This is a genomic window from Ewingella sp. C233, from assembly GCF_055407225.1.
In genome coordinates, this window is sequence record NZ_JBUZRI010000005.1 from 1 (window position 1) to 57,671 (window position 57,671).

At 55.4% G+C, this 57,671-nt stretch carries 46 protein-coding genes and 1 pseudogene (1 of these 47 running past the window's edge); 30 read left to right on the forward strand and 17 right to left on the reverse strand.

Annotation, left to right across the window (positions count from 1 at the left end; translation table 11 throughout):
- The 4 genes from ACZRKO_RS19285 to ACZRKO_RS19300 form a co-directional block, all read left to right on the forward strand.
- Positions 1-2,623, forward strand: a 2,623-nt coding sequence (locus tag ACZRKO_RS19285) for a YadA family autotransporter adhesin (RefSeq protein WP_463738854.1), incomplete at its 5' end; no start/stop codon positions are given.
- 89 nt (positions 2,624-2,712) lie between these two features.
- Positions 2,713-3,516 carry an outer membrane protein assembly factor BamE gene (locus tag ACZRKO_RS19290; RefSeq protein ID WP_463738855.1) on the forward strand — a complete coding sequence of 268 codons (804 nt, stop codon included), beginning with the start codon at positions 2,713-2,715 and terminating at the stop codon, positions 3,514-3,516.
- 105 nt (positions 3,517-3,621) lie between these two features.
- Positions 3,622-4,392 carry a hypothetical protein gene (locus tag ACZRKO_RS19295; RefSeq protein ID WP_463738856.1) on the forward strand — a complete coding sequence of 257 codons (771 nt, stop codon included), beginning with the start codon at positions 3,622-3,624 and terminating at the stop codon, positions 4,390-4,392.
- A gap of 683 nt (positions 4,393-5,075) precedes the next feature.
- Entirely contained in the window at positions 5,076-5,660 is a 585-nt protein-coding gene (locus ACZRKO_RS19300) for a LuxR C-terminal-related transcriptional regulator (protein WP_463738857.1), read from the forward strand.
- Positions 5,661-5,799: 139 nt separating this feature from the next.
- Here ACZRKO_RS19300 and ACZRKO_RS19305 read toward each other — a convergent pair whose 3' ends face one another.
- Positions 5,800-5,958, reverse strand: a complete 159-nt coding sequence (locus ACZRKO_RS19305) for a hypothetical protein (protein ID WP_463738858.1) — start codon at positions 5,956-5,958, stop codon at positions 5,800-5,802.
- A 73-nt stretch (positions 5,959-6,031) separates the two neighbouring features.
- On the opposite strand from ACZRKO_RS19305, the gene ACZRKO_RS19310 reads away from it, so the two are divergent.
- Both ACZRKO_RS19310 and ACZRKO_RS19315 read left to right on the forward strand, forming a co-directional pair.
- On the forward strand, positions 6,032-6,622 hold the full coding sequence (locus ACZRKO_RS19310) for a sugar O-acetyltransferase (RefSeq protein WP_463739041.1): 591 nt from the start codon (positions 6,032-6,034) through the stop codon (positions 6,620-6,622).
- Positions 6,623-7,110: 488 nt separating this feature from the next.
- Positions 7,111-21,519 carry an Ig-like domain-containing protein gene (locus ACZRKO_RS19315; RefSeq protein WP_463739042.1) on the forward strand — a complete coding sequence of 4,803 codons (14,409 nt, stop codon included), beginning with the start codon at positions 7,111-7,113 and terminating at the stop codon, positions 21,517-21,519.
- Positions 21,520-21,597: 78 nt separating this feature from the next.
- Here ACZRKO_RS19315 and ACZRKO_RS19320 read toward each other — a convergent pair whose 3' ends face one another.
- Entirely contained in the window at positions 21,598-22,464 is an 867-nt protein-coding gene (locus ACZRKO_RS19320) for a LysR substrate-binding domain-containing protein (protein WP_463738859.1), read from the reverse strand.
- Positions 22,465-22,628: 164 nt separating this feature from the next.
- Here ACZRKO_RS19320 and bla point away from each other — a divergent pair, with 164 nt between their 5' ends.
- The 4 genes from bla to ACZRKO_RS19340 all read left to right on the forward strand — a co-directional run bounded on the left by bla (position 22,629) and on the right by ACZRKO_RS19340 (position 25,656).
- Positions 22,629-23,516, forward strand: a complete 888-nt coding sequence (gene bla / locus ACZRKO_RS19325; protein ID WP_463738860.1) for a class A beta-lactamase — start codon at positions 22,629-22,631, stop codon at positions 23,514-23,516.
- 195 nt (positions 23,517-23,711) lie between these two features.
- The gene (locus tag ACZRKO_RS19330) at positions 23,712-24,374 is read left to right on the forward strand and encodes a TetR family transcriptional regulator (RefSeq protein ID WP_463738861.1); all 663 of its coding nucleotides are present in this window, start codon (positions 23,712-23,714) and stop codon (positions 24,372-24,374) included.
- Entirely contained in the window at positions 24,374-24,709 is a 336-nt protein-coding gene (locus ACZRKO_RS19335) for an SMR family transporter (protein WP_463738862.1), read from the forward strand. The genes ACZRKO_RS19330 and ACZRKO_RS19335 overlap by 1 nt, the downstream gene beginning before the upstream one ends.
- Before the next feature lie 80 nt (positions 24,710-24,789).
- On the forward strand, positions 24,790-25,656 hold the full coding sequence (locus ACZRKO_RS19340) for a helix-turn-helix domain-containing protein (RefSeq protein ID WP_463738863.1): 867 nt from the start codon (positions 24,790-24,792) through the stop codon (positions 25,654-25,656).
- Positions 25,657-25,744: 88 nt separating this feature from the next.
- Here ACZRKO_RS19340 and ACZRKO_RS19345 read toward each other — a convergent pair whose 3' ends face one another.
- Positions 25,745-26,524 (reverse strand): (S)-acetoin forming diacetyl reductase, encoded by a 780-nt coding sequence (locus ACZRKO_RS19345; RefSeq protein ID WP_463738864.1) that lies wholly within the window; start codon positions 26,522-26,524, stop codon positions 25,745-25,747.
- Positions 26,525-26,963: 439 nt separating this feature from the next.
- Here ACZRKO_RS19345 and ACZRKO_RS19350 point away from each other — a divergent pair, with 439 nt between their 5' ends.
- A complete protein-coding gene (locus tag ACZRKO_RS19350) occupies positions 26,964-27,614 on the forward strand; it encodes an acyl-homoserine-lactone synthase (protein ID WP_463738865.1) in 651 nt (216 codons plus the stop codon).
- Here ACZRKO_RS19350 and ACZRKO_RS19355 read toward each other — a convergent pair.
- Positions 27,595-28,338: a helix-turn-helix transcriptional regulator gene (locus ACZRKO_RS19355; RefSeq protein ID WP_463738866.1), complete on the reverse strand. Its 744-nt coding sequence runs from the start codon at positions 28,336-28,338 to the stop codon at positions 27,595-27,597. The genes ACZRKO_RS19350 and ACZRKO_RS19355 overlap by 20 nt on opposite strands.
- A gap of 401 nt (positions 28,339-28,739) precedes the next feature.
- A complete protein-coding gene (locus ACZRKO_RS19360; protein WP_463738867.1) occupies positions 28,740-29,621 on the reverse strand; it encodes a LysR substrate-binding domain-containing protein in 882 nt (293 codons plus the stop codon).
- Positions 29,622-29,719: 98 nt separating this feature from the next.
- On the opposite strand from ACZRKO_RS19360, the gene ACZRKO_RS19365 reads away from it, so the two are divergent.
- The 3 genes from ACZRKO_RS19365 (at position 29,720) to ACZRKO_RS19375 (ending at position 31,216) form a co-directional block, all read left to right on the forward strand.
- A complete protein-coding gene (locus ACZRKO_RS19365) occupies positions 29,720-30,028 on the forward strand; it encodes a carboxymuconolactone decarboxylase family protein (RefSeq protein ID WP_463738868.1) in 309 nt (102 codons plus the stop codon).
- Entirely contained in the window at positions 30,028-30,414 is a 387-nt protein-coding gene (locus tag ACZRKO_RS19370) for a tautomerase family protein (protein ID WP_463738869.1), read from the forward strand. Before ACZRKO_RS19365 ends, ACZRKO_RS19370 begins: the two co-directional genes overlap by 1 nt.
- Positions 30,415-30,565: 151 nt before the next feature.
- Positions 30,566-31,216, forward strand: a complete 651-nt coding sequence (locus tag ACZRKO_RS19375) for a Vat family streptogramin A O-acetyltransferase (RefSeq protein WP_463738870.1) — start codon at positions 30,566-30,568, stop codon at positions 31,214-31,216.
- 48 nt (positions 31,217-31,264) lie between these two features.
- On the opposite strand, the gene ACZRKO_RS19380 is transcribed toward ACZRKO_RS19375, so the two are convergent.
- From ACZRKO_RS19380 to ACZRKO_RS19410, 7 genes are read right to left on the reverse strand one after another with little or no spacing between them, the layout of a single operon-like run.
- Positions 31,265-32,617: an LLM class flavin-dependent oxidoreductase gene (locus ACZRKO_RS19380; RefSeq protein WP_463738871.1), complete on the reverse strand. Its 1,353-nt coding sequence runs from the start codon at positions 32,615-32,617 to the stop codon at positions 31,265-31,267.
- Positions 32,618-32,653: 36 nt separating this feature from the next.
- A complete protein-coding gene (locus tag ACZRKO_RS19385) occupies positions 32,654-34,270 on the reverse strand; it encodes a dipeptide ABC transporter ATP-binding protein (RefSeq protein WP_463738872.1) in 1,617 nt (538 codons plus the stop codon).
- Entirely contained in the window at positions 34,267-35,106 is an 840-nt protein-coding gene (locus ACZRKO_RS19390; protein ID WP_463738873.1) for an ABC transporter permease, read from the reverse strand. Before ACZRKO_RS19390 ends, ACZRKO_RS19385 begins: the two co-directional genes overlap by 4 nt.
- Positions 35,103-36,110: an ABC transporter permease gene (locus tag ACZRKO_RS19395; protein WP_463738874.1), complete on the reverse strand. Its 1,008-nt coding sequence runs from the start codon at positions 36,108-36,110 to the stop codon at positions 35,103-35,105. The genes ACZRKO_RS19390 and ACZRKO_RS19395 overlap by 4 nt, the downstream gene beginning before the upstream one ends.
- A gap of 28 nt (positions 36,111-36,138) precedes the next feature.
- Positions 36,139-37,764 carry an ABC transporter substrate-binding protein gene (locus ACZRKO_RS19400; protein ID WP_463738875.1) on the reverse strand — a complete coding sequence of 542 codons (1,626 nt, stop codon included), beginning with the start codon at positions 37,762-37,764 and terminating at the stop codon, positions 36,139-36,141.
- Between the two features lie 34 nt (positions 37,765-37,798).
- Positions 37,799-38,359 (reverse strand): GNAT family N-acetyltransferase, encoded by a 561-nt coding sequence (locus ACZRKO_RS19405; protein ID WP_463738876.1) that lies wholly within the window; start codon positions 38,357-38,359, stop codon positions 37,799-37,801.
- 10 nt (positions 38,360-38,369) lie between these two features.
- A complete protein-coding gene (locus ACZRKO_RS19410) occupies positions 38,370-39,368 on the reverse strand; it encodes an LLM class flavin-dependent oxidoreductase (RefSeq protein WP_463738877.1) in 999 nt (332 codons plus the stop codon).
- A gap of 203 nt (positions 39,369-39,571) precedes the next feature.
- Between ACZRKO_RS19410 and ACZRKO_RS19415 the strand changes: the two genes are divergently transcribed.
- Positions 39,572-39,985 carry a hypothetical protein gene (locus ACZRKO_RS19415; protein ID WP_463738878.1) on the forward strand — a complete coding sequence of 138 codons (414 nt, stop codon included), beginning with the start codon at positions 39,572-39,574 and terminating at the stop codon, positions 39,983-39,985.
- Between the two features lie 59 nt (positions 39,986-40,044).
- On the opposite strand, the gene ACZRKO_RS19420 is transcribed toward ACZRKO_RS19415, so the two are convergent.
- Together ACZRKO_RS19420 and ACZRKO_RS19425 are read right to left on the reverse strand one after the other, a co-directional pair.
- Positions 40,045-40,875 carry a phosphoenolpyruvate hydrolase family protein gene (locus ACZRKO_RS19420; RefSeq protein ID WP_463738879.1) on the reverse strand — a complete coding sequence of 277 codons (831 nt, stop codon included), beginning with the start codon at positions 40,873-40,875 and terminating at the stop codon, positions 40,045-40,047.
- Between the two features lie 11 nt (positions 40,876-40,886).
- On the reverse strand, positions 40,887-42,101 hold the full coding sequence (locus tag ACZRKO_RS19425; RefSeq protein WP_463738880.1) for a Tm-1-like ATP-binding domain-containing protein: 1,215 nt from the start codon (positions 42,099-42,101) through the stop codon (positions 40,887-40,889).
- Between the two features lie 178 nt (positions 42,102-42,279).
- Here ACZRKO_RS19425 and ACZRKO_RS19430 point away from each other — a divergent pair, with 178 nt between their 5' ends.
- A complete protein-coding gene (locus tag ACZRKO_RS19430; protein WP_463738881.1) occupies positions 42,280-42,906 on the forward strand; it encodes a TetR/AcrR family transcriptional regulator in 627 nt (208 codons plus the stop codon).
- A gap of 29 nt (positions 42,907-42,935) precedes the next feature.
- Here the strand turns inward: ACZRKO_RS19430 and mntR are convergent, their stop codons facing one another.
- A complete protein-coding gene (mntR, locus tag ACZRKO_RS19435) occupies positions 42,936-43,382 on the reverse strand; it encodes a manganese-binding transcriptional regulator MntR (protein WP_463738882.1) in 447 nt (148 codons plus the stop codon).
- Positions 43,383-43,573: 191 nt separating this feature from the next.
- On the opposite strand from mntR, the gene ACZRKO_RS19440 reads away from it, so the two are divergent.
- From ACZRKO_RS19440 to ACZRKO_RS19460, 5 genes are all read left to right on the forward strand, one after another.
- Positions 43,574-44,560 (forward strand): metal ABC transporter substrate-binding protein, encoded by a 987-nt coding sequence (locus tag ACZRKO_RS19440; RefSeq protein WP_463738883.1) that lies wholly within the window; start codon positions 43,574-43,576, stop codon positions 44,558-44,560.
- Positions 44,557-45,342 carry an ATP-binding cassette domain-containing protein gene (locus ACZRKO_RS19445; RefSeq protein WP_463738884.1) on the forward strand — a complete coding sequence of 262 codons (786 nt, stop codon included), beginning with the start codon at positions 44,557-44,559 and terminating at the stop codon, positions 45,340-45,342. Before ACZRKO_RS19440 ends, ACZRKO_RS19445 begins: the two co-directional genes overlap by 4 nt.
- Positions 45,339-46,199 carry a metal ABC transporter permease gene (locus tag ACZRKO_RS19450; RefSeq protein WP_463738885.1) on the forward strand — a complete coding sequence of 287 codons (861 nt, stop codon included), beginning with the start codon at positions 45,339-45,341 and terminating at the stop codon, positions 46,197-46,199. Before ACZRKO_RS19445 ends, ACZRKO_RS19450 begins: the two co-directional genes overlap by 4 nt.
- The gene (locus ACZRKO_RS19455; protein ID WP_463739043.1) at positions 46,199-47,044 is read left to right on the forward strand and encodes a metal ABC transporter permease; all 846 of its coding nucleotides are present in this window, start codon (positions 46,199-46,201) and stop codon (positions 47,042-47,044) included. Before ACZRKO_RS19450 ends, ACZRKO_RS19455 begins: the two co-directional genes overlap by 1 nt.
- Positions 47,045-47,114: 70 nt before the next feature.
- Entirely contained in the window at positions 47,115-47,684 is a 570-nt protein-coding gene (locus ACZRKO_RS19460) for a GNAT family N-acetyltransferase (RefSeq protein WP_463738886.1), read from the forward strand.
- Between the two features lie 12 nt (positions 47,685-47,696).
- On the opposite strand, the gene ACZRKO_RS19465 is transcribed toward ACZRKO_RS19460, so the two are convergent.
- Entirely contained in the window at positions 47,697-48,569 is an 873-nt protein-coding gene (locus tag ACZRKO_RS19465; RefSeq protein WP_463738887.1) for an SIS domain-containing protein, read from the reverse strand.
- 357 nt (positions 48,570-48,926) lie between these two features.
- On the opposite strand from ACZRKO_RS19465, the gene ACZRKO_RS19470 reads away from it, so the two are divergent.
- The 5 genes and pseudogenes from ACZRKO_RS19470 to ACZRKO_RS19490 all read left to right on the forward strand — a co-directional run.
- The gene (locus tag ACZRKO_RS19470; RefSeq protein ID WP_463738888.1) at positions 48,927-50,525 is read left to right on the forward strand and encodes a PTS transporter subunit EIIC; all 1,599 of its coding nucleotides are present in this window, start codon (positions 48,927-48,929) and stop codon (positions 50,523-50,525) included.
- A gap of 106 nt (positions 50,526-50,631) precedes the next feature.
- Positions 50,632-51,084, forward strand: a complete 453-nt coding sequence (rpiB, locus tag ACZRKO_RS19475; protein WP_463738889.1) for a ribose 5-phosphate isomerase B — start codon at positions 50,632-50,634, stop codon at positions 51,082-51,084.
- 13 nt (positions 51,085-51,097) lie between these two features.
- Entirely contained in the window at positions 51,098-51,760 is a 663-nt protein-coding gene (gene rpe, locus ACZRKO_RS19480) for a ribulose-phosphate 3-epimerase (protein WP_463739044.1), read from the forward strand.
- 113 nt (positions 51,761-51,873) lie between these two features.
- The gene (locus ACZRKO_RS19485; protein WP_463738890.1) at positions 51,874-52,077 is read left to right on the forward strand and encodes a hypothetical protein; all 204 of its coding nucleotides are present in this window, start codon (positions 51,874-51,876) and stop codon (positions 52,075-52,077) included.
- A 331-nt stretch (positions 52,078-52,408) separates the two neighbouring features.
- Positions 52,409-53,072, forward strand: a pseudogene (locus ACZRKO_RS19490) (porin); the annotation flags it as partial.
- An 83-nt stretch (positions 53,073-53,155) separates the two neighbouring features.
- Here the strand turns inward: ACZRKO_RS19490 and ACZRKO_RS19495 are convergent.
- Positions 53,156-53,704 carry a helix-turn-helix domain-containing protein gene (locus ACZRKO_RS19495; RefSeq protein ID WP_463738891.1) on the reverse strand — a complete coding sequence of 183 codons (549 nt, stop codon included), beginning with the start codon at positions 53,702-53,704 and terminating at the stop codon, positions 53,156-53,158.
- A gap of 103 nt (positions 53,705-53,807) precedes the next feature.
- Here ACZRKO_RS19495 and ACZRKO_RS19500 point away from each other — a divergent pair, with 103 nt between their 5' ends.
- The 4 genes from ACZRKO_RS19500 to kup all read left to right on the forward strand — a co-directional run.
- A complete protein-coding gene (locus ACZRKO_RS19500; RefSeq protein ID WP_463738892.1) occupies positions 53,808-54,476 on the forward strand; it encodes an AzlC family ABC transporter permease in 669 nt (222 codons plus the stop codon).
- A complete protein-coding gene (locus ACZRKO_RS19505) occupies positions 54,473-54,796 on the forward strand; it encodes an AzlD domain-containing protein (protein ID WP_463738893.1) in 324 nt (107 codons plus the stop codon). The genes ACZRKO_RS19500 and ACZRKO_RS19505 overlap by 4 nt, the downstream gene beginning before the upstream one ends.
- A 175-nt stretch (positions 54,797-54,971) precedes the next feature.
- Positions 54,972-56,156, forward strand: coding sequence for a sugar transporter (locus tag ACZRKO_RS19510; protein WP_463738894.1), 1,185 nt, complete (start codon positions 54,972-54,974; stop codon positions 56,154-56,156).
- Between the two features lie 132 nt (positions 56,157-56,288).
- Positions 56,289-57,671: the 5' portion of a low affinity potassium transporter Kup gene (gene kup / locus ACZRKO_RS19515; protein ID WP_463738895.1), read on the forward strand. The gene runs 486 nt beyond the window's last position; only the first 1,383 of its 1,869 coding nucleotides appear in the window; it begins with the start codon at positions 56,289-56,291; its stop codon lies off the right edge, out of view.

Here is a 57,671-nt window from a genome sequence, read left to right on the forward strand (position 1 = left end):
AGAAGTTTCCATTGGTGCAGCTGGCAGTGAGCGTCGTCTGACTAATCTGGCTGCCGGTGCTGCTTTGACTGATGCAGTGAACGTTTCTCAGCTGAAATCAGTGGCCGACGAAGCGGTTCAGTACGATAAAAACGGCGATGGTACGGTGAATTACAACAGTGTCACGATGGGGGGGACTGCGTACAACAACACCACTCACACCGGTGGTACCAAAATTACCAACGTGGCCGATGGTTCTGCTGCGAGTGACGCGGTTAACTTCTCGCAGCTGACCAATACCAACAACAACATCAACAATATCTACGCCACCGGCACCAAGTATTTCCACGCTAACTCTACCGGTACAGATTCGTCTGCCACCGGGACAGATGCCGTGGCAATCGGTATGGGCGCGGTAGCCGATATCGCACGCAGTGTTGCACTGGGTGACGGCGCAAGCACGCTGGCCGCAGTCGGGACAGCAGGCACCAAGATCCTGGGTGTTGACTACGCATTTGCTGGCACTGCGCCAGTAGGCACCGTCAGTATTGGTAGCAAAGGTGCCGAGCGTACTCTGACTAACCTGGCAGCAGGCAGCCTGAGCGCCACCAGTACTGACGGCGTTAACGGTTCACAGCTGTTTGCCACCAACACGGCACTCAGTACGATCACTGGTGATGTCACCAATCTGGATGCGGGCTCAGTAAAATATGACAAGTTCGTTGATGGTACCGTGAACTACAACAGTATGACGATGGGTGGCGACACCTATAACAACACTACCCATACCGGTGGCACGAAAATCACCAACATCGCTGATGGTTCTGACCCAAGCGATGCGGTTAACTTCTCGCAGCTGACCGAAACCAACAACAACATCAATAACATCTATGCCACCGGCACCAAGTACTTCCACGCCAACTCAACCGGAACAGATTCTTCTGCCACGGGCCTTGATGCGGTCGCGATTGGTATGGGTGCAGTTGCGGATGTTGCACGCAGTGTGGCACTGGGTGATGGCGCGACAACGCAGGCAGTGGTGGCAACGACAGGCACAACCATTCTCGGTACCGACTATGCCTTCGCAGGCGCTGCGCCAATTGGGACAGTCAGTATCGGTTCTGCGGGTGCTGAGCGTACGCTGACCAACATGGCGGCGGGTCGTCTGAGTGCAGACAGTACCGATGGCGTCAACGGTTCCCAGTTGTATGCCACTAATCAGGCGCTCAACAACCTGGATATTAGCTTCACAGACCTGGATAACCATGCTGTGAAATATGACACTAACGTTGACGGTACTGCGAACTACAACAGCGTCACGATGGGTGGTGACACCTATAACAGCACCATGCACACCGGCGGTACCAAAATTACCAACGTGGCGGATGGCTCTGCGCCAAGTGATGCGGTCAACTTCTCTCAGCTGACTGAAACCAATAACAGCATCAAGAACGTTTACAGTAACGGGACCAAGTACTTCCACACGAACTTAACCGGTACTGATTCGTCTGCAACGGGTGCTGAAGCCGTGGCGATTGGTCAGAGTGCAACGGCGAGCGCGATGAACTCCATTGCTATCGGTAACGGTGCTGAAGCCAGTACGGACAACAGTGTTGCATTGGGTAATGGCGCGAAAACGCAGGCTGCCGTCGGCACCAGCGGGATCACCATTCAGGGTCAGAACTACGCCTTTGCAGGTTCTGCACCAGTGGGTACGGTCAGCGTCGGCGACGCCGGTGCAGAACGCACGATCACCAACGTGGCAGCAGGCCAGATCACGGCGTCCAGCACCGATGCGGTGAACGGTTCTCAGCTGTACGCAGTGGCGGATGCAGTTAACAACATCAACGGTGGTATCGCCAATCTCGACAACCGTTCGGTTAAATATGACGTCAACAATGACGGCACCACCAACTACAACAAGATCACGCTGGCCGGTGGGCCAACCACGATCACGAACGTTGCAGCGGGTACTCAGGACAGCGATGCGGTGAACTACGCGCAGCTGGAAGTGGTGTCGACGCAAGTGACCAATATCTCCAACGGTACCGACGGCATGTTCCAGGTCAACAACACCAGCAACCTGCCGAAACCAAAACCAACGGGCAAGGATTCTACTGCCGGTGGTGCGGGTGCGGTGGCTTCAGGTGATAACAGCGTGGCCTTAGGTTCTAACTCAAGCGCAACAGCCTCTAACTCTGTCGCTCTGGGTTCAAACTCTGTTGCCGACCGTGACAATACCGTGTCTATGGGCTCTGCGGGTCATGAACGCCAGATAACCAACGTCGCCGCGGGTACAAGCGGGACTGATGCGGTCAACGTTAACCAGCTCAAGTCCGGCATTGCCGATGCAAATCAATACACCGACAACAAGTTTGGTGACCTGAAAAACCTGGTTGATGGCAACAAAGACAAGCTGAGTGCCGGTATTGCGGGCGCGATGGCGATGGCGAGTCTGCCACAACCTTATGCACCAGGCGCAAGCATGGTGAGCATGGGTGGCGGTACCTATCAGAATCAGTCAGCGGTTGCGTTGGGTGTTTCTGCTATCTCCGACAACGGCAAGTGGGTGACCAAACTGTCCGGTACCACCAACAGCCAGGGTGACCTGGGTGCAGCCGTCGGCGTGGGCTACCAGTGGTAATACTCGCTCATTATTGATGTACAGAAAGATGACCCCCGGCATGACGCCGGGGGTATATACACAAATTTAGCAGTAATAGGATGATGTTAATGAACACGAAACAAGCAGGTCTGGCAGCACTCGTCGGCGGTCTGTTGTTACTTTCGGGTTGCACTCACTCCACCAGTAACGTGGACGCTCAGGGCATGACGGACAAACCGGTCTTCCCGGAAATGTCTTCAGCCGCAAGAACCGAAGGCAGCTTCGTCAATCTTGACAACCTAAAACAGGTCCGCAAAGGTGACACCAAAGCTCAACTGTATGAGCTGATCGGTACGCCGCACTTCTATGAAGGGACTTTCCGCGTGAAAGAGTGGAACTACATATTCCACTTCACCAAAGCGGATAACACGGTGTTGACCTGCCAGTACAAAGTGCTGTTCGACAGCCATATGCAGGCGCAGAGCTTCTACTTCCTGCCAGAGAATTGTCTCTCTCTGCTGGACGCGAAAAAAGCGGCACCGGTATTGCCGGCCGCAGTTGCCCATCAGGAATTCACCGCTAAAAGCTTGTTCGCCTTTGGCCGTGCCTCACTGAGCCAGGAAGGTGTAACACAGGTACAAAACATGGCGAAGGGGCTGAAAACGGCTGATCTCACTGACCGTAAAGTCGTGGTTTCCGCTTACACCGACCGCATAGGCAAACCGGCCGACAATGTACGGTTGTCCGAAGCCCGTGCGGCATCGGTTAAACAGCTGCTGGTGGCCGAGGGTATTCCCGCAGCCAACATCATCACCCGTGGTTTAGGTGACAGCGAGCCGCGCGTTCAGTGCGCGGGCAGCAAGTCCCCTGCGGTGATCCAGTGTCTGGCGCCAAACCGCCGGATGGTTGTCGACGTCGTTAACGCCCACTAAGAGCCCATTACTATGCGTATAAATTCCACTTTAATCAGGACTGCCCTCGGCAGTTTTATTGGCCTGATCTGTTGTCAGGCTATTTCAGCACCGGCGGATTTGAACGTGAAATCCATCAGCGTTCCGGCTTACAGCCTGATCACGGATGCCTTAATCGCAGCCACGCCGACGTTGAAAGGCCAGCGCAATGATGCGGTAATGCAACTGGTCTGCGACCTGGCGCGCGGCACGAAAAGCCAGCAACAAGTCAATGACGTGCTGAAACAAAACAACGTTGAAGTGGAAAATATACCCACCACCGGCAATGGACTTTCATTGTTAGTCAATAATAATGCCGCCATGCAGAGCACCGCCTGTGCGGCATATATTGCTACTTCACTTTTCTCTCCGGTCAATAACAGCGTGTTATTCGACGTGGTTAAAGACGAGAAAGACAAAAATAAAGACAAGGCCACGCTGAACCCTGAGAAATTTTCACAGGAAATGCGTCTGCGGATGTCCATCGCGCAGGCCACGGCACAAATGTATGCGGTCATTGCCGGTAATCTCAGTAAAGATAATAACCTGAGCTGGGCCGACCAACAAAATGACGTCGTGCGTATTGTTGCGCGCTATGCGCCGCAATATTTGCAGTCGCTCAAGAATATCTACAGTTCAGGTCAGGGCATTTATACGCCAGTCAATATTGACGCGAAAAGCTATGACGTTATTGACAGCAGCGGCCACGAGTTGATGCAAAACGCACAAGGGCCAATATTGACTTACCGTGGCGTCGAGTGGCTGGGCAATGGCAAGATTTTAGGTAAAGAGTATTTTGTGGATGTACGGGTGATGGGTTCCCCTGCGCCGGTCAAAGTAGCGAAAAAGAAACGCTAGGCAGTGAGAGTTCGCCTTAAGCCAATAGCCAGTAAATTAAGGTTTTTTGCTATATAAAACAGGTTGTTATGTAAGATCGCTCCGCGCTATTTCGGCATAAGCCGGGGGGCAATACACGTCACCTGATTTCTTATGAAGCACAAGTCAAAAGACTTCAATTTTGATTCAGAGGTGAGCCACTTAATCTGTGCTCAGCAGCAAGAGATTCGGGCCTTAGAAAAATCAGAGATAAAGAGCAATGAATTCATTGCCGTACCGCAGGGAAAGTCAGTCGTCCCCAAGGCGTTGATGACGTCCACTTAAGAAATACTTAAAACAGAACATCATCTTAGAAACTTAGGCAGCATTATCTCCTGATAAACCTTATTTTTTCGATGTTTTAAGATGAGCAGTAAGAGTAGTGCGGCTTGTGACATTTAACACTATATAAAACGCACGATGCAGTATAAAAAATTGGAAACAAGGTGAATGTCAGTACAAGTGATTGCCCGCAGTCTGCTTTGAGACATTATCCTTGATATTGCCGTGTGTATTGTAAGATCTAAAGGGAAATATATAATCACCCGCATTATATATAGGGATATTATATGTTTATTCAAAATTTTTTAGGCGGTCAGGTTGTTCTCACGCGCTTAAATAAACAGAAGCTGAAATATCCTGCCACAAAGGGTTAAGAGGCAACCATGTGTATCTATATTATTACGGACGATAGTTATTTCTTTACCGGACTAAAAGGCCTTATGGGGCAGACCATCAGTGATGAATTTATTAATCTGAAGTCTGAGAGCGTATTCTCTTTTTTCAAAGATAAAGAAATTGAGGGTGGCGATGTATTTGTTATCGCTTCAGACTCTTTCTCGCTTAATCTCTCTTTATTACTGTATTTGAAAGATGCGCCGGCTACATTATTGCTGGGCGATAATAAGGCGAATGAAGCACTGAACAACAACCTGCCGTCAGCGGTCATTAGAAATGATGCAACAGCAGGCGATATTCTGACGTTGATCACCCATGAACGCAGACAGTATCGCGATGTGATGTTCCCTGAAATGACCGAGCGTGAGCGCACCGTGCTGTTGTACACCTTAAAAGGGATCCCTGTGAAATCCATCAGCAGCATTATGGAAATATCGATTAAAACAATTTATGCGCACCGGAAAAATGGTTTCTCTAAAGTCGGCGCCAGAAGTATTATGGATTTTAGCCGGATGGAAAACATCTGTGCCGCGAGACCACCGATGATCGCGGAATATTTTTCGATGCTTTGAATACACACCACGCAGGGAATATTAAAATATCTTAATCAATGCGGAAGCGGTGATTCGCCACTTATTTATAGCACACGCTTTTTAATGTGGCAGAGACCCAAAATTAGCCCCCCGCGCCGACGACATTTAACATATATATTTAATCGAATACGTGTGGGGTTCCCGTTGTTCGTTTTTGCACACCGTCCACCGATGGTGGAAGGGCGTTGCCATTGGGTGAATTCAGCGGGCAGCCGGTGAGCAGAAATACCGGGGCGGTCAGGGCAGGGTAAGCAACCCGCTGAACTTTGCGGAACATATTGATCCTTATTTATATTATCGTCAGTCTGCGTCTATACTGCCTGCATCTTTGGGAAGATCAACTGAGAATAATCATCATGACGGAAATGGAAAAAGCCTTGGCAGGGCTGCTCTATGATGCCAATTACGACCCGCTGATACTCGAACAGCGTCAGGTCGCCAAGCGCGCGCTGTTCGAATACAACCATATGCATCCGGATGATATTGACGAGCGCGTCGAACTGATGAAAAACCTGCTGGCCAAAACCGGTGAGTCGCTGGTGATCGAGTCACCGTTCCACTGCGATTACGGTTTTAACATTGAAATCGGTGAGAACTTCTATTCCAACGTCAATCTGGTGATCCTCGACGGCGCGAAAGTGACCATCGGCGACAATGCCTTTATTGCGCCCAATGTTGGCATCTATACCGCCGGTCATCCGGTAGACCACTCACGCCGCAATCAGGGGCTGGAATACGCTCTGCCGATCACCATTGGTAATAATGTCTGGATCGGCGCGGGCGTCAGCGTGCTGCCGGGTGTCACCATTGGTGATAACTGCGTGATCGCCGCAGGCAGCATCGTTAACCGTGATATTCCTGCCAATTCCATTGCTGCGGGTAATCCGTGCAAAGTGATTCGCCCGATTAACGACAGTGATGCGCAGAAGTTCAGCGCCTGATGTTATTTTAACGATTTATCATCATTTTCCCTTATTGCGTGTACGAAATTTCCCACGGCAATAAGGGAATCCTCCCACTTCGTCCCCGTTATGTCTGAAATGCGGTTTCCCGCTTCCGATTGACCCTTTGCGGGTTAGGATTCTTCTTGCCACTTTGATAGCATTCTTCATCAGGGAAGCGTGAGAAATAATGAAAGTCTGTTCTGCCGCATTTGATTTCTCTATTTAATCAATCCGCATACATCAATAAAATAATAACGGGTCACTCCCGTGCTTTGTGACATCTCAATAAAATGAGTAAGGTTGAATCATATCCACGCGTAGGGCAATTAACCCACTAAAATTTCACATAAAATCAGTGTGTTAATTATTTTCCTCTCTGCTGCATAAATCACCCTCCCGACAATGATGATCCGACGGTCACTCTTTTCTTTGCACTTTCCCCAGATTCAATTGATCACCAACAGAATAATTTACAATTAAGGAGTATTACCGTGAGTAAAGTGGTTGATGTTATTTCCCGTAAAACGGCGGTAAAAACGGCTTTAGCCAGTGAAGGCAATTTATCTGTTTTTTTGCAAGAACCGAGCGTAGTGATGGTGCATGCCTCCGCGCATGACGTTGCGCGTTATGAACGCGCAGGCAAAGATCTGTTGATCCACATGAAAGATGGCAGCGTCATCCGCTGCAATGGCTATTTCGTCGAAGATGGTGAGCAGAACCATGGCGAACTGGTGTTCCAGGACGACGCCACCCGGACCCTGACCCACGTTGAGTTCGCCGATACCGGCGACGCACTGGGTTTACAGTCCATTATTCTTCACCCGACAGAAACCATACTGACCAGCCTTGACCCGCTGATGATCGACGCTACGTTCAGCGATCTGCCGTGGGGCATGATTGCCGCTGGCGTGCTGGGCGGTGGCGCGGTGGGCGCACTGCTGGCACACGGCGGTAACGATGGCGGCGGCACTACCGTTATCGACAATACCAAAGACGTCGAAGTGGCGAATCCGACCTTTATGGTCAGCGACAAACAGGGCGATCGTCAGGGGTTACTCAGCACCCACGACGTAACCGACGACACCCAACCGACCTTCAGCGGTACCGGCCAGCCGGGTGCCAGCATTCAGATTAAAGACGCGAACGGCAGCGTGATCGCCAGTGCACAGGTGGCGGCCAACGGGACCTGGTCAGCCCAATTGCCCGCGCAAAGCGCAGGTACGCATCAATATTCCGTGGTGCAGATTAACGGCGATAAAACCACCTCAGCCGGTGACATCACCCTGAACGTTGTCACTGCCAATGCCACGCTGACTCTCGATACGCTCGCGGGCGACAACGTACTGAACGCGGCTGAACAGAGCGCCGCGGTGACCGTCTCCGGGCAAAGTTCTGATCTGGCCTCCGGCACCGCGCTGACCGTGACGCTTAACGGTAAAACTTACCAGACCACCGTTGGCGACAACGGCGCATGGAGCCTCACTGTTCCGGCTGCTGACGCCGCCGCACTGGCAGACGGCGTACACACCGTTTCGGTCAGCGGTAAAGACACTGCGGGCAACACCCTTTCCGGCAGCGCGACGCTTACCGTCGATACTCAGCCGCCGTCGCTTGCTATTAACACGGTGTCAACGGACGACATGATCAACGCCGCTGAATCCGGTCAGGCGCTGGTTCTGAGCGGCACCAGCGATGCCGAAGCAGGGCAGAAAGTCACCGTGACGCTTAACGGCAAAAGCTATGAAGCCACGGTCAATGCCGACGGCTCATGGAGCACCACTGTGCCTTCCGCTGACGTCGCCACACTGACCAACGGCGACTACTCCATCAGCGCCTCTGTCAGCGACAAAGCCGGGAACAGCAGCAGTACAGAACACACTATTACCGCCGATATCACGGTGCCAACCGTCAGTATTGACACCATCGCCGGTGACAATGTGATCAACGGTCTGGAGCATGTGCAGGCGCAGACCATCAGCGGTTCCAGCAGCGGCGCAGTGGCAGGTGACAAAGTCACCGTGACCATCGACGGCCACACTTACACCACGCTGCTGGATGCCAACGGCAATTGGAGCGTAGGTGTTCCGGCCGATGTTATTAAAGGCCTGTCTGATGGTAGCTATACCGTCGGCGTGAGCATCACCGACGCCGCAGGCAATACTGGCAGCCATACTCAGGAAATCACGGTCACCACCACCAGCGCGAATCTGACTATTGATACGCTGGCGGAAAACAACGTGATCAATGCTGTTGCCAAGGGACATGATCTGACACTGAGCGGCACCAGTAATCTGGCCGACGGCACGCAGGTCACCATTACCCTCAACGGCAAAGAGTACACCGCGACCGTCAACGGCGGGCTATGGAACGCCACCGTACCGGCGGCTGACGTGGCCGAGCTCGGCGAAGCCCGTTACACTCTTAATCTCAGCGCGACCGACGCCAACGGCAACCCGACGAGCATCACGCATTCTGTGCAGGTCGACAGCGCACTGCCGATTGTCACCATCAACAGCGTGACCAGCGATGACATTCTGAACGAGGCCGAAATCGGCAGCGACCAGACAATCTCCGGGCGCGTCACTGGCGCGGCCGCAGGCGACACCGTCACCGTTAATGTCGGCGGCAAAGCCTACAGCGCCACGGTGGAAGCGGATCTGAGCTGGAAAATCACCCTTACGGCGCAGGATCTGGCCGCTCTCGGCGACGGCGAACTGAGCGTCACCGCGTCTGTGACCAACGGCCACGGCAACACCGGCGACGGCTCGCGTGACATTTTGATTGACGCCAACCTGCCGGGCCTGCGCATCGACACCGTGGCGGGCGATGACATCGTTAATGCTATCGAACACCAGCAGAACCTGCTCGTCACCGGCACCAGTACCGATCTGGCGGCGGGCAGCAGCATCACCGTCACCATCAATGGCGTTGATTATCCCGCGACCATCAAAGCCGATGGCAGCTGGAGTGCCGCGATACCGGCGATAGACGTAGCACACTGGCCAGCCGGTGGCCTGACCGTAAGCGCCAGCGGCGCGGACAGTTCCGGTAACCCGGTACAGATTGACCACGGCATTGAGGTTGACCTCTCGCCGGTCGCCATTGCCATCGATCCTGTGACTGCTGACAACGTGCTCAACGCCGCGGAAAAAGGCGCAGATCTGACGCTTTCCGGCATATCGCAAAATGTCGAAGCCGGTCAGACCGTTACCATCAGCTTCGCCGGTCACACCTATACCGCCACGGTGGACGCCAACGGCGTCTGGAGCACCACGGTGCCTGCCGCCGATATGGCAAACCTGAAAGACGGTGACACCAACGTGACTGTCAGCGTCACTAACGTGAACGGCAACAGTGCCGGTGCAGGCCAGCAGGTAAGCGTAGATGCCACGGCACCGACGCTGTCGGTCGATAACATCACCAGCGACAACATTCTCAATGCCGCCGAAGTGGGCGCCGATCTGACTCTCAGCGGTACTTCAAACGCCGAAGCTGGCCAGACTGTCACCGTGAAACTTAACGGCGTGGATTACACCGCAACCGTGCAGGCCGACGGCAGCTGGAGCGCCACGGTTTTGCAGGGTGATCTGGCTAAACTCACCGACGGCAACTACCGCGTCGAAGCCTCGGTAGCCGATAAGGCAGGTAACCCGTCAGCTGCTGCGCGCGACGTGCTGGTTGACGTCACCGCACCGGTAGTGGGCATCAACACCACCGCAGGCGATAACGTAATCAATGCCACCGAACACGGTCAGGCGCAGGTCATTACCGGCACCAGCAGCGGTGCCGTAGCAGGCGATAAAGTGCGGGTCACCGTAGACGGCCATGAATACATCACCACGGTAGACGCCAGCGGCAACTGGAGCATCGGCGTACCGGCGGGTGTGGTGAAAGGGCTGGCCGACGGTTCAGTCTCCCTCACTGCCAGTATCACCGACAAAGCGGGTAACACCGGCAGCGATCAGCAAACCGTGATGGTGAATACCGCCACGCCAGCACTGACCATTGACACCCTCGCGGGTGACGATGTGGTGAATGCAGTCGAAAAGGGCGCTGACCTGTTGTTGAGCGGCACCAGTAATCTGGCCGACGGCAGCATCGTGACCGTCAGTCTGAACGGCACTGACTACGCGGCCACGGTCACCGGCGGTGTGTGGAGCACCACCGTACCGGCCAGCGACGTGGCAAAACTGGGCGAAGCGAATTATCTCGTCACGGCCAGCACCACCGATGCCGATGGCAACACTGGCAGCGCCAGCCACACATTACTGGTCGACAGCGCCATTCCGACCGTGGTCATCAACGCGGTGACGGCAGACAACGTGCTGAACGAAGCGGAAGTGGCGGTCGATCAAGTGATCTCCGGGCGCGTCACCGGTGCCGCAGCGGGTGACACTGTCACCGTGAATGTGGGCGGAAAAACCTACAGCGCCACCGTAGAAGGCGATCTGAGCTGGAAAGTGACCCTGCCTTCGCAGGACCTGACTGCGCTGGGCGACGGCGACCTGACGATCACCGCTTCCGTGACCAATCATCATGGCAACAGCGGCGACGGCTCACGCGACATCAGCGTGGACGCCAACCTGCCGGGCCTGCGTATCAACACCGTGGCAGGCGATGACATCATTAACGCCATCGAACACCAGCAGAATCTGATCGTGACCGGCACCAGCAGCGATCTACCAGCGGGCAGCACCGTGACGGTTTCTATCAACGGCGTTGATTATCAGGCTTCCGTTATGGCTGACGGCAGCTGGAGCGCCGCCGTGCCTTCCTCTGACGTGGCTGCGTGGCCGGCGGGCAGCGTGACTCTTGGTGCCACTGCGGCAGATATCTCAGGTAACCCGGTGAATATCGGTCATACCGTGACGGTAGATCTCAGCAGTGTTGCGGTGTCGATTGATACCGTGACCGCGGACAACATACTGAATGCGGCCGAAAAAGGCGCTGACCTCACGCTGTCCGGTTCCTCGCAGAATGTGGAAGCCGGTCAGACGGTAAACGTCCAGTTTGCGGGACACAGTTATCAGGCAACCGTGCAGGCAGACGGCGCGTGGAAAGTCACCGTTCCGGCGGCGGATATGACCAAACTGAAAGATGGCGATGCGAACGTCACGGTCAGCGTCACCAGCGTGAATGGAAATCATGCCACCGCCGGTCATGAGCTGAGCGTAGACACCACGGCCCCTGTGCTGTCGGTGGACAACATCACCAGCGATAACATTCTAAATGCCGCCGAAGCGGGCGCGGACTTGACCCTCAGCGGCACCTCGACCGCCGAAGCGGGCCAGACCGTGACCGTGAAACTGAACGGGGTGGAATACACCGCGACCGTGCAGACTGACGGCAACTGGAGCACCACCGTACCGCAGGCCGATTTGGCAAAACTCACCGACGGCAGCTACAGCGTTGAAGCGTCGGTCACCGATAAGGCAGGTAACCCGTCAGCCGCCGCGCGCGACGTGCTGGTGGATGTCACCGCACCGATAGTCAGCATCAATACCGTGGCAGGTGATGATGTGATCAACGCCACCGAACACGGTCAGGCGCAGATGATCAGCGGGACCAGCACCGGTGCCGTGGCAGGCGACAACGTTCTGGTCACCGTCGGCGGCCATGAATACACCACCACGGTTGACGCCAGAGGCAACTGGAGCATCGGCGTGCCTGCGGGTGTGGTGAAAGGGCTGGCCGACGGTTCAGTCTCCATCACCGCCAGCATCACCGACAAAGCAGGCAACACCGGCACTGATGCGCAAAACGTGACCGTCAACACCCAACTGCCGACCTTCACCATTGACGCCATTACCGGCGATAACGTACTGAATGACGTCGAAAAAGCCAGCGATCAGACCATCAGCGGTACCGCCAGCGGTCTGACCGACGGCGCGAAAGTGACCGTGACGCTAAACGGCGTGGATTATCAGGGCACCGTGACCGGCGGTATCTGGAGCGTTAACGTTCCGGCGGCCAACCTGAGCGCGCTGGGCGAGGCGATGTATCAGGTCACGGTCAGCGGCACGGATGCTTACGGCAACAGCAACAGTCAGGGCCAGTCACTTCAGGTGGCGTCCACGCTGCCGGGCGTGACCATCGATAGCATCACCAGTGACGACGTCCTCAACGCCGCAGAAATCGCGGTTGAACAGGTGATCTCCGGCCATGTGACCGCCGGTGCGGCAGCGGGTGATACCGTGACCGTTAATATTGGCGGCAAAGCGTATCAGGCCACCGTGGAAAGCGATCTCAACTGGAAAGTGACCGTACCGTCTACCGATTTGGTGGCGCTCGGCAATGGTGGCCTCACCGTCACCGCCAGCGTGACCGACGTCAACGGCAATACCGGCAACGGCTCGCGCGACATCAGCGTTGACGCTAACCTGCCGGGCCTGCGCATCGACACCGTGGCCGGTGACGACGTGATCAATAGCATCGAGCATGGTCAGAACCTGATTATCACCGGTTCGAGCAGCGATCTGGCAGCGGGCAGCAGCATCACCGTGGTTCTCAACGGCAAAAGCTACGCGGCCACCATTCTGGCGGACGGCAGCTGGAGCGCGGCAATACCGGCGAATGACGTCAGCAACCTGCCAGCAGGCAACCTGAACATCATCGCTGAGGGCAGCAGCAGCGCCGGTAACCCGGTCAGCATTAGCCACACCGTTAACGTAGATCTGGCCTCGGTCGCCGTCTCCATCGATACGGTTACGGCAGATAACGTGCTGAACGCAGCGGAAAAGGGCGCGGATCTGACGCTCTCCGGTTCCACGCAAAATGTGGAAGCGGGGCAGACCGTCCATGTGACCTTCGCTGGTCACACTTATCAGGCCAGCGTTGAGGCTGACGGTGCGTGGAAAGTCACCGTTCCGGCGGCGGACATGACGAATCTGAAAGACGGCGACGCCAGCGTAGTGGCGAATGTCACCAACGTGGCAGGCAACACCGCCAATGCGGCGCAGCAGTATGACGTTGACGTCACGGCACCGGTGATTTCCATCAATAACATCACCGCCGATAACGTACTGAACGCGGCTGAAACGGGCGCGGATCTGACGCTTTCCGGTACCTCAACCGCTGAAGCGGGCCAGACCGTCACTGTGAAACTGAACGGCGTGGATTACACCGCGACCGTGCGGGCTGACGGCAGCTGGAGCACCACCGTGCCGCAGGCTGATTTGGCGAAGCTCACCGACGGCGATTACCGCGTCGATGCGTCTGTCGCCGATAAGGCAGGCAACCCGTCGAGCGCGGCGCGTGACGTTGCGGTAGACACCACGCCGCCAACCGTCAGCTTCAATACCGTGGCGGGCGATGACGTGATCAATCTGGTCGAACACGGTCAGGCGCAGATCGTCAGCGGGTCCAGCACCGGCGCGGCGGCGGGCGATAACGTCCTCGTCACCATCGACGGTAAAACCTACACCACCAGCGTGGACGCCAGCGGCAACTGGAGCGTGGGCGTACCGGCCAATGTGGTCAGCGGCCTGAACGACGGCACCCACAGCATTGATGTCAGTATCACCGACGCCGCAGGTAACACCGGCACCGGCAGCCACGACGTGGTGGTCAACACCGGCGTTCCGGCGCTGAGTTTTAATGCGATTGCCGTGGACAACGTGCTGAATACCATCGAGAAGGGCGAAGCCCTGACCGTCAGCGGCACCGGCTCAAATCTGGCAGACGGTACGACGGTGACCGTCAACCTGAACGGCAAAAACTACAGCACCACTATGACCGGTGGCCAGTGGACGCTCAGCATTCCTGCAGGCGACGTGGCGAAACTGGGTGAAGCCAACTACACCCTGACCGTCAGCGCCACCAATGATATCGGCAACAGCATCAGCAACACCGCTGATCTGCTGGTGGACACTGCGGCGCCAACGGTTGTCATCAATCCGGTGACCTCAGATAACATCCTGAATGCGGCAGAAATTACCGTTGATCAGACGGTTTCTGGCCGCGTGACCCATGCGGCGGTGGGTGACACTGTCACCGTTAATATTGGAGGTAAAACCTATACGGCGACGGTTGCAGCGGATCTCAGCTGGAAAGTTACCGTTCCTGCCGAGGATCTGACCGCGCTCGGCGACGGCGGCCTGACTATCACTGCCTCCGTGACCAATGGTCACGGCAATAGCGGCGACGGTTCGCGTGATATCAGCGTGAATGCCAATCTGCCGGGCTTGCGCGTGGATACCGTGGCGGGCGACGATGTGGTCAACAGCATTGAACATCATCAGAACCTGATTATCAGCGGCACCAGCAGCGATTTGACACCGGGCAGCAGCATCACCGTGAACGTCAACGGTGTGGATTATCCGGCTACCATCAAAGCTGACGGCAGTTGGAGCGCTGCCGTTCCGGCGGCTGATGTCTCAGCATGGCCAGCGGGCACTATCAACGTCACGGCCAGCGGCGCGGATGCCTCCGGTAACCCGGTGCAGATTCAGCACACGGTTGAGGTGGATCTGGCCGCCGTTGCGGTTTCTGTGGATACCGTGACCGCCGATAACGTGATTAACGCCGCTGAAAAAGGGGCTGACCTGACGCTCTCCGGTTCCACGCAAAATGTGGAAGCGGGACAGAAGGTGACGGTGACTTTCGCCGGTCATACTTATCAGGCCAGCGTCGAGGCTGACGGTTCGTGGAAAGTCACCGTTCCGGCGGCGAACATGACGAAGCTGAAAGACGGCGACGCCAGTGTTTCTGTCAGCGTGAACAGTGTGAATGGCAACAGCGCCAGCGCGTCGCATGAACTGAGCGTGGATGCCAGCGCACCGGCACTGACCATCAATAACATCACCGACGACAATGTGCTGAACGCGGCCGAAGCAGGCGCGGATCTGACGCTTTCCGGTACCTCAACCGCCGAAGCGGGCCAGACCGTCACTGTGAAACTGAACGGCGTGGATTACACCGCGACCGTACAGGCTGACGGCAGCTGGAGCACCACCGTGCCACAGGCTGATTTGGCGAAGCTCACCGACGGCGATTACCGCGTCGAAGCGTCGGTCGCCGATAAGGCAGGCAACCCTTCTACTGCTGCGCGTGACGTCGCGGTAGACACCACGCCGCCAACCGTCAGCTTCAATACCGTGGCGGGCGATGACGTGATCAATCTGGCTGAACACGGTCAGGCGCAGATCGTCAGCGGGTCCAGCACCGGTGCGGCGGCGGGCGATAACGTCCTCGTCACTATCGACGGTAAAACCTACACCACCAGCGTAGACGCCAGCGGCAACTGGAGCATTGGCGTACCTGCCAATGTGATCAAAGGGCTGGCTGACGGCACCTTCACCCTGACCGCCAGCATTACTGATGCCGCCGGGAACACCGGTTTGGCGTCGCACGATATTGAGGTGAACGCGGCCAGCGTGGCCCTGAGCATCGATACTCTGGCGCAGGATGATGTGATCAACGCGGCGGAGAAAGGCGCGGCGTTGACCATCAGCGGCGACAGCACCTTGCTGCCATCCGGCACCGTGGTGACCGTGACCCTCAACGGTGTTTCGTACACCACCACCGTATTGCTCAACGGCCGCTGGACGCTCGACGTTCCGGCCAGTGACGTGGCAAAACTGGCGGAAGGTGCGCTGACCGTGACGGCCAGTGCGCATGACAGCGCCGGTAACAGCACGGCTACCCATCATGACCTCAGCGTGGACAGCGTGGCACCAACGCTCAGCATCGATACCCTGTCCGGCGACGACAGGCTCAATGCCGCCGAACGCGGGCAGGACCTGACCGTCAAAGGCAGCACCAGTGCCGAAGCTGGTCAGACCGTGACCGTCACGCTCAATGGCAAAGACTACCCCGCCACGGTGAATGCCGACGGTACCTGGTCGCTGTCTGTGCCTGCCGCCGATCTGGCGACCCTGACTGACGGCAATCTGACCGTTTCTGCCACCGTCAATGACAAAGCGGGCAATGGCGTCAGCCAGACGCATGACCTGATGGTGGATACCACGGCACCGGCACTGACTTTCGACACCGTCGCCGGTGACGATGTGATCAACAGCGCCGAACAATTGGCAGGCCAGACGCTCAGCGGCACCACCGATGCCGAAGCCGGGCAGCCGGTCATCGTCACTTTCAATCACCGTGAGTACAAAACGACCGTGGCTGCGGACGGCACCTGGAAAATCAACGTTCCGGCGTCTGATTTCCTCGGCGCAACCGACGGAAGCTATGTGGTCAGCGTCACCACGACCGACGTCGCGGGCAACAGCATTTCTGACAGCAAAACCGTCACCCTGAGCGGTGCCGCGCCAACTATCAGCATCGACACCTTCGCGGGTGACGATGTGGTCAGCGCCGCCGAGCACGGCACCTCGCACGTGATAAGCGGCACCACCACCGGTGCAGCAGCGGGCCAGACGGTGACCATTACGCTGAACGGGCAGAGTTACACCACCACCGTGGCAGCCGATGGCAGCTGGAAATACACCCTGAGCGCCAGCGCGGTACAGGCACTGGCCGATGGCGGCAGCTATGTGATCAACGCGTCAGTCAGTAACAGCATTGGCAACAGCGCGTCTGACCATCATGACATCAACGTAGATACCACGGCGCCGTCCATGGGCATCGCCATCAACAGCATTGACGGCGACAGCGGCCTGAGCAGCATCGACTTCATCACTGATCACAATCAGGTGACGATGAAAGGCAGCCTGACCGCCACGCTCGGTAATAACGAGAAGGCGCAAATCAGCCTCGACGGCGGCGCGACCTGGATTGATCTGACAGTGAATGGCACGGCGTGGTCTTACGCGCAGGGCACCCAACTGGCAGACGGCACGTACACCTACACCGTGCGGGTGATTGACGCGGCGGGCAACGTGGGGGCCACGGCATCGCAGGATGTGGTGATCGACACCGTGGCACCGGATGCTAGCAAGTCGATTTCGATTGATGCGGTTTCCCGTGACACCGGTCTGGATGCCAACGATTTCATCACCAGCGACAACACGCTGACGCTGAGCGGCAAATTGGGCGCGGCACTCGCCAGCGACGAACATGCGCAGATCAGTATCGACGGGGGTAAAACCTGGGTTGATGTGAATATCAGTGGCCTGAACTGGACCTACGTAGATGGCCGCACGCTGGCCGATGGGGATTATAACTATCAGCTGCGGGTGATTGATCAGGCAGGTAACGTCGGCGCGACGGCCAATCAGGTGGTCACTGTCGACACCACGCCGCCGGATGCCAGCAAAATCATCACTATTGATAGCATCAGCGATGACACCGGTCTGAGCGGCAATGATTTCATTACCTCTGACCAGACGCTGACCGTTCATGGTTCGCTGGCGACCAGCCTGCTGGATGATGAAACCGTGCAGATCAGTCTCGACGGTGGCACAACCTGGCTCAGTACCACGGTCATTGGCACGCAGTGGTCTTACGTGGATGGCCGCACCCTGACCGACGGCGTGCATCAGTACATAGTGCGGGTGGTGGATCAGGCCGGAAACGTTGGCCAGACCGCGACGCAAAACGTGACCGTCGATACCGTAGCACCGGACGCCAGTGAAACCATCAGCATTGACGGCATCACCCGTGACACCGGCCTGAGCGACAACGATTTCATTACCAGTGATACCTCGCTGACTCTCAACGGTTCGCTGGGGGCAAAACTTGCAGTCGGTGAAGTCGCGCAAATCAGTATGGACCATGGGGCAACCTGGACCACGGTGAACGTGACCGGCACGACGTGGACGTACACCGATGGCCGCACCCTGACTGACGGCAGCTACACCTACCAGATGCGGGTGGTGGATCAGGCAGGCAACGTGGGTCAGACCGCGTCGCAGGTGGTGATTATCGATACCACTGCGCCAACCCAGACCATGACGGTAGACGCCATCAGCACCGACACCGGTACGTCGGCCAGCGACTTCATCACCAGCGATACCTCGCTGACCCTGAGCGGCAGTTTCAGCGCCGCGCTGGGCAGCGATGAGCGCGGGCAGATCAGTCTCGACGGCGGCAACACCTGGCAGTTTGTGAATGTGAGTGGCAAAAACTGGACCTTCGATGATGGCCGCACGCTGACCGACGGCGTTTATCACTATCAGGTCCGGGTGATCGACACCGCCGGGAACGTCAGTGCGACGGGCAACCGCGATGTCACCATCGATACGCTGAGTCCGGACGCCACGCCGACCATCAATACTTATACGGATGATACCGGCGAACGTCAGGGCAGCTTCGGTGCTAACGTCATTACCGATGACACCACGCCGCTGCTGACCGGCTCGCTCTCTACCGGGCTGGCGACCGGTGAAATACTGGAAATCTGGCGCAACGGCGTGATGGTCGGCCATGCCACGGTCAACGGCACGGTGTGGACCTTCGCCGATACGCTAGGCGCGGATGGGACCTATCAGTACATCGCTAAAGCGGTGGATTTGGCGGGTAACATCACGGATTCGTCAGCGTTCGATCTGACGCTCGACACCAGCATCCCAACGACGACGGCGTCGGTGAATGCACTGAACACGGCAGATACCACGCCAATTCTGACCGGTACAGTGTCGGCGGATCTGGTTAACGGTCAGTACGTGGTGGTGACGGTGAACGGCGTGACGTACTCCTCGCAAGAGGGCGGTCGCGTGGTGGTGGACCCGGCCGCCAACACCTGGTATTTGCAGGTGCCGGATTCCGCCACGCTCGGTCTGCAAACTTACGACGTCACCGCGCAGGTGAAAAGCGGAGCCGGTAACGGGAATAACACGTCGATTGCGCATGGCTCTCTGGCGGTGACCGCAGACGTAGTGCATGACACCAGTTGGGCCAGTACGGCGGGTAACAGCAATAACAATGCCATGACCTTTGGTGTCAACAGCCACGGTCTGTGGTCCTTGTTTGCCAACCAGGTGGCGTACAGCAGTTCTGGGGTCGATGCCTATTCGACCAACAAACTGACCAATGCCCATGCCGGTACGCTGGTCAGCAGCACGCTGGCTGACTTTGACCGTAACGGCACTGCCGATATTATTGCGACAGACACCTATTACGGTGACTCGAAGCAACCGGTCTGGACCTTCGATGGTACCAACTACAGCGGCACGTCATGGGCGATGGGCACCACCATTTGGTACGGCGGCGTGATCGCCTATGACAAAACCGGTGATGGTTATCTGGACCTGGCCTACGGCGATGCCGGGGGTGACTCCCGTACCTATTTGGTCAACAACAAAGGCGTGATGGGGCTGGACGGCTCCGGCGGTACGGCGGGGCTGACCTCCATCGTGACCTACCGCGAGCTGTCCGGTATCGATATCAATAATGACGGTATTGTGGATCTGGTTCAGCACACTAACGGCAGCGGCACCAATGCATTGAGCATTATCAATAACAACGGTACCGGCAAACTGACGCTTGGGCAGAGCATCGCCAACGTGTTTGTGGCTAACGCCGCGAATACCACGACGGCGGCGTCCATGACCTGGGCCGATTTTAACGGCGACGGTTATATGGACCTGTACATTGGCAGCGGTACGGGTACGCAAACCGGTGGGGTGATCTACTACAACAACGGTAACGGTACGCTCTCCACGACCAAGAGCCTGGTCGAGGCCTCGAATGGCAGCGCCGGGTATATTTCAGCGGCGGTGGACTGGAACGGTGATGGTCAGATGGACATCATCAAACTGACGACTTACGGCGGTTCACAAACCGCCACGCTGTATACCAACAACAACAAAGGCACCAGCTGGAGTTCCAGCGTGCTGAAAACCGGTCTGGCTAACGTCACCGGTATCGCGACGATGGACTACAACTGGGACGGCGCGGTTGACCTGCTGGTTTCGCAGGTGAATGGCAAAGTTCAGCTGATCGAAAATACCAATAAGATCGCCGAAGGGACGGCGATTCACCTGCGTATTCTGGATGGCGAAGGCATTAACGTGTTCTACGGCAACACCGTGCAACTGTTCAACTCAGCCGGTATTTTGGTGGCCTCGGAAGTGATTAACGCCCAGTCAGGTCTTGGCACCAACGACACCTCGGCGCTGGTGAACTTCTACGGGCTGGATCCAAGCGAAACCTACTCGGCGGTGCTGGTACGTGCGATTAACGGCGTTTCAAGCAATGCCACCTGGGACGGTCTGGTGGCCGGTGACGGTAAGGAAAGCTACTCGCTCACCGCCGATGCCGCCACGGGAGGCCACAGCGGCACCATAACCGGCACGGGCTATAACGATACGTTTATCGCTGAGGAGGGGAGCTATACCTACGTGGGTTCCGGCGGCTGGGAAGCCACTTCCAACCACGCGACCTGGAGTGCGACCGGCGGCGAAGATATCGTCGACTTCAGGAATTCTACCGTGGGGATCACGGTTGACCTGAGCAACACCGGCGCGCAAAACACCGGCTACAACACCGCGACCTTCAACGGTATCGAAGGAATTGCCGGGACGGATCATGATGATGTGATCACCGGCAACAGTGGCAACAATATCTTTGAAGGACGCGGCGGCAACGACACGTTCAACATCGGTAACGGTGGCCACGACACGCTGTTGTACAAGCTGATTAACAGCACGGATGCCACCGGTGGCAACGGGTCTGACACGGTGAACGGCTTTACTGTCGGCACGTGGGAAGGCACGGCAGACACTGACCGCGTTGACATCAGCGACCTGTTGCAGGGCAGCGGCTATACCGGCACCGGCGGCGCCAGTTACGTCAACGGTGTGGCAACGCTGGATTCGGCGGCAGGCAACATCGGCGATTACGTCAAAGTCACCACCAGCGGCAGTGACACCGTGATTCAGATTGACCGTGACGGCAGCGGCGCAAGCTACGCACCGACGACCGTTGTGACACTGACCGGTGTCCATACAGATCTGGCGACGCTGCTGGCTAACCATCAACTGACGGTGGTCTAGTTAGCGGTATAAGTTAGGGTGATCCGCAACACCAAAGCGGGGGCGAAAGCTCCCGTTTTTTTTTGCCAGAAAATCCCCCTACGCCTGTGCTTCTCTCAAAAGCCAGTCGCGAAACAGTTCCATCGACGGCGTCATGGGTTTTGATTTCAGATGGGTGAGCCAGTAGCTTCCCTGACTGATGGTGATATCAAACGGGCAGACCAGCAGGCCGCTATCGAGCTCACGGGCGAACATTTTGGATGGCGCCAGAGCCACGCCGCCAGTATGGATGGCGGTTTCAATCATCAGGCGTGAGGAGTCGAAGATCGCACCGTTGACTCTTTCAGGCACGACGCCCGCGGCGGTGAACCAGTTGTCCCACTCGTCGGCACGGTAAGATCGCAGTAGATTTTCTTTAAACAGGTCCGCCGGGCAGGTAAGGCGCTGGGCCGTCGCCGGGGTACATAACACGCTCAGCGGCGCATCAAATAACGTTTCATTATGCGTCGAGGGCCACAGCCCTGCGCCAAAGCGGATCGCAAAATCTAGCCCTTCAGCGGCCAGATTCACCACGTTATTGTTGGTACGCAGCCGCAGTTCAACGATAGGATGCTCCTGTCGGAACTGTTCGAGGCGAGGCAGAAGCCAGCCAACGGCAAAAGTCCCGACGGCCGCCACGGTGAGCACCTCGTGATACTGACCGCCTTCGAACTGCCTGAAGACATTCTCGATATGGCCGAAGGCATCAGTCAGTACGGCAAACAGCGCCCGTGATTCATCCGTCATTTCCAGACCGCGCGGCAATCGCTTAAACAGCACCATCCCCAGACGATCTTCCAGAATACGCACCTGCTGACTGACCGCCGCCTGGGTGACATACAGCTCCATCGCCGCCCGGGTAAAACTGAGGTGTCTGGCAGAGGCTTCGAAAGCGCGCAGGGCATTAAGAGGGAGATTGGATCGCATTGTGTTTATCCATTAGATTTTCTTTAGGCTAGAGGAAATTCTTCTCGCTTGTCAATATCGGGTGAATCGCCGATTATCCTGCCCATCAGAAAGGGAAATTCGCTAAATTCTGGATCTTCCCGATGTTCTGTGACGATTAACCTCCCTCAGAAATAAGAGATGACATGATCACACATACTTTCCGTAAAACGGCCCTGATGGCCGCCGCCGTAATGCCATTACTGTTTGGCAGTGCGCCTGTGTTTGCCCAAACGTCTGCTGATGCGGCAACCATTAAACAGAAACTGGCTGAGCTGGAAAAAAGTTCCGGCGGCCGTCTCGGCGTGGCGCTGATCAATACGGCGGATAGTTCGCAGATTGTGTATCGTGGCGCAGAGCGTTTCCCGATGTGCAGCACCAGCAAAGTGATGGCCGCATCGGCGGTGTTAAAACAGAGTGAAACGAACAAAACGTTGCTCAATAAGCGCATTGAGATAAAAAAAGCCGATCTGGTTAACTACAATCCGATCGCGGAGAAACATCTCGACACCGGCATGACGCTGGGTGAACTCGGCGCTGCAGCCATCCAGTACAGCGATAATACGGCCATGAACAAGCTGATCGCCGAGCTCGGTGGTCCCGCTGGCGTGACGAAATTCGCGCGTTCAATCGGTGATAAGACGTTCCGCCTTGACCGCACTGAGCCGACGCTGAATACCGCCATTCCGGGTGATAAGCGTGACACCACGTCGCCGCTGGCGATGGCAAAAAGCCTGCAAAATCTGGCGTTGGGCAAAGCACTTGGCGAACCACAGCGCGCGCAGTTGGTAGAATGGCTGAAGGGCAATACCACCGGTGCTGAGAGTATCCGCGCAGGCCTGCCAGCCTCGTGGGTTGTAGGCGATAAGACCGGCAGCGGCGACTACGGCACCACCAACGATATCGCGGTGATCTGGCCTGAAAACCACGCCCCGCTGGTGCTGGTGACTTACTTCACCCAGCCACATCAGGATGCCAAAGCCCGCAAGGATGTGTTAGCGGCAGCGGCTAAAATTGTGGCAGCAGGTCTGTAAATTCCAGGGAGTGGGGCGCAAGCCCCTCTCTCTTCACGGCAACAGCTCCCCCGTTTTCCCCTCCTGCCTTAATCAATAGATTTTCTTAGATAAGCCAACGCCTTCCCCTTCTTGCACGGCGAAACGTCAGACCTGTCACAAAAGTTTATTGCGAACGAACGTTCTCAAATCTTGAACGCCCGTCCAAGATTTGACATGATGCACGGCTTACTCCCTTTCCTGCCGGTTACTCTCGTGGTTTATCTGTGTAAAGAAGATCGTAAAGCCGCCATTTTGCAGGCGGCGGCACGGGTGGCGCTGGAGGAAGGTCTGGCGGCGACCACCGTGCGCCGGGTTGCCAGCGAAGCCGACACTGCCGCGGGGCAGGTTCATCATCATTTTTCCAGCGCCGCCGCACTGCGCGCTGACGCCTACGGACTGGTAATGCGCAACCTGCAGCAATCGCTGGCAGCCAGCAGCGCCTGTCTGGCGCCGCTCGAACGCATTCAGCTTTACCTTATTGATGCCAAAGACGAGGAGTACATCCGCGCCATTCGCTTGTGGCGTGAAGCGATGCTCCTCACCGAGCAGGATGAATTAATGCGAACTGCTTTCGCCAGTTCGTTGTCTGACTGGCACGCTCTGGTGAAGCAAGTGATTGATGATGGCCGCCGGAGCGGAGATTTTGTTGCCGGAGAGTGCGCGGACGACATCGCGTGGCGGCTCATCGGCCTGAGCAGCAGCCTCGACGGAATGGCGCGTCTGGCATCTTTGGGCCTGACCACACAGCGTGTGGCCCGTAATCTTAACCGCGCCATCACTCTCGAGTTACGGCAACCTTCAACGTTTGACGCCTTTCCGGCACAAGGAACCGCCTGATGTTCACCACCTATTTGTACCTTGGCATTGCCATTGTGGCCGAAGTGATCGCCACCAGCAGCCTCAAAAGTTCTGAAGGTTTTACCCGGATCGGGCCGAGCCTGCTTTGCATTGCCGGTTATGGGCTGGCGATTTTCCTGCTGTCACTGACGCTGCGCACCTTGCCGACCGGTATCGCGTACGCGATCTGGTCCGGCGTCGGTATTGTGCTGGTGTCGGCGATTGGCTGGGTTTATTACGGGCAGAAGCTCGACACCCCGGCCATCATCGGTCTTAGTCTGATCATCGCGGGTGTGATTGTGGTGAACGTCTTTTCAAAATCGATTGCACATTAAGTCACGGGGCAGGTGGCCACATTTTTCCGCGTCTGTGGCGCGGACGCCCGCTTTATTATCAGGACAGTCTGGAGTTCATTTTGTACAACATAGATAAACCCGATTTTCATGACGAGCTCATCAAGGAGCTGTTGTACTGGATTGAAGTGAATCTGAACGATCGTCTGACCATGGAAAGTGCCTCGAAGAAAACCGGCTATTCGCCGTGGTATCTGCAACGGTTGTTTAAGAGTAAAACTGGTTATGCGCTGGGGAAATATATCCGCGACCGTCGCCTGACGATGGCGGCGATTGCTCTGCGTCTGACCAACATGCCCATTCTGGATATCTCGCTCTATTACTCCTACGACTCGCAGCAAACCTTTACGCGATCGTTTAAAAAGAATTTCGCCGAGACGCCCGCCGTGTTTCGCCGCAACCGCGAATGGAACATGGGAGGGGTGACTGCGCCCTTGCTGCTGGATGATTTTCCTCAGCCGGCGTATGACATTGTTGAGCTGCCGGAAATGGCGTTTGTCGGCCAGACCACGCGCCATACCTATCCTATCGAAGAGTTATTTAACCCGAAAAACCACGTTCACCGCGACGCATTGCACAGCTACCTCAAAGAGCCGGAATCATTGCAGGGGGAAGTGTGGGGGGTGTCGAACTGCGGTCCGGGTGAGGAAAAAACCTCGGTGATGGAGATGGAGTATACCGTGGGGCGCGAGAAGATTGCGGGGCATCACGATGAGCAGCCCGCCACGCTGACCGTTCCGGCCGGGCGTTACCTGAAGATCGACTACCCGCACGAACTCGGACGGCTGAACAACTACATTCTTTATGTTTACTCGGTGTTTTTACCGACGCTGGGCCTGCAATTTCGCATCAGCCATGACCTGGAAAAATATTCGCAGGCTACGGCGCGTAACGGCATTACCTGCGAATATTATATTCCGGTGGTATGACGCGCTAGTTTCAACAGGTCAGCGCACTACGCTAAAAGCAAAAGCCTCCGATATACGGAGGCTTTTTATCTGGGACAAAGCCTGTAACTCAGTTAAATACCATACCGCCGTCGATTAATAGCGACTGTCCGGTCATATAATCGGAGTCAGGCCCGGCGAGGTAGGAGACGCAGCCCGCCACGTCTTCCGGCTCGGAGAGACGCTTCAGGGTAATGTTTTTGGCAAACTCTGCGGTTCCGTAGCCGACCGGTTTACCGGCGGCTTTTGAAACCTGACGGTCAATTTCTTCCCACATCGGTGTTTTCACAATGCCGGGGCAGTAGGCGTTAACCGTGATGCCAAGCGGGGCCAGATCGCGTGCCGCGGTTTGTGTCAGTCCGCGTACGGCGAATTTGCTGGAGCTGTAAATCGCCAGTTCCGGGTTGCCCACATGTCCGGCCTGTGAGCAGGCATTGATGATTTTCCCGCCGTGATTGAGCGATTTAAAGGCTTTGATGGCGGCCTGAATGCCCCATATGACGCCTTTCACGTTGATGTTGTAAACGCGATCCACAATCTCCGGTGTAATGTCTTCAATCAGCGTGGTTGGCGCGATACCGGCGTTATTGACGATCACGTCAAACCCGCCCAGCTGGTTTTTCGCCGCGTCGACGGCAGCGAAGACGTGATCGCGGTCTGATACATCAGCCAGTTGCGCGATAGCCCGCCCACCGGCCTGGTTAATCTCCTGCGCCACGCTGTTGGCGGTTTCTGCGTTAAAATCCACCACCGCAACGGCGAAACCGTCTTTTGCCAGTCTCAGCGCAATCGCTCTGCCGATCCCTTGTCCTGCACCTGTTACTAATGCCACTTTTCCATGATCAGACATACTGCTTATCCTCTCTGTATGAGTTTCAGGGGATTCCCCACAAACAGACGGATCTCGGACCCGCTGAATGCTGCCGGGAAGCTAAGATTATTCTTACCCCCCTAAAGGGGTAGGCGCAAATGTTAGCCACGGGAAGTAACTGTTTTGACAACCAGGAAGGGAGGAAAGTGTAAAGCTGAGGGGGCAGTCGCAGACGCGAAGGAAAAAAGAGCGCATGGCTTTATGTCCACAATGTATATATGGTTTACTGGGCGTAACGGAGTGAATTTGTTGCGGGCAGAGACCCAAAAGCGGCGCGGTTGTAATATCAGAACGGACAGGAACTGAAAAGCGTGACGTTAAAGAAATATGCCTTTGCGCACCCAAATAGTTTACTTTCGTGATGATGAAATTTAATTCACTATATACCACCCAAGACATATTAAAATCAGGAACGAAAATGTTAGAAATTTTCGATGTCAGCTACAGCGAGCTTACTGGCATACGGTCTGAGGACCTTTACAAACTGAGAAAAAAAACCTTTAAAGATCGCCTGAATTGGGCGGTAAAATGCAGCAATGACATGGAATTCGACGAGTACGATAATAAAGACACACGCTATCTTCTGGGTATTTATCACGACCAGTTGATCTGTAGCGTCCGCTTTATCGATCTGCATCTGCCTAACATGATCACCCATACTTTCCATGCGCTGTTTGATGATGTGGAATTACCGGCGGGGCGTTACATTGAATCGAGCCGTTTTTTTGTCGATAAAGCCCGGGCTAAAGAGTTATTAGGTAGCCGTTATCCGATAAGCTATATCCTCTTTCTGTCGACGATCAATTACTCCCGCCATTTTGCCCATACGGGGATCTACACGATCGTCAGCCGCGCCATGCTGACTATTATTAAGCGTACCGGCTGGGACGTTGAGGTGGTTAAAGAAGCGTATGTCAGCGAAAAAGAGCGTATCTATCTGCTGCGTCTGCCGACTGAACAGAAAGACCAGGCCAACATGGCTCGGCCTATTCAAGAGTTTTTGGAAGGCTCAGACGCGGATTTGCGCGCCTGGCCAATGTCGTTGCCCGCTATGAAAGAACGGGCTTAATTAGTTCAAGCTCAACGCCAAGCCTGATTGCCTGTTTGGCGTTGATGACTCCCAACTTTTTCACCACGTTTCCCATGTGGTATTTCACCGTTCTGGTGGTAATACCCGTGATCAGCGCCACCTCCTGATAGGTTTTCCCCATACTGGCCCAGTGAAGCACCTCATTTTCCCGTGGTGATAAAATCGTTTTGCCGGCTGTAAGAATGCCCATGCGCGATGCCACCCCTGGCGCATTCTGGTTTAGCATCAGCATCTTTTCATGAGCTTCAATCAACAGCATTTGCAGTTTGTCGAGGTCACGCGCAACGTTAACTTCCAGCGTTTTTTCAGCATGGTTGTCCATCATCAGCGACAGCATCGCCAAATTGTTCATCTGGTCGTGAACCACAAAGGTGAAGCCATTAACGATGTTATGTTTTTTAGACAGTGAGAAGAGTTTTGAGGATTTGAGATCTGACAGGACAGTGATGTTTTCATCCCACGAGAAAGGCGAACAGCGTCGGAATGCCGTCAGTACGACGGGGTCAATATGCTGATAATTATTCCCGACGTAGAGATCAATCCATTCATTCGGGTAACTGGAAATAATAAAAATATCCGCCGGATTCTTTTTATTGATGACCATATATGTATATCTGGGGCTGCCGTAGACCTCAAGCTTTCTGTTGATATAATCGCGGAGCGTTTCTATTTTTTTGTCATCATTCTTCAAACCTGAAAACATTCGCCGTCTCCCAACGCCAACCGCTGCGTCCTTTTGCGTCTAAAAGTACAGTGCCTGATTGCACCTTAGTACAACTACCGTACTGTGCCAGCATCCGTATAATAATAAAAACAGTCACATATTAGTAAAAACCTGATCTTATGGGTCAGGTGGCAACATTAGCCAGTGCCAGGGAAATACCCGCGTTAATAATAAAAAAATGCTACAGAAGTGCATTTGTTTACGCAAGTGCAACTTCTGTAGCGACAATCAGTTTCACTCCTTTCCATTTCCTCAGTTCTCCAGATTTCTCCCCCTGATTTATTTATCAACCACTCCGTGATTATCAGCTCAGAAAATATACGCATTTGCACCGTTGGCCCCTCATTTTATCCGTCATGCAGGTGGCCATTTTTCAGTTGTCAGGGCAGGGTAAATGTTTTTACTTTGGCGACCATCAGCCGGTGCAATAAATGCAGGGCTTCATTGGCAGGCTGGCTTCTTTGCCATACCGAAATGCCCAATCGGCCGGGGGAAGGCAGGCTGTCAGTGACTTGTAACGTGGAGGGCAGCCCTATCCGCGTGCGTACCGTGACGCCAAGCCCCGCCTGTACACCGGCCCAGATACCGCTCAGGCTGTGGCAGGTAAAGGCAATGCGCCACGCAATACCGGCCTTATCCAGCGCCGAGATGGCGCGGGAACGCAGTAGGCAGGGTGCATCGAACATGACCAGCGGCAGCGGTTCACCGCGCATCTGGAACGAGGAAATATCCCGCTCCTCGTGGTGGATCCACTCCAGCTGACACTGGCCGACAAGCTGGCTGTCTGGCACATCCTGCTCCGGTTGCCACAGTAGCGCCAGGTCCAGCTTATTCTGCGCCATGCCGTTGAGCAGTGCCTGATTCCGGTCGACCTGCGCCGACAGGCGCAATCCCGGATGTTGCTGACTGAATTTGCCGAGGATCTCCGGCATGATGGATTCACCAAAATCTTCCTGCATCCCCAGTCGCACTTCGCCCTGAAGTAATTCGCCTTTGATGGCAAGCTGCGCTTCATCATTTAGCGCCAGCAAACGCCGCGCATAGCTGATAAGCATTTCGCCGCTGGTGGTCAGCACCAAATGACGGCCACTTTTTATCACCAGCGTTGCGCCGCACTGCTGCTCCAGTTTCTTTAACTGGGCGCTGACCGCCGAGGTTGAACGGCACAGGTGTTTCGCTGCCAGAGCAAAACTGCCGGACTCAATGCCCATAACAAAACTGCGCAAAGCATCGGTGTCGAGGGAGACGGGAAGTTTGTCCATTATCATCCTTGTATGCGGGATTGTGGGTTGTGAATATTTTGATTTTCCGCATCGTAGCATTGCACCAGAATGGTTTCTCCCCCACTGGAGAAAATATTATGTCTGCTTCCCTTGATCGTGACTCCCTTGCCCTGATTGCCCCCAAACTTGCCCAACTGACTCAGGATGTCCTGTTTGGCGATATCTGGGCGCGTACTGAACTCTCTGCGCGCGAGCGCAGCCTGATCACACTGGCAACCCTGACTGCGCTGGGCCGCGTCCAGCAGCTTCCCTGGCATATCGGCTTTGCCAGACAAAACGGATTAACGACGGTGGAAATCACGGAAGTGTTCACGCATCTGGCTTTTTATGCGGGCTGGCCCGCCGCCGTTTCCGCTTTGGGCTGTCTGAATGAGGGAGAACGCTGATGCCGCTGACCCGAATCACCCTGCGTCAGGGATACAGTGACGCGGCGCTGCGGCAGATATCCGATATTTTGCATCAGGCGCTGGTCGGCGAATTCGCGGTACCGCCGGATGACCGTTTTCAAATCATTGAGACACTGCCGGATGCGCAGCGCAGCATTGACCCGCACTATCTGAGCGGGACGCGCAGCCACGATTTTATGCTGTTCCATATTGTGGCGGGCAAACCTCGTACGTCTGAACAGAAGCAAAATTTTTACCGCGTACTCAGTGAACGGCTGCATTCCCTGCTGGGCATTGATCCGGATGATGTGATGGTGGTGATTCAGTTCAATACGTCGCAGGAGTGGAGTTTTAGCGGCGGGGAGATGTTTCAGCCCGGCGGCTGATTCGGGGATCAGCTTCTCAGTAATCGCTTCATCAGCAGATCCGGGATGCTTTGTCTCTGCGCAGCCAGTCCACTGACCACCCATCCAGGCAAAATTGGACGCTTAAGTCGCTTTCCATTAGGGTGATTAAAACCGCGAAGGAGACGCTTGAATGAAAGAGATTACTCACAATGGCCCGGCACCTGAAAATCCGCACCCTATGGAAGGATTTCCTCAGGTCTGCTTCATCAAAAATACGGTTAATAATCCGAATATTATTATTGGTGACTACACCTATTATGATGATCCCGAAGACTCGAAAAACTTCGAACGTAACGTGCTCTATCACTTCCCTTTTATTGGCGACAAACTGGTAATTGGCAAATTCTGTGCACTGGCCCGCGGCGTAAAATTCATCATGAACGGTGCCAACCATAAGATGTCCGGCGTGTCGACTTATCCTTTCTGGATCTTCGGTAACGGCTGGGAAAAGTCATTACCGCCAATGGAAGAGTTGCCCTATAAGGGGGATACGGTGGTCGGAAATGACGTATGGATTGGCTACGACGTGCTGATCATGCCGGGGGTGAAAATCGGTAATGGCGCCATTATCTCGTCGCGCTCGGTGGTAACCGCCGACGTCCCGGCCTACAGCGTGGTGGGCGGCAATCCGGCCAAGCTGATTAAACCGCGCTTCGCACCTGATATTACCATTCGTCTGGAAAGTATCGCCTGGTGGGACTGGCCGGTGGAGCGCATCACCCACCATATGGCGCTGATTGTTTCAGGAGATGTTGCTGCACTTGAGAAGGCGAGAGAATAAAACCACGGCGCCCCGTCGCAGGGGCGTCTTTTTTTACATTCAGCGTACTTATTTCACCGCCGCCAGTTCCCGCTCTTCATCCGTTATTTTCACCACAAACTGATTTTGCGGTTCACGCAGGCCGAGGTTTTCCCGCAGCGTATTGCCTTCGTATTCCGTACGGTACAAACCACGCTGTTGCAACAGTGGGATCACCTGTTCGACAAAATCGTCGAACGCCGTCGGCGTGCCGCCGCGCACGATAAAACCGTCGGTAGCGCCGCGGGTAAACCAGTGCTCCAGACCGTCGGCCACATCGGCGGGCGTACCCAGAAATGTCGGGCGCGGCGTGGCGGATTCCAGCGCAACCTGACGCAGCGTCAGGCCGCGTGCCTGTGCATCACGTTTGATCTCATCGGTGGTGCTGCGAAAGCTGTTCTGGCCCAGATCGCCGATGTCCGGGAAAGGCGCGTCGGGGTCATGCTGGCTGAAATCATAGTGTTCGAAATAGCGGCCAAGGTATTCCAGCGCCTTATCCAGCGTCACCAACTGCGCCGTTTGCTGATATTTCTGCTCGGCATCAGTGACGCTGTCACCGACAATCAGGCTGATTCCCTGGAAAATGCGGATATCGTCTTCGCCACGACCGTTTTCCACCAACTGACGCTTCACATCCTGATAAAACACGCGGGCCAGTTCCGGCGTGGCCTGACGGGTATAAATCGCATCGGCCGCTTCAGCAGCGAAGGCTTTGCCCTGATCAGACGCACCAGCCTGAAACACAACCGGCTGGCCCTGCGGCGAGCGCCCGACGTTCAGCGGACCCTGTACCGAAAAGTATTTTCCCTGATGATGCAGGGTATGGAGTTTTTCTGGTGCAAAGAACTGGCCGTCGGCTTTATTGCGCACAAAGGCATCGCCTTCCCACGAATCCCACAGGCCTTTCACCACGCTGACGTATTCGCTGGCGATGCGGTAACGCTCGTCGTGTTCAGGATGAATATCTCGCGAGAAGTTTTTCGCCGAGCCCTCCAGTGGTGACGTCACCACATTCCAGCCCGCCCGGCCACCGCTCAGATGATCGAGGCTGGCAAACTGCCGTGCCACGGTAAAGGGTTCGCTGTAGGAAGTGGACAGTGTCGCCACCAGCCCGATTTTTTGGGTGACCAGCGCCAGCGCAGAGAGCAGGGTGATGGGTTCGAAGCGGTTGAGAAAGTGCGGAATCGACTTCTCATTGATGTACAAACCGTCGGCCACGAAGAGGAAATCAAACTTCCCCTGCTCGGCTTTTTGCGCCAGTTGCTGGCAGAACTGGATATTAATACTGGCGTCAGCCACCGCGTCCGGGTGGCGCCACGCTGACATATTGCCCGATGCGCCCTGAATGATGGCACCTAACCGTATCTGTCTTTTGTTACTCATAATGGCTCACTTTTGATTATTTTGAGGATGTCAGGTTCAGGCCGCCTGCCCGGGCAGCACCGGCAGGGCGTCCAGCAATTGTTGTGTCCAGCGGTGTTGCGGTTGAGTAAACACCCGTCCGACGTCGCCGCTTTCGACCACTGCGCCGTCTTTCATTACCAGCACGCGGTCGGCCAGATGATGAATAACGCCGAGGTCGTGGGAAATAAACAGCAGCGCGGTGCGGTGCTCCGCCTGCATATCGGCCAGCAGATCCAGCACCTGCGCCTGCACCGAAACGTCCAGTGCACTGACCGGTTCGTCCGCCACCAGCAGGGCCGGATTAGGCGCAAAGGCGCGGGCAATCGCTACGCGCTGGCGCTGTCCGCCGGAGAGTTCGCGTGGATAGCGTGGCAGGAAACTGGCTCCGAGCCGCACTTCGTCCAGCAGTTGCAGCACGCGGCCGCGCCGTTCTGCGCCGAAAATCCCGGCAGCATCCAGACTCTCGCCAATGATTTTTTCCACCGTGTAGCGCGGGTCGAAAGAGCTGAGAGGATCCTGGGCGATAAGCTGAATCCGGCTGCGGCGCTGGCGACGCTGGTTTTCTGCCACGCGGCTCCAGGGCTGGCCCTCAATTTGAATCAATCCGCTGTCAGGTTCTGTCAGCCCCAATACCATACGAGCTACAGTGGTTTTCCCCGAGCCAGACTCGCCGACAATTCCCAGAGTTTCCCCGGCAGACAGCCGGAAGCTGACGTCACGGACAACCTGATGTGCGCCGTAGTGTTTGTTCAGCCTGAGAGCCTGTAACAGCGGCTCACCGGTTTCAATCTGTTTGGCCGGAAGGGGCTGTGGCACAGGCGAGGAGAGGCGCAGGCCCCTGGTTTGCGGTGTCGGCACTGCCTGCAACAGCTGGCGGGTCCACGGATGTTCCGGAGCCCGCAACAGGCGCCGCGCCGGTCCCTGTTCCACCACTTCGCCCTCTTTCATCACCATCACTACATCGGCCAGTTGGCCGACTACCGACAGGTCGTGACTGATGAGCAGCAGCGCCTGACCGTCGTCGCGGCGGCGTTGCAGCAGATCAAGAATTTGTTTTTGTACCGTCATATCGAGTGCGGTAGTAGGTTCATCGGCGATCAGCAGTTCGGGTTTACCGGCCAGCGCGGTGGCGATCAGCGCACGCTGACGCAGGCCGCCAGAAAGTTGGTGCGGGTAGAGCTCCAGCCGCCGCTGCGCCTCGGGCATACCGACTGCTGCCAGCAGTTGTAAGCTGCGCTGACGCACATCGGTGTTGCCATCCCGCGCATTGGCTCGCAGCGCATCACCGAGCTGCTGACCAATGCGCCGCAGCGGGTCCAGCGACACCAGCGCGTCCTGTAAGACGTAACCAATCTGCTTGCCACGAATGGCGCGCCAGTCACGCTGGCTAGCCTGTAACATGTCGCGCCCGTCGATCATGAAACGGTCGGCGGTCAGCTGGGCGTTTTCATCCTGTAAGCCAATCAGTGAGCGCGCGGTGACGGTTTTACCTGAACCGGACTCCCCGACCAGCGCCAGCGACTGGCCGCGTTGCAGTTGTAAATTCAGGCCACTGACCACGGTTTTCAGCCCTTGCGGTGACGGAAAACGCACGGTGAGGTTACGGATATCAATAAACAGTTCGCGGCTCATGCTTTTTTTCCTTCGAAACGTGCCTGCCAGTGACGGCCAATCGTGTTGACTGCCACCACGGTAAGGGTGATTGCTACGCCCGGCCAGACGCCAATCCACCAGGCATTGCGCAGATAGTTACGACCTTCGGCCAGCATCAGCCCCCATTCTGACGTCGGTGGTTGCGGTCCCATGCCGAGAAAGCTCAGCCCGGCGGTGCCGATAATGGCGGTGCCGAGGCCCAGTGTTGCCAGCACCGGCACGTGGGCAATGGCGTGCGGCAGGACGTGCCGCCAGACTAATACCCGGCGGGTCAGCCCGAAGGTGCGTGCCTGCTCGACATAGCCCGACGACATCACCAGAAAAGTTTGCGCCCTGACGACGCGGGCAAAGCGCGGGATTGATGCCACGCCCAGCGCGAAGATGAGGTTGACGGTGCCGGGGCCGGTGAAGGCGATCAGCATCAGGGCCAGCAGCAGATCGGGAAACGCGGACACCACGTCAACGGCGCGGCTGATGAACTCATCCAGCGCACCGCGCGCCAGACCGGCCAGCAGCCCGAGCAGACTGCCGACGGTGACCGCCAGCGCCATCGCCGCCAGACTTATCAGCAACGAGTAGCGGCTGCCGTAAATCAGCCGCGTCAGCACGTCTCGTCCGAGCTGGTCCGTTCCCAGCCAGTGTGCGGCAGAGGGCGGTAACTGAGCATTCACCGGATCCGCCATCAGCGGATCGTAGGGGCTCAGGAGCGCGGGAAACAGTACGGCTAGCAAGACCAGCAGCAGGAAAACTCCGGAGATCAGCAAACCGACGCGCGGCAGTGCACGGCGGCGAAGCAGGGGAAGGGTCAGACTCATGATGCGCCTCCGCGGGAAGCGGGCTGGTCGCGCAGGCGCGGGTCAATCAGCAGATAGAGAATATCCACCAATGTGCTCATCACCACGTAAACCAGCGCAGAGAAAATCGCCACCGCCAGCACCACGGGCAGATCTTTGCCGAGCACCGCATCAACGGTGATTTTGCCTAAGCCGGGGCGGCCAAAGACCTGTTCAGTGATCACCGCGCCACTGAGCAGTCCGCCAATCAGCCAGCCGGTAAGGGTGACGGCGGGCAGTGCCGCATGGCGCAGCGCGTGACGTAAACGGATGGTCAGGTTGCCAATCCCCCAGGCGCGCAGCGTCAGGGCGAAAGGCTCATTGAGGGCATCTTCCAGCCCGCGCCGCAGCACCTGCGCGACCACTGCGCCCTGTGCCAGCCCGAGGGAAAGCGCGGGCAATACCAGTGCGGAGAAGTTGCGGTCACCCGCCACCGGGAACCAGCGCAGGGTGAAGCTGAAAACAAACAGCAGCACGATGCCGAGCCAGAACGACGGGGTTGATGCCAGCAGCAGCTCAAAAAAACCGGCGATGCGCCTGCCGATGCGGCGGTTAGCGGTCAGCACCGCCATCATCACCGCAAAAATCAGACTGACGACCAGCGCCGCACCGGTCAGTTTCAGCGTCGGCCACAGCTGCGATAACACCAGCGAACTGACATCGGTATTGAGCATATAAGAACGTCCAAAATCACCGTGCAGCACCCGCCATAGATAGTGCAAGTATTGCAGCCACAGCGGCTGGTCCAGCCCCCATTCGGCACGGATCGCCGCCTCTATGGCCGGTGTGCGCACCTGCTCACCGACCAGCAAACTGACGATATCGCCGGGCGCCAAATAGACGCTGATAAACGACAGGCTGACCGCCGCCCACAGCACCAGCGTCCCGCTGCCGACGCGGCGCAGCACGCGCCACAACAGCGGCGCACGCCAGTTAAGGTGACTTCGCCAGCGCCGGGGCGGGACGAGTGAACTTTCTACGGTCATCGGTGGGCTCCTTTCTCAGCTGGATAAATTAATGGTCGCTCAACCAGACGTCATACGCATTTTCAGGCATCTGCTTGAAGGGCCGGAAGCCCAAGCCGTGAACGTAGGCGGCAGCGGCAATCTGGTCTTCAGGCTCATACAGCGGGATAGCCAGCGCCTGTTGCACAATGGCGAACTCCTGTAACTGGGCGTAGAAGCCTTTGCGCTTTTCGGTGTCCAGCGTCTGCGATGCGCCCTGCAACCACGGGGTGATTTCCGGCGCTGCCGTACGGCTGTAGTTAATGGCACCGCCACCCTTGACCGGCAGGTAGTGGTTTTCGATATCGATGCCATCGGTGTCGGTATTGGAGTTAGCAATTGAGCCAAACAGGCCGGTATTGCGTACGTCGGTGTAGGTACCCGAATCGACATAGCGGATTTTCAGCTCCACGCCGAGACGCTGACGTGCCTGCGCCTGCAACGCCTGCAGCAAGACGTCGCGCTGGTCGCGCACCGTGGCCTGTGCCTGAATGATCTCAATGCTGAGACGCTTACCGTCTTTGCTGCGAAACCCGTCCGAATCGCGGGTTTTCCAGCCTGCTTCGTTGAGCAACTGGTTTGCCAGCGCCGGGTTATTGCCATATTTGCCGTCGAGGCTGTTGTCATACAGCGGGTCAACCGGCGACGTGATGCCCCAGACGCGGGTGCGTTCGCCGCGATAGATCGACTGCAATATCGGGCCGACATCCAGCCCCTGTAGCAGCGACTGACGTACCTTGAGTTCCTGCGTTGGCCCGTAGGTGACGTTCAAAAACAGCGAATAGGGCGTGCCGGTATTGAGGGCGTGCTGGTAGGTGAAGTCTTTGTTGTCTTTGAACTCACCGGCGTCGTTGCCGGAGATCCCTTCAATCACATCAACCTGTCCGGAGAGCAGCGCGCCGGTGCGCACAGACGATTCCGGCAGGAAACGGTAGGTTACGCTGTCGAGATACGCCGGTCCCTGATGTGCCGCATTGGCTGAAGCCCAGTGGTAATTCGGGTTTTTGACAAATTCCGCCTGCTGGCCTTTCTCATACTTTTTAAGGATGAAAGGCCCGGTGCCTGCCAGTTCCGGTCCACCGGCTTTCAGTTGTGGTGAACGCCAGGCCGCGGGCGACAACAGTTTCAGCCCGGCGGCGAAGGAGAGGAACGGCGCATAAACCTGTTTAAGCGTCACGGTCACGGTGTGGTCGTCCGGCGTGCCGACATTGTCGATGCGGCTGGCGATGGCGCACAGGCTGGAACCTGCACAGTAGGCCGGGTCCTGAGCATGGCGGAAGTTTTCGGCCACGGCATTGGCGTCGAGTTTTTTGCCGTCAGAAAACGTGACGTCCTGACGCAGGGTAAAGGTGTAGGTTTTACCGTCTTCAGACAGGGTGTAACCCTGTGCCAGCCAGGGTATATAAGAGCCGTCAGGTTTGCGCGCCAGCAGGGATTCATATGCCACACGCAGGATCAGTTCTGCTTTCGACTGGCCGTTAAGCTGCGGGTTAAATGTGTTGGGTTCGGTTTCGACGCCCCAGGTCAGCGTGCCGCCGCTGCGGGGTTGGCCGGTGGAGGCGAAAGCATGATGGCTGACGGCCAGCGTCAACAGAGAGAGACTGGCAAAGCCAGCGCTAAAGATTATGCGGTTCATTATTTCCCCAGAGAGCAAGTAGATTCAAACGTCATCAGACGTAAAGTTTGGCTTCAGGCACGGTACGCACGAACTCTTTCTGCGCCTGTGCTTCATACAGCGGTGGGTTAAGAATTTTGCGTAAATAGACCAGTTCAACGCCAAGCGGATTGACCGCCGTGTGGAAAGGCTCGTAGCCGCGGCGCTGATAGAGCGCCGTCAGCCACGGATGCCGGATGGCAGTCGCCAGATAGACCGCCGGGACTTTCAGGGTGTCTCGCAGAAAGTTGTCTTCGACATAGCTCATGATCTGCGCGCCAAACCCCTGGCCTTTGGCGCTTTCGCTGACGGCAAACCAGTGAACAAACGGCCAGGGCGCAAACTCTTTGCCGGAGGGTGTCCACGGAAAGCGCGTGGTTAGGGTGGCGGTCAGCCCCTGTCCGGTCTCCATTACATAGGTGGTTTCGCGGCGGATCACTTCGCGGACATCTTCCACCGAAGCACGCGTGATGGTGAAATGGATATTGAGTTTGAGCAGCGGAGCATAGGCCTGTTGCAGCAGCGCGTGCAGTTCAGCCGCTTCCTCTTCGCGTGCCAGCCGGATCTGTTGGCTCATCGGCTTCTCCTCAGGCCAGTACGCGGCTTTCGGCCGCCAGCAGTTCGAGCGATTGCAGCCGCGCCTGCGCGCCGGCCAGCGGGGTATCGATCACAAACTCATCCACGCCGAAGCGCACCTGTAACTCCTCAAGCTTGTGGTGGACCTGCTCCGCGGTGCCGGTCAGCACGGAGGAAGTACGCTCTTCAATCTGATGGGACGTGGCGGTGGACTGGCGGATATAGGCTTCGGCCTGCGCATGGCTGCCGACGGTAACGCTCTGGCCGTCGCTGCCGGTTACGCGAAACTGCTGGCGGTCAGCGGCCAGTTTTTCGGCCTGCGCGGCGGTTTCAGCGACAATCACCGACACGGCCAGCAGCCCGCGACGGCCAAGACTGTCATGGGTATAGGCTGACAGTGCGCGGCCAATTTCCGCCGGATCACCGTTGAGGTGCGCGGCGAACACAAAGTTCCAGTTCAGGCTGGCGGCCAGACGTGCGCTCTGTTCGCTGGCACCGAGCAGAAAACGGCTTGCTGGTTGTTCTGGCAGCGGCGTGGCGAACAGCGTATCGCCCTGAATGTCAGAAGGTTGCGCGAACAGCCAGCCGTCGAGTTGCTGGAGCTGTGCTGCAAAATCGCCTTTCAGTGCGGGGTCAACCGCGTACTGCAACGCGCGCGTTGAGAGCGGCAGGCCACCGGGCGCTTTGCCGACGCCTAAATCCACCCGTCCCGGCGCAAGCGACGCCAGCAGGTTGAAGTTTTCGGCCACTTTGTAAGGGCTGTAATGTTGCAGCATCACGCCACCAGAGCCGACGCGGATGCGTTTGGTGTGGGCGAGGATCCAGGCGATCACCACTTCCGGCGAAGAGATCGCCAGCTTGTCAGTGTTGTGATGTTCAGCCAGCCAGAAGCGTTGATAGCCCCAGCGCTCGGCCTTCTGCGCCAGTTCCAGCGTGCGTTTGAGCGCGCCGCTGGCGTTCTCCCCTTCATCGATGGGGCTTTTTTCCAGCAGACTTAATCGGTAACCCATAGTGTTCCTGTCCTTTTGTTCCCGGCGGTTCGTTATGGGTTCGATTATTAAAGGCAGGTTACAAAGTTGTAAAACAACAATAGTTGCTATTCAGTTGCGCGAAATGAGATAGGGAAAGCGGGCGGGGTGTGGCGGCGGTTTCTGCCGGAACGGATTTAAGGTAAGGTTTGCCCCATCAGGCTTCGACCACTTTCAGGTTCACTATGACAACACTTACCCCCGATGCACTTTTTCGCCAAAGACTGGCAGCGCTCACGCTGACGCTGAATATCGACCCGCATGTGGCGGACAATCAGGTGCTGGACCGCGTGGCCCTCAGCTTTCGTAAACTGCTCAATTTTTTGGCGACAGAGCATGAGGCAGGGCAACCGGCGTTTGATGCGCAGGCCAAAAACGCGCTGGTTATGACCATCGCTGAGAATTACGCAACCTGTCAGGAAGGAGGATTGTTCAGAAAGGATATTTCGGCCCAATGGCTGGCCCGATGTTTTGTCGGCATGCTTGACCAGATGCGCGAAGAACCGGCCGACGCCGCCCTGCGCCATCAGCAAAGCGTGGCCTGTGCGAAAATTATCTGTGAAGGAATGTGGCCGGGCGCGGCAGATGCTCGGGTTTAAAACCCGAAAAAAGCCAGGGTGCGTTAACGGCACTCTGGCTTTTTTTATGCGTGAAAGGCTTAGCGGCTGAGCAATTTAAACTGACGCGTCGTTTCCGTTAATGCCACTTCAGTTGGCAGACGTTCCATCGAGCTTGCGCCGTAGAAACCATCCACCAGCGGGCAGTTTTTCATGATGTACTCTGCGTCCTGCGGCGATGAAATCGGCCCGCCGTGGCACAATACAATCACATCTTCCCGCACGCTTTTCGCGGCTTTTGCCCACTCGTTGATCATCGGCACGCAGTCTTCGAGTTTGAGCGCGGTTCCGGCACCGATGTTCCCGCCGGTCGTCAGGCCCATATGCGGCACAATAATATCCGCACCGGCTTCTGTCATCGCGATGGCGTCGGCGGCGCTGAATACGTAAGGCGTGGTCAGCATATCTTTCTGATGGGCGAGGCGGATCATGTCAACTTCCAGCCCGTAACCCATGCCGGTTTCTTCCAGATTGGCGCGGAAGTTGCCGTCAATCAGCCCGACCGTCGGGAAGTTCTGCACACCGGCAAAACCCAGCGCTTTCAGGTCATCGAGGAATTTATCAAACTGGCAGAACGGGTCAGTACCGTTAACCCCCGCCAGCACCGGCGTATGTTTCACTACCGGAATCACTTCTTTGGCCATATCGACCACAATTTCATTGGCGTTGCCGTAGGCCAGTAAACCGGCCAGCGACCCGCGCCCGGCCATACGGTAGCGGCCTGAGTTGTAGATGACGATCAGGTCAATCCCACCGGCTTCCTCGCACTTGGCGGAGAGCCCGGTCCCCGCGCCGCCGCCGATTATCGGCTCACGGCGGGCGATCATCTCACGAAATTTCGTCAGCAACGCCTGACGTTCAAATTTAGCCATGATGGTTTCCCTTAATGTTGGGCAATCTCTTTAAACAGTCGGACTGCGGTAGCGGCAAACTCTGGATCATTAATGTTGCAGCTCAGTCTGACTAAACGCCGCTTTGCGGTCTGTTTTACGGTTTTTTCCAAGGTGTCGGCAAAAGCATTCAGCGCATCGGGGTTCCAGAAAGGTTGCCCGACCGCGTCGAGGGCAGAAAAACCGCCCCCGGGTATCAGGAATCGCACTTCGCCTTCGCAGGTGTTGAGCTTTTCCCCAATCCATTTCGCCATTTCGGCGTTTTCTTCCGGCGTGGTGCGCATCAGCGTCACCTGCGCGTTATGTTCGTAAAACTGGCGGCCGGTATATTTGGCCGGAATGCTGGAGAGGTGACCGAAGTTGACCATATCCAGTGCACCACAAGAACCGACGTAGGGCACCTGCGTTTGTGCGATGGCGTCGAAGCGTTCAGGGCCACAGGCCAGTACGCCGTCAAATAACAGGTCGCACACTTCGGTGGTGGTCAAGTCCAGCACGCCAGACAACAGGCCGCTGGTGACCAGTTTTTCCATCGCTTTACCGCCGCTGCCGGTGGCATGAAACACCAGACAGTCAAATTCTTTTTCCAGCAGTTCGCTGGCGGTCTGGATACACGGCGTGGTGACACCAAACATCGTCAGCCCGATCGCCGGTTTGTCATCGTCACTTACCGGATGCGAAAAATAGACCGCGCCGGCAATTTGGTGCGCAGCATTCGCCAGCACTTTGCGTGAAATCCGGTTTAGCCCCGCCACATCCGTGACCGAATAAAGCATGGCGATGTCACTCGCGCCGATATACGCCGAAACATCCCCCGACGCCATGGTAGAGACCATCAGCTTCGGAATGCCCACCTGCAAACTTTGCATCGCCGGTGTAATGAGTGCCGTACCGCCTGAACCACCCAGACCGAGCAGGGCAGCGACGTCGTTACGCGATGCCATAAAATGCTCAAAAGCCAAGGCCATCGCACTGATAGCGCGTCCGCGATCGCCGCAAAATACCGCTGCGGCCCCTTGCGGGTGGAATGCCGCCACGGTGTCCGCGCTGATATCCGCCAGCGTGTCGTGCCCTTGAGCTTTGGTCGATAAATCCACCGTGACCGTTTTCAGTCCGGTAGCACGAACTAAATCACTGACAAAGGCCATTTCGCGACCTTTGGTATCGGTCGTCGTAGCGATGTAAACACTGGGCGTTGGCACGGTCATCGGGGCATCCTTAATATGAGTAAGATTTCATAATAATGAGACGATGGTCTTATTCATGCAAGGCTATCATACACATTTGAGACTGGAGTCTCATGTAATTTACACAACGGCGATTTTGCTATCAGCACTGACTTTATTTGTTAAAGTTAGACATCAGAATTTTTGACGGAATTTCATTTTGACACCTATCGATATCCAGAAAGAGCTGACCCCGGCGCAACGCCGCACCCGCCGACGGCTGGTGGCAGCCGCTATGACTCTTTCCGCCAGCGGCGCACTGCCCACACTGACTGAAGTCGCTACACAGGCCGAGATGTCGCGCGCTACGGCTTATCGCTATTTCCCTACTCAGGGTGCGCTGGTGGCGGCAATGGTTGAAGAGAGCCTGCGGCCCATTATCGAATGGCGGCCACATCAGGCCGATGCGGGTCAGCGTATTCATGAATTGCTGGCATTTGCTTATCCGCGCATGCTGGAACATGAAGGCGTGCTGCGCGCCGCGCTGCAACTCTCGCTGCAGCAGTGGTCCGAACAACGTCGTGACCCAAAAACTCCAGAGACGTTGGTGCGCGGTAACCGAAAAAGTATTCTTAAACGGGTGGTGGAACCGCTGGAAGGCAAAATGTCAGCCGACAGTTTGCAGCGCATGATCTACGCCTTTTCGCTGATTTACGGCTCGGAGGTCTTTATGGTCATGAAGGATATCTGGCACGTGGACGACAACGAGATCCTGAATGTCACCCAGTGGATGGCGAAAGCGATTTTGCGGCAGGCGGAGGAAGATATGCGGGCGGGGATCGCCTGACCAGAAGAGCCTGGTAGGCGATCAAATGACTATAACGTTTTCTGCTGCGCCGTAAAGCGGCGGAAAGCGTCGAGGGTTTCGCTACTGACGTGATGTTCCACGCCCTCTGCATCCAGACGTGCCGTCTCGGGGCTTATCCCCAGAGCGATAAAGAACGACTCCACAACGTTGTGGCGCTCGCGATTCTCAGCGGCCAGCTTCTCACCCTCCGGCGTCAGGAAGGTTCCACGATAGGGTAACTGGCGAACCAGTCCGGCGCTGGCCAGACGTTTTAAGGTTTTCGCCACCGTTGGCTGCGACACACCGAGACGTGCGGCCAAATCTACTTGTCGCGCTTCGCCGAATTCACGGATTAAATCCGAAATCAGCTCTACATAGTCATCCATTAATTCCCGCCGATGCGCTTCGCGCACCTGTAAAAAACCCTGAGCGTGCTCTTCAGCATCCAGTAGTGGATTCAACTTCTTATTATTCACAACGCTTGCCTCTTTCTTGCTCAATGGTTTTTTACCTTGGCCGCCTTTTCGGCGACAAGGAGTGACATTGTAAACCAAGCGGCCTCCAGCACCAATTTTTGCAAACTTCGCCTTGGCTATGGAGTATAGCCTATGCTATACATGAGTGATAATACGTCATCGTCTGTCGCTGTATTCTCAGGAGGAATTTCATGGAAAGAGACCAGGTCCCTGTAAAAAATAAGGTTATAGACCGCAATGCGTTCAGCCGGACGGTTTCAGTATGGCTGAGCTATTCACCATTTCGCCTGCGTCTGATGCTGATCGGTATGATTGTCGCGATGATTGGCGGTAACGCCCTGGCGGCAGAGAAAGATAAAAAGAAGTTCAAAGTGGTGACCACCTTCACGGTGATACAAGACATCGCCCAGAATATCGCCGGTGATGCTGCTACGGTGGAGTCAATCACCAAGCCCGGCGCTGAGATCCATGATTATCAGCCGACGCCGCGCGACATCGTGAAAACCCAGTCGGCAGACCTGATTCTGTGGAACGGTTTTAATCTGGAACGCTGGTTTGGCCGGTTCTTCGCCAATATTAAAAATGTGCCGTCAGTGACGGTGACTGAGGGCATCAAACCGTTGCCGATTCAGGAGGGGCCGTATCTGGGCAACCCGAATCCGCATGCCTGGATGTCTTCTAAAAACGCGCTGATTTATGTCGAAAATATCCGTGCTGCTCTGATCAAATATGACCCAGACAACGCTGCGACCTACGATCGCAACGCCAAAAATTACGCAGAAAAAATCAGGCAGCTGGATGCCCCGCTGCGCGCCCGTCTGGAAAATATCCCTGATGGTCAGCGCTGGCTAGTGACCAGCGAAGGGGCGTTTAGCTATCTGGCGAAAGATTATGGGATGCGCGAAGCCTATCTGTGGCCGATTAATGCCGAAGAACAGGGCACGCCTCAACAGGTGAAAAAATTGATTGATCGGGTGCGTGAGAAACACATTCCCGTGGTCTTCAGCGAAAGCACTATTTCGGATAAACCCGCCCGTCAGGTGAGCAAAGAGACTGGCGCGAAGTACGGCGGCGTACTGTATGTCGATTCGCTTTCCACGGCCACAGGCCCGGTACCGACCTATATTGATCTGCTGAAAGTGACCGTGGGTACGATTGCAGAAGGATTCGGTCAGTGAGTTTGCCGCGCCTGAATCTCAACGTCGATAACATTTCGGTGACCTACAACAACGGGCACACGGCGATCCAAAACGCCGGATTTCGGCTGCATGGGGGTTCCATTTGCGCACTGCTCGGCGTGAACGGCAGCGGTAAATCGACGCTGTTTAAAACCATTATGGGGATTATCCATCCGACGCAGGGCAGCGTGACGCTCGACGGGCTGAACGTCGCCAAAGCGTTGAAGCAAAACCTGATTGCTTATGTGCCACAGTCCGAAGAGGTAGATTGGAATTTTCCGGTACTGGTACGTGACGTTGTCATGATGGGGCGTTACGGCAAAATGTCGTTTCTGCGGATCCCGTCGCAGGAAGATAAGCGGCAGGTCGCGTCGGCACTGGCCCGCGTGGGTCTGACGGATTTGGCAGCACGCCAGATTGGCGAGCTATCCGGCGGGCAGAAAAAACGGGTGTTTCTGGCCCGAGCGCTTGCACAACAAGGCCGTGTGATGTTGCTCGACGAACCGTTTACCGGTGTGGACATTAAAACCGAGAACGCCATTATCGATCTGCTGCGCCAGCTGCGTGGGGAGGGGCATCTGATTCTGGTCTCTACCCATAACATCGCCAGCGTGCCGGAGTTTTGCGACCGCGTGGTATTAATCAATAAAACCGTGATTGCCAGCGGCCCGCTGGAAACCACGTTTACCGCCGACAATCTCGAGCACACCTTTGGTGGCACGCTGCGTAATATCAGTTATCTGTCGCAGGAACGCCCGGCGCCGCTGAGGCAGGTTCAATGATCGACCTGCTGCTGGCACCGTTTCAGTACAACTATATGGTCAAGGCCATCTGGGTCAGCGCAGGCGTTGGCGCGGTGTGCGCGTTTCTGTCAGCCTATCTGATGCTCAAAGGCTGGTCGCTGATGGGCGATGCGCTCTCGCACTCAGTGGTTCCCGGTGTGGCGGGGGCTTATGCCCTTGGCTTTCCCTACGCTATTGGCGCATTTGGCACCGGTATTCTGGCCGCGCTGTCGATGACGCTGTTACGGCACTACACCAAGCTGCGCGAAGACGCGATCATCGGCTTCGTGTTCTCCACGTTTTTCGCCCTTGGGCTGCTGCTGGTGTCGCTCAACCCCACCTCGGTCAACGTGCAATCCATCCTGTTCGGCAATATTTTAGGCATCGATGACGCCGATATTTTACAAGTGCAGATTATTGTGGGTGTCTCGCTGCTGATGCTGTTAGTTGTCTGGCGTGATCTGCTGGCGGTATTTTTCGATGAAGCCCATGCGCGGTCCGTGGGTTTGTCACCCCTGTGGCTGAAAGTTATTTTCTTTACGATTTTCAGCGCGTGCAGCGTGGCGGCCTTGCAGACGGTCGGGGCGATTTTGGTGATCGCGATGGTTATCACCCCCGGCGCGACGGCTTATCTGCTGACTGACCGGTTTTCTCACCTGCTGATCATCTCGGTGGTTATCGGGGCGGTGACCAGCGCTGCCGGAGCATGGTTAAGTTTTTATCTCGACGGTGCGACCGGCGGCGTGATTGTCTGCCTGCAAACGGCTGTGTTCCTGCTGGCCTTTTTGTTTGCACCGAAACACGGCTGGTTGGTTAACCATTTTCGGATCAAGACCCGCACAGGGGGAGACGCATGATGCCGTGGATTGAGTTGCTGATGGAGCCGATGGGTTTTGCCTTTATGCAACGCGCGCTGCTGACGGCGGCGGCCACCAGCATTGTTTGCGCGTTTTTCTCCTGTTTTCTGGTGCTGAAAGGCTGGTCGCTGATGGGAGATGCTATCTCTCACGCTGTTCTGCCGGGCGTGGTACTGGCATTTCTGGCCGGGATCCCGCTGGTGATTGGGGCATTCTGTTCCGGGCTGTTCTGCGCCGTCGCTACCGGCTTTATCAAAGAACATTGCCGGGTGAAAGAAGATTCAGTGATGGGCATCGTGTTCTCCGGTATGTTTGCCGGCGGTCTGGTGCTGTTTTCTCGGGTGAATACCGAACAGCATCTGAGCCATATTCTGTTCGGCAATGTGCTGGGTGTGAGTGACGGCGAAATGCTGCAAACGTTAATCATCGCGGCGCTGGTCACGCTGGCTATCTTAGTTAAATTCAGGGATCTGGTACTGTTCTGTTTTGATCCGGTGCAGGCGAAAGTGATCGGACTACCGGTCCGCTTTTACCACTATGCGTTACTGTGCCTGCTGGCGCTGACCATTGTTGCCGCGTTACAGGCGGTGGGCGTGGTGTTAGTGGTCGCGATGCTGATCACACCCGGTATTACGGCGTTTCTGCTGTGTAAAACCCTGCCGAAAATGGTGATGATTGCAGTGACGGCGTCACTGACGGCCGCTATCAGCGGTACCTTTATCAGTTTTTATATTGATGCCGCGACCGGCCCGACTATTGTGCTGATTCAGGCTCTCTTCTTCCTGCTGGCGCTGGCGGTGCATTTACTGCGCAGAAACCCGCAGCCGGTGGCGGAATTGTCTTAGTCTTATACATCAGAAATAGAACGGAACCTTTGCCATACTCATCGTCAGAGACCACGCGACAGGAGCAACAATGAATATCAGCAAATCTGACGGCAGCGACGTGCAGGAAATCTTGCAGATACTGGGCGAATCCAAAGGGGAAAACCTCACGGCGCAGCAACGTGCGGAAGAGGGCTTCACCCAGGGCACGATGGACGAAGCTATGCTGAGAAATTTTCAGGCTGGCAGCGGTGTGTTTGTGAGTAAAGAGCAGGTCGATGGTCATCCGGTGATCACCGGTATGGCGATGACCACGCTGGGGAAACTGGCAAAGCACGGCACGGCGCTGGCCGCGTACAATGCCGTTCTGGAGAGCGGGCAGGCCACGGCAGAGGATATTTTCCTGTACGGCCCCGTCACTGTTCGTCAGGCATTTCGTGGTAAGGGCATACTGACGCAGTTACTCATCCATATCTGCCAGTCGCTGAAAGCGGAGTTTCGTCTCGGTGTGGCGTTTGTGGATAAAGAGAACCACAAGTCGCTATTGATCCATCGTCATTACCCGATGACCGAACTGGAAGGTTTCGAGCTGAACGGTCGCAGTTATGCGATTTTCACTTTTGAGCCTGAAAAGGTGCTGATGTTCTACCAGAACCGCTAACCTTTCTCCGCCTTACTTGCCGTGCAGTGGCTTGACGATTTCGATACTGCGTTCAAGCCGCTGCTTGGTCCCCTGATAATCCTGCAAAATGATGGCAATAAACAACGTGTCGAGCAGGTTGAGCTGAATGATACGTGCCACGGCGTTTTGCCCCAGCAGCGGGCCCCCGCGGGCGGGGCTGAAAATCGATAAATCGGCATTTTTTGACAGTGGCGATGCGTTGTCATTAGTAATGCAGATGATCCTCGCGCCGCGCTCTTTCGCTACCTGTACCGCCTGCAACAATTCACGCGTGTCCCCGGACTGAGAAACCACCATCACGACATCATCTTTCTCCAGTTGGCAGGCCACCATCAGCATCAGGTGAAAATCGTTGTAAGAATGGCTGTGGATACCGATGCGTAATAGCTTGTGTTCAAAATCCTGCCCGACAGTAGCCGACCCACCCACACCAAAAATGGCGACATGGCGCGCCTGTAGCAATAGCCTGGCGGCTTCACTGATGACTGCCGGATCCGCCACTGACTGGGCTTCTTTCAACGCCTGAATCGAATTGCTAAACACCTTTTCCAGCACAGAATCGACGTTATCGCTTTCATCAATTTCCTGCTCTTTATCAAAAGGCAATGCCAGAAAATACGCCAGAAGCGATACCCGCAAGTCACGAAACCCGGAATATCCCAGTTTCTTCGCTACTTTCACAATCAGCGGCTCCGACACGCTGAGCGCTGATGCCACCTCTTTAATACTGGTCTCCTGACTGACATTCCCTTTAGTGATCAGCCACTCGGCGATCCCCCGCTCGGTGGTATTCAGGCTGGACAGACACATTCTGATCCGCGCCCCGATGGCCAATGCATTGTCGTTGTCGTTTATCTGTTCCATCGTCTCACTCTGTAAACGTGTGGGTTGTCAGTGGGTTGAAGAATTCACTTCAGGCCGAAGTTTAGCATAATGGCAAAACTTCACAATAAATATAAATAATGTGAAGCTGATCGCTTTTGATCGTTGCCGCATCAAAACTTTACTGATAACTTTATTTTCGTGAAGTTTGGGGTGTTTCCTTACGCAAAAAACGGTTGTTGAGTTATCGATGAAGGCGCCACTTTAAGATAATCCAATGGCCTGCGGGATGTACAAAACCTTCTTTACATCGGATGAGCGGTTTGTCGGAGTTTTTCCTAAGTCGCTCAATATAATACGAATAATAAAACCATAACCTACTGAATCAGGGTGAATAACATGACTGGCTCATTCTTTAGCGTACTGCAACGCGTCGGCAGATCTTTTATGCTACCCATTGCTTTGCTGCCGGTAGCTGGCCTGATGTTAGGCATAGGTGCCTCTTTTACTAACGAAACCACCATTGCGTCATATGGACTGCAAAACGCTCTCGGTCCGGGAACGATACTTCACGCATTGCTTACTGTAATGAAAAGTGCGGGCAGCGTGGTGTTCTCGAATCTGCCTATTCTTTTTGCCACAGGCGTGGCGATGGGCATGGCTAAGAAAGAGAAAGAAGTGGCGGCTATCTCCGGCGTCATAGGCTTCTTTATCATGCACGCCACCATTAATGCCATGCTGGAACTCAACGGCTTGCTCAAAGAAGGCGCATTGCCCGATGGCTCGCTCGGGATGACGGTGGGCATTCAGTCATTGCAGATGGGGGTATTTGGTGGCGTTCTGGTTGGGCTGGGCGTTGCTGCGCTTCACAACCGGTTCTACAAGATTCAGTTGCCGGCCGTCTTCTCCTTCTTCGGCGGAACCCGCTTCGTGCCTATTATTACCTCGCTGACCTATCTCGGTGTGGGCATTGTCATGTTCTACATCTGGCCAGTTATACAGCAGGGCATCATGATGCTCGGCCATTTGGTGAATGAGTCAGGGTACGCCGGGACATTTATCTACGGTTTCACTGAACGGGCCCTCATTCCCTTCGGTCTGCATCATGTGTTTTACATGCCTTTCTGGCAAACCGGATTGGGCGGCACCATGGTGATCGACGGTCACAGCGTCGCCGGAGCACAAAACATTTTCTTTGCTCAGTTGGCCAGCCCCAATACCACGGAATTCTCCGTCGGTGCCACGCGCTTTATGGCCGGTAAGTTCCCCTTCTACCTGTTTGGTATTCCGGGCGCGGCTCTGGCTATTTACCGCTGTGCGCGGCCTGAAAACCGTAAACTGGTCTTTGGCCTGTTGATTTCAGCCACGCTGACTGCCGTGTTAACGGGTATCACAGAACCTATTGAATTCTCGTTCCTTTTCGCTGCACCTATTTTGTATGTGCTGCACTGCGTGCTGGCCGGTCTGTCATTCATGCTGTGCCACATCTTCAACGTGGGTGTCGGGCAAACCTTCTCCGGAAGCCTGATCGACTTTGTGCTGTTTGGCGTCATGCAGGGTAATGCCAAAACGCACTGGATTAACGCCATTCTGATCGGCATTCCGCTATTCCCTATTTATTACTTCAGCTTTAGCTATCTCATCAAAAAACTTCAGCTCAAAACGCCGGGTCGTGAAGACGCTGGTCAGGAAACCAAACTGTATACCCGCAAGGACGTAGAGCTGGCAGGCAAAACAGCGCGCGAAGGGGCAGAGGTGACGGAGGTTTCAGAAACCATCATTGAGGGGTTAGGCGGCCGCGACAACATTGAAGATGTTGATTGCTGCGCCACCCGTCTGCGCATCACGGTGTATGACGAAAGCAAAGTTGACGACAGTCTGCTGCGAGCATCCGGCGCGAAAGGCGTAGTGCGTAAAGGCCGGGGAATTCAGGTGATTTATGGGCCACACGTCACCTTAATCAAGTCTGATCTTGAAGAAGCGCTGACCACCGCCTGAAGCGAACTGCACAGTTAATCAAAATATCGTGAACTTATGGCGTGTTGCGCGAACGTGGCACGTCAAATCAACAAAAATGTATTGAACAATAAGAGGTAGTACTTCGATGAAAATTGCCATTGGTTGTGATCACGTTGGCTTGATCCTGAAACCGGAAATTATCCGCCACCTGCAAGAGAAAGGGATTGAGGTCATTGATAAAGGGACAAATTCACCGGAACGAACCGATTACCCGCGTTACGCTAAGCCTGTGGCCGATGCCGTAGTCAGCCAGGACGTTGATCTGGGCATTCTGATTTGTGGATCGGGTATCGGAATTTCGATAGCGGCGAATAAAGTTCCCGGCATCCGCGCCGTAGTATGCAGTGAACCCTATTCAGCCAAACTTTCTCGTGAACATAACAACACCAATGTTCTGGCTTTTGGTTCGCGGGTGGTTGGCAGTGAACTGGCCAAGATGATTGTTGATCAATGGCTGGATGCCAATTTTGAGGGGGAGCGTCATCAGCGCCGTGTCGATCAGATCAGTACCATCGAACATGGAGGTTCCCTTGCCTAAATTTTGCCCCTCAATGATGTGCGTTGATTTTTCGCGATTGCCTCAGGAGATCGAGGCTCTGGAAAATGCGGGCGCCGACATGCTGCATATTGACGTTATGGACGGTCATTTTGTGCCTAATTTCGCACTCGGTACAGAAGACATTAAAGCCATTGGTAAGCTCACCACTATTCCCTATGACGTCCACCTGATGGTGACAACGCCAGACCCGTACATTAAACAATTCGCGGATCTGGGCTGTGCGATCATCTATGTTCACGCCGAAGCCCCGGTGCATCTGCACCGGACACTCGGCAATATAAGGTTGGCTGGAGCGCGCTCAGGCGTGGCCATCAACCCTGGCACGCCACTCAGTGCGCTGGAGGAAGTGCTCGATATCACCGACGTGGTTATGGTGATGTCGGTAAATCCAGGTTTCGCCGGGCAGCTCTTTGTTGGCGGTTCAGTCGATAAAATTAAGCGACTGGCGCAGATGATTGCTGACCGGGGACTGAATACAAAAATCGCCATTGATGGGGCTATTAGTCCTCAGGTGGTGGCAGAGCTACGCGACTATGTGGAGTATTTTGTGCTCGGAACGGCAGGGCTATTTCGTAAAGATTGCACTTACATGGAGGCAATGGAGGCACTGCGAGGTATTGCCAGTGGGCAGAGCATAGTTGCAGAGCAACTATAGAAAGCAAAAATGGGTATTTTATTTCCCGGCCATTCCACGGTTAACTGATTTCAACGAAGAGCAACGGTAAAACGTTTCCCTTCATGATTTCACTAAACGGGAGTGTATCCATCATGTCGCAAGAAAAACCGTTCAGGCAGTCGACCTCATTTTGGCAACGCGTCAAACATAAGTGTGCCAGTGCGTTTATCAGTGAACCTTCACAGGACAGCACGCGCATGATGGAAGCTTTAATCCCAACGGGAAGTTTATATGGTATCGAAATGGGCAGTTTTTCAATGGAAAGAGTCGGCCCGGCCTGGTATCGCGAGAATTAACCCTGGCCGTCGCGTTATGCGCATTAGTTATTGGAATGAGCTGTGCGTAATAAATCGTTCTCCTGGTAGTGCACGTTGTATGCAGTAGATTGTTCTCTCTGACCTCGTCGTAAATGTGATTTTCTCTCTCATTTGTGGAGCCCATAACTGCTTGCAGTTATGGGTTTTTTATCATTATTTCATAGCCATTTAATATATTTTCTATTATTTAAGGCAAAAAACTGCCAGTCAGGGCAGGGCGAAGACACAATATCTGCCACAGGGGAATGGCGAGACGAATAATGTGGCATTCAATAAGGATAGTAGTTCATGGTGATGAACCCAAAAACTTCGCACCAGCGGTTTCTTCGGTTTGGTTAACGGTCTGAACTTTGCTCTGCAGTATCAGGGTGCCAACGACGGCAATATTTCTGGTGAAGGTAGCACTAACAGTAACCGCAGTATCCGTGCTCAAAACGGCGACGGTCTCGGTATGTCCACCAGCTATGACTTCGGTATGGGCGTCAGCGCTTCCGGTGCCTACGCATCTTCTGATCGTACGAATGATCAAGTTAATGGAACGATTGCTGAAGGTGACAAAGCAGAAGTTTGGACTGTTGGCCTGAAATACGATGCAAATAAAGTTTATTTAGCAACGATGTATTCTGAAACACGTAATATGACCGGCTATCGGTGATAGTGACGCACTGGTCGCGAACAAAACGCAGAACTTCGAAGTGACAGCGCAATATCAGTTTGATTTCGGTCTGCGTCCTGAAATGCCCTACCTGCAATCTAAAGGTAAAGATCTGGCCGTCGATATTGCTAATAATTCGGAATATAAGGATAAAGATCTGGTGAAATATTTTTCTGGTGCCACTTATTACTTCAACAAAAACATGTCCACCTATATTGATGACAAAGTCAACCTGCTGGACAACGACGACGACTTCTATACAGCAACCGGTATTTCTACCGATGATATCGTTGCCGTAGGTCTGGTTTACCAGTTCTAATTCAGATTATCTTTATTAGGCCCACCTATTTGGTGGGCTTTTTCGTTTTTATTTCGGCTTATTCCTGCTGCCTTCTGTCACTGTTAATTTTGTTCTGAAACCAATACTGCCTGAGTATCGACTTCCAATGCGCGGAATATATGTTCCTGATCGGCGGGATAGCAGATGTAATCTCCGGCATTCAGCGTGAAAGGCTCCTCTGTCAGCCCGACCAGCGCCTGCCCCTGCGTGATAATGATATGTTCAACAGAACCCGGTGAATGGGGTTGGGACACACGGTCAGCGCCCGGCTGAGTCATCAACAGGTAGATATCACGCCGCGCACCTGGCGGGCAGGTCGCCAGCAATACCGCTTTGTAATTCGCCAGCTCAGCCACTACCGACGGGCCTTCACCGCGCCTGATCACCTGAGACTGATTGACCTGTTGCTCCATCAGCCGCGCAAACGGAATATCCAGCGCAACGCACAGCGCCCACAGCGTTTCCAGACTCGGATTGCCGTTACCCCCTTCGAGTTGCGACAGCGTCGATTTTGCAACACCCGCACGACGGGCCACTTCAGCCAGAGATAAACCGGTACGCTGACGTTCGCGCACCAGTGCTTTGGCAATAATGCTGATCGGTTGAGTCATAAGTCATCCTGCTAAATTGTTATAACGAACGATCGTTCGACTTGTAAATCAGTTTTCGATTGTTCATTATAACAGCCTGTTTGTTCGTTATGGGATGAGTTTTATGAGTTTCGGCCGTTTTTCTTCGCTAAACGCGGATACGGTGAAAGCCATTTTGCTGGTGTGCCTGGCCGATGGGATCGTCGGTATCTCTTACGGTTCGCTGGCGACGGGTAGCGGATTTCCGCTGTGGGTGCCGCTAATGCTCTCAGTGCTAGTGCTGGCCGGAGCCTCCGAATTTTTGTTTATTGGTATTGTCGCGGGGGGAGGCAGTCCCTTTGCGGCCGCCGCCGCAGGGCTGCTGGTTAACGCCCGTCATCTTCCGTTCGGTATTGCGGTCAAGGATCTGGTGGGCCGCAATCCGCTCAGTTTTTTGGGCTGTCACCTCATGAATGATGAAAGCGTGGTGTTTGGCGTCTCGCAAAATTCACACCGTCAGCGCAAGGCAGCCTTCTGGCTATGTGGTCTGGGCATTGCCCTCTGCTGGCCGCTGGGCGTCATTATCGGTGGTTCGGTGGGGAAATTTATTCCGGACACGCAGGCTATTGGTTTGGACGCCGTATTCCCCGCAATCCTGGTCGCGCTGATCCTGCCAGCGCTTAACAATGCTAAAACCCTTCTCTCGGCCTTTTCCGGGGCGCTGATTGCCCTCGCGGCTGTCCCTTTTGTCCCGGTGGGGATGCCGGTGCTGTTTTCCCTGCTGGGATTAATAATTAGGAGGAATAAAGCATGAATGACCACGCTCTGGTGATCGGCGGCATTGCGCTGCTGGCGACCGGTACTTATCTGCTGCGGGTAGCAGGCTTCAAACTCGGCGCCCGCATGACGTTCACCGAAAATAGCCGTGCGCTGATCGCCGATGCGGCCACCACGTTATTGCTGGCCGTTGCGGTCATTGCCACCTTGCTCGAGGGGCAGCACTTTGCCGGTGTTGCGCGTCTGGCAGGTGTCATTGTGGCGGCTATGTTGGCGTGGAGGAAAGTGCCGTTGATTATCGTCATTCTTGCCGCCGCCGTTGTAACGGCGTGTCTTCGCTGGTTGGGAATGCATTGAGGTCAGCAGAAAGTGAAAGGATCGCGTGAGACGTCACCGGCGTGGCGGAATTTTCCCCTTTACCTGATATATCGGTTCCTATTCAGGTGGAAATAAAACACAATACGGCTCACAAAAATGACATTTATTTTGTCATGCACGCTACTTTCACTTCACCAAAAAGTCACATATTTTCATGCAAACACAACCAATCTCACGCAAGACAGAGTGGCTCCGCGTCATTATGCTTGCCATCGCCGCCTTCATTTTTAATACCACGGAGTTCGTTCCGGTCGGTTTGCTGTCGGACATCGCCAGCAGTTTTTCAATGGAAACCGCACAGGTCGGGTTGATGCTGACTATCTATGCCTGGGTCGTGGCGCTGATGTCACTGCCACTGATGCTGCTGACGCGTAATATCGAGCGGCGGCGTTTGCTGGCGGTGCTCTTTATCCTGTTTATTGGCAGCCATATTTTGTCAGTAATGGCGTGGGACTTTCAGTCACTGGTGGTTTCGCGTATCGGTATTGCGCTGGCGCATGCGATTTTCTGGTCAATAACCGCATCGCTTGCTATTCGCGTTGCGCCTGCGGGTAAGAAAACGCAGGCACTGAGCATGCTGGCGACCGGTACTGCGCTGGCAATGGTACTAGGGTTACCCCTCGGGCGCGTGATTGGTCAGTATCTCGGCTGGCGTATTACGTTTGCGATCATCGCCTTTATTGCGCTGATCACCCTGCTTTGCCTGATGAAGTTGTTACCTAAATTGCCAAGCGAGCACAGCGGGTCACTGAGCAGTGTGCCGATGCTGTTTAAACGCCCTGCGCTGGTTTGCATGTATGTACTGACTACACTTATCGTCTCCGCGCATTATACCGCCTACAGTTATATCGAACCTTTTATGCAAAACGTGGCCGATATGGGTGAGAACTTTACGACCTTCCTGCTATTAGTGTTTGGCGGTGCCGGGATCCTCGGCAGCGTGTTATTCAGCGTATTGGGAAACCGTTTTCCGTCAGGCTTTTTGGTGGGAGCGATTGCTATCGTCACGCTCAGCATGTTGCTGCTTTGGGTGGCCGCGACACACACTGTGAGCATTTCCCTGCTGGCCGTTATGTGGGGAATGGGCATGATGGCGATTGGGCTAGCGATGCAGATTCGCGTACTGGCTCTGGCACCAGATGCTACCGATGTCGCGATGGCGCTGTTCTCCGGAATCTTTAATCTGGGGATTGGCGCTGGCGCACTCTTCGGCAATCAAGTGAGTGTCCATTTCGGCATGGCGAATGTGGGTTATGTCGGTGGCGTCATGGGAGGCGCGGCGCTGGTCTGGTGCGTCTTTATTTTCCGTCGTTACCCGCAGTTACGGGCGGCGCACTAAGTGGAGAAAAACGCGACAGAAAGTCCAATTTAACAATAAATTCACATCGACAGGCGTACCGGCACTGGCCGGTACTATACTGCCAAGATGCACCGGTTTTCTCCGGCCCACTGACCTTGCGAATCCCCATTTATGCATATGAAGAATAAGCAGCCTTTACCCGCCGTTACGCTGGCGGCAATTGGCGTGGTGTACGGTGATATCGGTACCAGTCCGTTGTATACCCTGCGCGAATGCCTGACCGGGCAGGCGGGGATCATTCCGACAGAAAGTTCGATTTTCGGCTTTTTATCACTGATTTTCTGGTTGCTGATGCTGGTCGTTTCCATCAAGTACATCGGCTTTGTGATGCGGGCAGACAATGACGGCGAGGGCGGCATACTGACCCTGATGTCACTGGCTGTGCGCCACGTTAAGCCCCGATGGTTCACGGTGACGGTATTTCTCGGGCTGGTGGGAGGCAGTTTCTTTTACGGTGACGGCGTGATCACCCCCGCAATCTCGGTGCTGTCGGCGATTGAAGGGCTAGAGATCATCGAACCGTCGCTGGACCCTTTCATTATTCCCCTGTCGATCGCGGTCCTGACCCTGCTGTTTGTTATCCAGAAGAAAGGCACGGGCAGCGTGGGTAAACTGTTTGCGCCGGTCATGGTGCTGTGGTTTTTGTCACTCGCGGTGCTTGGCATCAGCGGTATCATGAAAAACCCAGCCGTATTGCAGGCGCTTAACCCTTACTGGGCCGTGAATTTCTTCATCGAATACAAAGGTATCTCCTTCTTTGCACTCGGCATGGTGGTGCTGGCGGTAACCGGTGCTGAAGCGTTGTACGCGGATATGGGGCACTTCGGTAAAAAGCCTATACGTATCGCCTGGTTTATACTGGTCGCGCCTTCGTTGGTGCTGAACTATTTTGGTCAGGGCGCGCTGTTGATGACTCACCCTGAGGCGATTAAAAACCCATTCTTCCTGCTGGCTCCTGACTGGGCGCTGGTGCCGCTACTGCTGATTGCCACTCTGGCGACGGTGATTGCCTCGCAGGCCGTGATTTCCGGCGTATTTTCTCTGACCCGTCAGGCGATGAGGCTGGGTTATTTGCCACCAATGCGCATTGTCTATACCTCGGATGTCGAGTCCGGCCAAATTTATATTCCGGTGGTGAACTGGCTGCTCTACGTGGCCGTGCTGATTGTGATCATCAGTTTCAAGCACTCGAGCGATCTGGCATCGGCTTACGGCATTGTCGTCACTGGCACCATGGCGCTGACTTCGGTGTTGCTGAGCATTGTGGCGATAAAAAATTGGGGCTGGAAACCGCGCTGGGGCTTGCTGCTGATGGTGCTGATGCTGGCTGTGGATATTCCGCTGTTCGCCGCGAACCTGACCAAACTGTTCTCCGGCGGCTGGCTGCCGGTGGTGCTGGGGCTGAGCATTTTACTGATCATGATGACCTGGCACACTGAGCGTACGCGCCTGCTGCGCCGTCTGCGGGAAGACCCGGATGCGTTGAATGCGCTT

Excerpts from the sequence above, each read along its gene's own strand:
- ACZRKO_RS19335 (WP_463738862.1), top strand. The coding sequence starts at position 24,374 with ATGTTCACCACCTATTTGTACCTTGGCATTGCCATTGTGGCCGAAGTG.
- ACZRKO_RS19450 (WP_463738885.1), top strand. The coding sequence starts at position 45,339 with ATGATCGACCTGCTGCTGGCACCGTTTCAGTACAACTATATGGTCAAG.
- ACZRKO_RS19460 (WP_463738886.1), top strand. The coding sequence starts at position 47,115 with ATGAATATCAGCAAATCTGACGGCAGCGACGTGCAGGAAATCTTGCAG.
- ACZRKO_RS19510 (WP_463738894.1), top strand. The coding sequence starts at position 54,972 with ATGCAAACACAACCAATCTCACGCAAGACAGAGTGGCTCCGCGTCATT.
- bla (WP_463738860.1), top strand. The coding sequence starts at position 22,629 with ATGATCACACATACTTTCCGTAAAACGGCCCTGATGGCCGCCGCCGTA.
- ACZRKO_RS19405 (WP_463738876.1), bottom strand. The coding sequence starts at position 38,359 with ATGAGCCAACAGATCCGGCTGGCACGCGAAGAGGAAGCGGCTGAACTG.
- ACZRKO_RS19470 (WP_463738888.1), top strand. The coding sequence starts at position 48,927 with ATGACTGGCTCATTCTTTAGCGTACTGCAACGCGTCGGCAGATCTTTT.
- ACZRKO_RS19455 (WP_463739043.1), top strand. The coding sequence starts at position 46,199 with ATGCCGTGGATTGAGTTGCTGATGGAGCCGATGGGTTTTGCCTTTATG.
- ACZRKO_RS19500 (WP_463738892.1), top strand. The coding sequence starts at position 53,808 with ATGAGTTTCGGCCGTTTTTCTTCGCTAAACGCGGATACGGTGAAAGCC.
- ACZRKO_RS19300 (WP_463738857.1), top strand. The coding sequence starts at position 5,076 with ATGTGTATCTATATTATTACGGACGATAGTTATTTCTTTACCGGACTA.
- rpiB (WP_463738889.1), top strand. The coding sequence starts at position 50,632 with ATGAAAATTGCCATTGGTTGTGATCACGTTGGCTTGATCCTGAAACCG.
- ACZRKO_RS19415 (WP_463738878.1), top strand. The coding sequence starts at position 39,572 with ATGACAACACTTACCCCCGATGCACTTTTTCGCCAAAGACTGGCAGCG.
- ACZRKO_RS19400 (WP_463738875.1), bottom strand. The coding sequence starts at position 37,764 with ATGAACCGCATAATCTTTAGCGCTGGCTTTGCCAGTCTCTCTCTGTTG.
- ACZRKO_RS19495 (WP_463738891.1), bottom strand. The coding sequence starts at position 53,704 with ATGACTCAACCGATCAGCATTATTGCCAAAGCACTGGTGCGCGAACGT.
- ACZRKO_RS19290 (WP_463738855.1), top strand. The coding sequence starts at position 2,713 with ATGAACACGAAACAAGCAGGTCTGGCAGCACTCGTCGGCGGTCTGTTG.
- ACZRKO_RS19465 (WP_463738887.1), bottom strand. The coding sequence starts at position 48,569 with ATGGAACAGATAAACGACAACGACAATGCATTGGCCATCGGGGCGCGG.
- ACZRKO_RS19505 (WP_463738893.1), top strand. The coding sequence starts at position 54,473 with ATGAATGACCACGCTCTGGTGATCGGCGGCATTGCGCTGCTGGCGACC.
- ACZRKO_RS19395 (WP_463738874.1), bottom strand. The coding sequence starts at position 36,110 with ATGACCGTAGAAAGTTCACTCGTCCCGCCCCGGCGCTGGCGAAGTCAC.
- ACZRKO_RS19365 (WP_463738868.1), top strand. The coding sequence starts at position 29,720 with ATGTCTGCTTCCCTTGATCGTGACTCCCTTGCCCTGATTGCCCCCAAA.
- ACZRKO_RS19485 (WP_463738890.1), top strand. The coding sequence starts at position 51,874 with ATGTCGCAAGAAAAACCGTTCAGGCAGTCGACCTCATTTTGGCAACGC.
- ACZRKO_RS19390 (WP_463738873.1), bottom strand. The coding sequence starts at position 35,106 with ATGAGTCTGACCCTTCCCCTGCTTCGCCGCCGTGCACTGCCGCGCGTC.
- ACZRKO_RS19425 (WP_463738880.1), bottom strand. The coding sequence starts at position 42,101 with ATGACCGTGCCAACGCCCAGTGTTTACATCGCTACGACGACCGATACC.
- ACZRKO_RS19375 (WP_463738870.1), top strand. The coding sequence starts at position 30,566 with ATGAAAGAGATTACTCACAATGGCCCGGCACCTGAAAATCCGCACCCT.
- ACZRKO_RS19420 (WP_463738879.1), bottom strand. The coding sequence starts at position 40,875 with ATGGCTAAATTTGAACGTCAGGCGTTGCTGACGAAATTTCGTGAGATG.
- ACZRKO_RS19345 (WP_463738864.1), bottom strand. The coding sequence starts at position 26,524 with ATGTCTGATCATGGAAAAGTGGCATTAGTAACAGGTGCAGGACAAGGG.
- ACZRKO_RS19440 (WP_463738883.1), top strand. The coding sequence starts at position 43,574 with ATGGAAAGAGACCAGGTCCCTGTAAAAAATAAGGTTATAGACCGCAAT.
- ACZRKO_RS19305 (WP_463738858.1), bottom strand. The coding sequence starts at position 5,958 with ATGTTCCGCAAAGTTCAGCGGGTTGCTTACCCTGCCCTGACCGCCCCG.
- ACZRKO_RS19350 (WP_463738865.1), top strand. The coding sequence starts at position 26,964 with ATGTTAGAAATTTTCGATGTCAGCTACAGCGAGCTTACTGGCATACGG.
- ACZRKO_RS19370 (WP_463738869.1), top strand. The coding sequence starts at position 30,028 with ATGCCGCTGACCCGAATCACCCTGCGTCAGGGATACAGTGACGCGGCG.
- ACZRKO_RS19355 (WP_463738866.1), bottom strand. The coding sequence starts at position 28,338 with ATGTTTTCAGGTTTGAAGAATGATGACAAAAAAATAGAAACGCTCCGC.
- ACZRKO_RS19380 (WP_463738871.1), bottom strand. The coding sequence starts at position 32,617 with ATGAGTAACAAAAGACAGATACGGTTAGGTGCCATCATTCAGGGCGCA.
- ACZRKO_RS19385 (WP_463738872.1), bottom strand. The coding sequence starts at position 34,270 with ATGAGCCGCGAACTGTTTATTGATATCCGTAACCTCACCGTGCGTTTT.
- ACZRKO_RS19330 (WP_463738861.1), top strand. The coding sequence starts at position 23,712 with ATGATGCACGGCTTACTCCCTTTCCTGCCGGTTACTCTCGTGGTTTAT.
- ACZRKO_RS19360 (WP_463738867.1), bottom strand. The coding sequence starts at position 29,621 with ATGGACAAACTTCCCGTCTCCCTCGACACCGATGCTTTGCGCAGTTTT.
- rpe (WP_463739044.1), top strand. The coding sequence starts at position 51,098 with ATGATGTGCGTTGATTTTTCGCGATTGCCTCAGGAGATCGAGGCTCTG.
- ACZRKO_RS19410 (WP_463738877.1), bottom strand. The coding sequence starts at position 39,368 with ATGGGTTACCGATTAAGTCTGCTGGAAAAAAGCCCCATCGATGAAGGG.
- ACZRKO_RS19320 (WP_463738859.1), bottom strand. The coding sequence starts at position 22,464 with ATGCGATCCAATCTCCCTCTTAATGCCCTGCGCGCTTTCGAAGCCTCT.